50 protein-coding genes (1 of these 50 cut by a window edge) are annotated in these 55,831 nt (G+C 67.8%); 22 read left to right on the forward strand and 28 right to left on the reverse strand.

Annotated features, from left to right (window positions below; translation table 11 throughout):
- Positions 1-498: 498 nt before the first annotated feature.
- From BM060_RS02950 to BM060_RS02960, 3 genes are all read right to left on the reverse strand, one after another.
- Complete coding sequence (locus BM060_RS02950; RefSeq protein ID WP_074977153.1) at positions 499-930, reverse strand: acetyltransferase; 432 nt, start codon at positions 928-930, stop codon at positions 499-501.
- A 141-nt stretch (positions 931-1,071) separates the two neighbouring features.
- Entirely contained in the window at positions 1,072-1,683 is a 612-nt protein-coding gene (locus tag BM060_RS02955) for a tRNA-uridine aminocarboxypropyltransferase (protein WP_074977155.1), read from the reverse strand.
- A complete protein-coding gene (locus BM060_RS02960; protein ID WP_043312819.1) occupies positions 1,680-2,576 on the reverse strand; it encodes a LysR family transcriptional regulator in 897 nt (298 codons plus the stop codon). The genes BM060_RS02955 and BM060_RS02960 overlap by 4 nt, the downstream gene beginning before the upstream one ends.
- A gap of 286 nt (positions 2,577-2,862) precedes the next feature.
- Between BM060_RS02960 and speB the strand changes: the two genes are divergently transcribed.
- The 6 genes from speB (at position 2,863) to BM060_RS02990 (ending at position 10,031) form a co-directional block, all read left to right on the forward strand.
- On the forward strand, positions 2,863-3,822 hold the full coding sequence (gene speB / locus BM060_RS02965; RefSeq protein ID WP_074977157.1) for an agmatinase: 960 nt from the start codon (positions 2,863-2,865) through the stop codon (positions 3,820-3,822).
- 10 nt (positions 3,823-3,832) lie between these two features.
- Positions 3,833-4,237 carry a YybH family protein gene (locus tag BM060_RS02970; protein WP_009623523.1) on the forward strand — a complete coding sequence of 135 codons (405 nt, stop codon included), beginning with the start codon at positions 3,833-3,835 and terminating at the stop codon, positions 4,235-4,237.
- A gap of 25 nt (positions 4,238-4,262) precedes the next feature.
- A complete protein-coding gene (locus tag BM060_RS02975) occupies positions 4,263-5,777 on the forward strand; it encodes a purine-cytosine permease family protein (RefSeq protein ID WP_009623524.1) in 1,515 nt (504 codons plus the stop codon).
- A 139-nt stretch (positions 5,778-5,916) separates the two neighbouring features.
- The gene (locus BM060_RS02980) at positions 5,917-7,296 is read left to right on the forward strand and encodes a sodium:solute symporter family protein (protein ID WP_074977159.1); all 1,380 of its coding nucleotides are present in this window, start codon (positions 5,917-5,919) and stop codon (positions 7,294-7,296) included.
- A 93-nt stretch (positions 7,297-7,389) separates the two neighbouring features.
- Positions 7,390-8,991 carry a 5-guanidino-2-oxopentanoate decarboxylase gene (locus BM060_RS02985; RefSeq protein ID WP_074977162.1) on the forward strand — a complete coding sequence of 534 codons (1,602 nt, stop codon included), beginning with the start codon at positions 7,390-7,392 and terminating at the stop codon, positions 8,989-8,991.
- A gap of 314 nt (positions 8,992-9,305) precedes the next feature.
- Positions 9,306-10,031: an MBL fold metallo-hydrolase gene (locus tag BM060_RS02990; RefSeq protein WP_009623527.1), complete on the forward strand. Its 726-nt coding sequence runs from the start codon at positions 9,306-9,308 to the stop codon at positions 10,029-10,031.
- A 69-nt stretch (positions 10,032-10,100) separates the two neighbouring features.
- Here BM060_RS02990 and BM060_RS33205 read toward each other — a convergent pair whose 3' ends face one another.
- The 4 genes from BM060_RS33205 to BM060_RS03005 form a co-directional block, all read right to left on the reverse strand.
- Positions 10,101-10,232: a PA1414 family protein gene (locus BM060_RS33205; RefSeq protein ID WP_009623528.1), complete on the reverse strand. Its 132-nt coding sequence runs from the start codon at positions 10,230-10,232 to the stop codon at positions 10,101-10,103.
- A 155-nt stretch (positions 10,233-10,387) separates the two neighbouring features.
- Positions 10,388-11,320, reverse strand: coding sequence for a DMT family transporter (locus tag BM060_RS02995; RefSeq protein WP_074977164.1), 933 nt, complete (start codon positions 11,318-11,320; stop codon positions 10,388-10,390).
- Between the two features lie 184 nt (positions 11,321-11,504).
- Positions 11,505-12,605 carry a polyamine ABC transporter substrate-binding protein gene (locus BM060_RS03000; protein WP_074977166.1) on the reverse strand — a complete coding sequence of 367 codons (1,101 nt, stop codon included), beginning with the start codon at positions 12,603-12,605 and terminating at the stop codon, positions 11,505-11,507.
- A gap of 26 nt (positions 12,606-12,631) precedes the next feature.
- On the reverse strand, positions 12,632-13,672 hold the full coding sequence (locus BM060_RS03005; RefSeq protein WP_074977168.1) for a histone deacetylase family protein: 1,041 nt from the start codon (positions 13,670-13,672) through the stop codon (positions 12,632-12,634).
- A 223-nt stretch (positions 13,673-13,895) separates the two neighbouring features.
- Here BM060_RS03005 and BM060_RS03010 point away from each other — a divergent pair, with 223 nt between their 5' ends.
- Complete coding sequence (locus BM060_RS03010; protein WP_074977171.1) at positions 13,896-16,328, forward strand: DUF3772 domain-containing protein; 2,433 nt, start codon at positions 13,896-13,898, stop codon at positions 16,326-16,328.
- Positions 16,329-16,783: 455 nt separating this feature from the next.
- Here BM060_RS03010 and BM060_RS03015 read toward each other — a convergent pair whose 3' ends face one another.
- Both BM060_RS03015 and fabF read right to left on the reverse strand, forming a co-directional pair.
- The gene (locus BM060_RS03015) at positions 16,784-18,718 is read right to left on the reverse strand and encodes a DEAD/DEAH box helicase (RefSeq protein WP_074977173.1); all 1,935 of its coding nucleotides are present in this window, start codon (positions 18,716-18,718) and stop codon (positions 16,784-16,786) included.
- 85 nt (positions 18,719-18,803) lie between these two features.
- Complete coding sequence (gene fabF, locus BM060_RS03020) at positions 18,804-20,081, reverse strand: beta-ketoacyl-ACP synthase II (protein WP_074977175.1); 1,278 nt, start codon at positions 20,079-20,081, stop codon at positions 18,804-18,806.
- A gap of 154 nt (positions 20,082-20,235) precedes the next feature.
- Here fabF and BM060_RS03025 point away from each other — a divergent pair, with 154 nt between their 5' ends.
- A complete protein-coding gene (locus BM060_RS03025; protein ID WP_009623540.1) occupies positions 20,236-20,721 on the forward strand; it encodes a GFA family protein in 486 nt (161 codons plus the stop codon).
- Here the strand turns inward: BM060_RS03025 and egtB are convergent.
- The gene (gene egtB, locus BM060_RS03030; protein ID WP_074977177.1) at positions 20,718-22,835 is read right to left on the reverse strand and encodes an ergothioneine biosynthesis protein EgtB; all 2,118 of its coding nucleotides are present in this window, start codon (positions 22,833-22,835) and stop codon (positions 20,718-20,720) included. The genes BM060_RS03025 and egtB overlap by 4 nt on opposite strands.
- 268 nt (positions 22,836-23,103) lie before the next feature.
- Here egtB and bla point away from each other — a divergent pair, with 268 nt between their 5' ends.
- The 3 genes from bla to BM060_RS03045 all read left to right on the forward strand — a co-directional run bounded on the left by bla (position 23,104) and on the right by BM060_RS03045 (position 24,684).
- Positions 23,104-23,979 (forward strand): class A beta-lactamase, encoded by an 876-nt coding sequence (gene bla, locus BM060_RS03035; protein ID WP_074977179.1) that lies wholly within the window; start codon positions 23,104-23,106, stop codon positions 23,977-23,979.
- Between the two features lie 149 nt (positions 23,980-24,128).
- Positions 24,129-24,401 (forward strand): type II toxin-antitoxin system Phd/YefM family antitoxin, encoded by a 273-nt coding sequence (locus BM060_RS03040; protein ID WP_043270908.1) that lies wholly within the window; start codon positions 24,129-24,131, stop codon positions 24,399-24,401.
- Positions 24,402-24,429: 28 nt separating this feature from the next.
- Positions 24,430-24,684: a Txe/YoeB family addiction module toxin gene (locus BM060_RS03045; RefSeq protein ID WP_083426717.1), complete on the forward strand. Its 255-nt coding sequence runs from the start codon at positions 24,430-24,432 to the stop codon at positions 24,682-24,684.
- A gap of 18 nt (positions 24,685-24,702) precedes the next feature.
- Here BM060_RS03045 and BM060_RS03050 read toward each other — a convergent pair whose 3' ends face one another.
- Positions 24,703-25,170 (reverse strand): RES family NAD+ phosphorylase, encoded by a 468-nt coding sequence (locus BM060_RS03050; protein WP_074977182.1) that lies wholly within the window; start codon positions 25,168-25,170, stop codon positions 24,703-24,705.
- Positions 25,170-25,628, reverse strand: a complete 459-nt coding sequence (locus BM060_RS03055) for an Xre family toxin-antitoxin system antitoxin (RefSeq protein WP_074977185.1) — start codon at positions 25,626-25,628, stop codon at positions 25,170-25,172. Before BM060_RS03055 ends, BM060_RS03050 begins: the two co-directional genes overlap by 1 nt.
- Before the next feature lie 471 nt (positions 25,629-26,099).
- Here BM060_RS03055 and BM060_RS03060 point away from each other — a divergent pair, with 471 nt between their 5' ends.
- Positions 26,100-26,459, forward strand: coding sequence for a multidrug/spermidine efflux SMR transporter subunit MdtJ (locus BM060_RS03060; protein WP_074977187.1), 360 nt, complete (start codon positions 26,100-26,102; stop codon positions 26,457-26,459).
- A complete protein-coding gene (gene mdtI / locus BM060_RS03065; RefSeq protein WP_074977188.1) occupies positions 26,453-26,782 on the forward strand; it encodes a multidrug/spermidine efflux SMR transporter subunit MdtI in 330 nt (109 codons plus the stop codon). The genes BM060_RS03060 and mdtI overlap by 7 nt, the downstream gene beginning before the upstream one ends.
- A 447-nt stretch (positions 26,783-27,229) precedes the next feature.
- On the opposite strand, the gene gabP is transcribed toward mdtI, so the two are convergent.
- The 5 genes from gabP to glaH all read right to left on the reverse strand — a co-directional run bounded on the left by gabP (position 27,230) and on the right by glaH (position 33,918).
- Positions 27,230-28,630, reverse strand: a complete 1,401-nt coding sequence (gene gabP / locus BM060_RS03070) for a GABA permease (RefSeq protein ID WP_074977190.1) — start codon at positions 28,628-28,630, stop codon at positions 27,230-27,232.
- Positions 28,631-28,773: 143 nt separating this feature from the next.
- Complete coding sequence (gene gabT / locus BM060_RS03075; RefSeq protein WP_074977192.1) at positions 28,774-30,048, reverse strand: 4-aminobutyrate--2-oxoglutarate transaminase; 1,275 nt, start codon at positions 30,046-30,048, stop codon at positions 28,774-28,776.
- Between the two features lie 37 nt (positions 30,049-30,085).
- Positions 30,086-31,534 (reverse strand): NADP-dependent succinate-semialdehyde dehydrogenase, encoded by a 1,449-nt coding sequence (gabD, locus tag BM060_RS03080; protein ID WP_074977194.1) that lies wholly within the window; start codon positions 31,532-31,534, stop codon positions 30,086-30,088.
- A 31-nt stretch (positions 31,535-31,565) separates the two neighbouring features.
- On the reverse strand, positions 31,566-32,819 hold the full coding sequence (lhgD, locus tag BM060_RS03085) for an L-2-hydroxyglutarate dehydrogenase (RefSeq protein ID WP_074977196.1): 1,254 nt from the start codon (positions 32,817-32,819) through the stop codon (positions 31,566-31,568).
- Positions 32,820-32,940: 121 nt separating this feature from the next.
- The gene (glaH, locus tag BM060_RS03090; RefSeq protein ID WP_074977199.1) at positions 32,941-33,918 is read right to left on the reverse strand and encodes a glutarate dioxygenase GlaH; all 978 of its coding nucleotides are present in this window, start codon (positions 33,916-33,918) and stop codon (positions 32,941-32,943) included.
- Between the two features lie 193 nt (positions 33,919-34,111).
- On the opposite strand from glaH, the gene csiR reads away from it, so the two are divergent.
- Entirely contained in the window at positions 34,112-34,813 is a 702-nt protein-coding gene (gene csiR / locus BM060_RS03095) for a DNA-binding transcriptional regulator CsiR (protein WP_174672430.1), read from the forward strand.
- A 243-nt stretch (positions 34,814-35,056) separates the two neighbouring features.
- The gene (locus tag BM060_RS03100; protein WP_074977203.1) at positions 35,057-36,100 is read left to right on the forward strand and encodes a class I SAM-dependent methyltransferase; all 1,044 of its coding nucleotides are present in this window, start codon (positions 35,057-35,059) and stop codon (positions 36,098-36,100) included.
- A 402-nt stretch (positions 36,101-36,502) separates the two neighbouring features.
- On the opposite strand, the gene BM060_RS03105 is transcribed toward BM060_RS03100, so the two are convergent.
- The 3 genes from BM060_RS03105 to BM060_RS03115 form a co-directional block, all read right to left on the reverse strand.
- Positions 36,503-37,522, reverse strand: coding sequence for an AraC family transcriptional regulator (locus BM060_RS03105; protein WP_074977206.1), 1,020 nt, complete (start codon positions 37,520-37,522; stop codon positions 36,503-36,505).
- A gap of 162 nt (positions 37,523-37,684) precedes the next feature.
- A complete protein-coding gene (locus BM060_RS03110; RefSeq protein ID WP_043312788.1) occupies positions 37,685-38,866 on the reverse strand; it encodes a vWA domain-containing protein in 1,182 nt (393 codons plus the stop codon).
- A 114-nt stretch (positions 38,867-38,980) separates the two neighbouring features.
- Positions 38,981-39,826: an AAA family ATPase gene (locus BM060_RS03115; RefSeq protein WP_009623574.1), complete on the reverse strand. Its 846-nt coding sequence runs from the start codon at positions 39,824-39,826 to the stop codon at positions 38,981-38,983.
- A 285-nt stretch (positions 39,827-40,111) separates the two neighbouring features.
- On the opposite strand from BM060_RS03115, the gene cysK reads away from it, so the two are divergent.
- The 3 genes from cysK (at position 40,112) to aceK (ending at position 44,216) form a co-directional block, all read left to right on the forward strand.
- Positions 40,112-41,086 (forward strand): cysteine synthase A, encoded by a 975-nt coding sequence (gene cysK, locus BM060_RS03120; RefSeq protein ID WP_074977209.1) that lies wholly within the window; start codon positions 40,112-40,114, stop codon positions 41,084-41,086.
- A 173-nt stretch (positions 41,087-41,259) separates the two neighbouring features.
- Positions 41,260-42,357, forward strand: coding sequence for a polyamine ABC transporter substrate-binding protein (locus tag BM060_RS03125; protein ID WP_074977211.1), 1,098 nt, complete (start codon positions 41,260-41,262; stop codon positions 42,355-42,357).
- 125 nt (positions 42,358-42,482) lie between these two features.
- Entirely contained in the window at positions 42,483-44,216 is a 1,734-nt protein-coding gene (gene aceK / locus BM060_RS03130) for a bifunctional isocitrate dehydrogenase kinase/phosphatase (protein WP_370311625.1), read from the forward strand.
- A gap of 666 nt (positions 44,217-44,882) precedes the next feature.
- Here aceK and BM060_RS03135 read toward each other — a convergent pair.
- A complete protein-coding gene (locus BM060_RS03135; RefSeq protein ID WP_074977217.1) occupies positions 44,883-45,836 on the reverse strand; it encodes a GlxA family transcriptional regulator in 954 nt (317 codons plus the stop codon).
- Positions 45,837-45,957: 121 nt separating this feature from the next.
- Between BM060_RS03135 and BM060_RS03140 the strand changes: the two genes are divergently transcribed.
- The gene (locus BM060_RS03140) at positions 45,958-46,587 is read left to right on the forward strand and encodes a cysteine hydrolase family protein (protein WP_043312782.1); all 630 of its coding nucleotides are present in this window, start codon (positions 45,958-45,960) and stop codon (positions 46,585-46,587) included.
- Positions 46,588-46,716: 129 nt separating this feature from the next.
- Here BM060_RS03140 and BM060_RS03145 read toward each other — a convergent pair whose 3' ends face one another.
- The 3 genes from BM060_RS03145 to BM060_RS03155 form a co-directional block, all read right to left on the reverse strand.
- Positions 46,717-47,241: a DUF2937 family protein gene (locus BM060_RS03145; RefSeq protein ID WP_074977219.1), complete on the reverse strand. Its 525-nt coding sequence runs from the start codon at positions 47,239-47,241 to the stop codon at positions 46,717-46,719.
- A 13-nt stretch (positions 47,242-47,254) separates the two neighbouring features.
- Positions 47,255-48,028, reverse strand: coding sequence for a class II glutamine amidotransferase (locus BM060_RS03150; protein ID WP_074977221.1), 774 nt, complete (start codon positions 48,026-48,028; stop codon positions 47,255-47,257).
- 171 nt (positions 48,029-48,199) lie between these two features.
- Positions 48,200-48,676, reverse strand: coding sequence for an MFS transporter (locus tag BM060_RS03155; RefSeq protein ID WP_074977223.1), 477 nt, complete (start codon positions 48,674-48,676; stop codon positions 48,200-48,202).
- Positions 48,677-48,774: 98 nt separating this feature from the next.
- On the opposite strand from BM060_RS03155, the gene BM060_RS03160 reads away from it, so the two are divergent.
- Entirely contained in the window at positions 48,775-50,835 is a 2,061-nt protein-coding gene (locus BM060_RS03160) for a S9 family peptidase (protein ID WP_074977224.1), read from the forward strand.
- Positions 50,835-51,200, forward strand: coding sequence for a CPCC family cysteine-rich protein (locus tag BM060_RS03165; RefSeq protein ID WP_074977226.1), 366 nt, complete (start codon positions 50,835-50,837; stop codon positions 51,198-51,200). The genes BM060_RS03160 and BM060_RS03165 overlap by 1 nt, the downstream gene beginning before the upstream one ends.
- A 793-nt stretch (positions 51,201-51,993) precedes the next feature.
- On the opposite strand, the gene BM060_RS03170 is transcribed toward BM060_RS03165, so the two are convergent.
- Positions 51,994-52,443 carry a YcgN family cysteine cluster protein gene (locus tag BM060_RS03170; RefSeq protein ID WP_009623592.1) on the reverse strand — a complete coding sequence of 150 codons (450 nt, stop codon included), beginning with the start codon at positions 52,441-52,443 and terminating at the stop codon, positions 51,994-51,996.
- A 212-nt stretch (positions 52,444-52,655) separates the two neighbouring features.
- Between BM060_RS03170 and BM060_RS03175 the strand changes: the two genes are divergently transcribed.
- On the forward strand, positions 52,656-53,249 hold the full coding sequence (locus BM060_RS03175; protein ID WP_058072850.1) for a nitroreductase family protein: 594 nt from the start codon (positions 52,656-52,658) through the stop codon (positions 53,247-53,249).
- Positions 53,250-53,281: 32 nt separating this feature from the next.
- Here the strand turns inward: BM060_RS03175 and BM060_RS03180 are convergent, their stop codons facing one another.
- From BM060_RS03180 to rnd, 3 genes are all read right to left on the reverse strand, one after another.
- Positions 53,282-54,214 carry a D-2-hydroxyacid dehydrogenase gene (locus tag BM060_RS03180; RefSeq protein WP_074977228.1) on the reverse strand — a complete coding sequence of 311 codons (933 nt, stop codon included), beginning with the start codon at positions 54,212-54,214 and terminating at the stop codon, positions 53,282-53,284.
- Between the two features lie 228 nt (positions 54,215-54,442).
- Positions 54,443-54,736 (reverse strand): YcgL domain-containing protein, encoded by a 294-nt coding sequence (locus tag BM060_RS03185; RefSeq protein WP_009623596.1) that lies wholly within the window; start codon positions 54,734-54,736, stop codon positions 54,443-54,445.
- Positions 54,733-55,831: the 3' portion of a ribonuclease D gene (gene rnd / locus BM060_RS03190; RefSeq protein WP_074977230.1), read on the reverse strand. The gene runs 41 nt beyond the window's last position; the window shows 1,099 of its 1,140 coding nt (coding positions 42-1,140); its start codon lies off the right edge, out of view; the stop codon is at positions 54,733-54,735. The genes BM060_RS03185 and rnd overlap by 4 nt, the downstream gene beginning before the upstream one ends.

Raw genomic sequence — 55,831 nt, forward strand, 5'->3', positions numbered from 1 at the left:
CGCCCCTTGGAAATGCCCTAGCGAGACACCCACCACCAACTAGTAGTTGCTCCTGAAAGTCTCCGCCCCATCGTCGCGATCTGCCCGTCGATCAGCACCTCGCACGGGTGCAGCAGCTCGGCGCGGACAGCCGCCATCTGCTCGGCTACGTGTGCTGGCGCAGCCGCAAGGACTGGGAAGCCACCTGAGACTGCGGCGCCACCCGCGGCGAGCTGTTCAGCGACATCCTGCTGCGGCTGGGGCCAACAGCATTCACTTCGACAGTTTCCTGGTGGCGGAGCGGCCGGCCTGACTGTTGGACCAATCACAGACGGAGCCCTACAAAGAGCACCTCGGCGCAGCCTTTAAGGCAGTTGCTCCAAGGTGCAGGAAAATGCCGCCGTAGGATGGGTAGAGCGGAGCGAAACCCATCACCCCGCCCACAAGCTGTCGTGAGAAATGGCGCCTCCCCGTAGGAACGGACTCCGTCCGCGATCCGGCCGCCAGGCCGGCTTCTCTCTACAGGCTCATGTGCAGCAGCGGAAACGGCCGGTCCTGGCCATCGGTCTCAGAGCGGCCGATGTCGTGGAACCCATAGCACCGGTAGAACCCTACCGCCTGCGAGTTCTGTTCGTTGACGTCGACGCTAAGCCGCCCGCGCAGTTCGCGCGCGTAGTCAAGCAAGCGCGTGCCTAGGCCTTGCCCCCGCAATTCGGGGGCGATGAAGAGCATTTCCACGTGTGCCTGGTCCAGGCCGATGAAGCCCTGCGGGCGATCCTCATCATCAACGGCGACCCACACTTCCACCGCCGGCAGGTAGAGGTCGCGCACCTGGGGCAGCAGTTCGGCGATGTCGGCTTCGCTGATGAAGTCGTGGGTGGCGCGCACGGAGCGTAGCCAGATGTCCAGCAGGATCGGGTTGTCCGCGGCGAAGCGCTGGCGAATAAGCATGATTGCATCCTGTCTTGTAGGGCGCATAACGCCTAAGGCGTTATCCGCCGTTTGGCCTCGGTTCCCGGCGGCTCCGGGGCCAACCTTGGCGTTGGCTATAGCCGCGGAGTGTCGGCGGATAACCGCGAACGGTTATCCGCCCTACGATTCGTGCCGAGGCTTCAACTCGCGCTGGTGATTGCGCTGGAAAGTCTCCTCCCCCATCGCCGCGATCTGCCCGTCGATCAGCGCGTCGAACGGTCGCAGCAGCGCGTCGAAGGGCTGCGGTGCATCCAGCGCGTTCAATGCATGCACCACCGCCTCGATGGTCGACAGCGCGCCCTCGGCCGGCGCCTTGCGCAGGCGGTAGCGCGAGGTCAGGCCTTCGGGCAGCACTACCCGCGGCAGGGCCGCCAGGTTGGGGTTGAGGTGCAGCAGCTTGCGTGCCTTGCGCCAGGTGCCGTCGGGTACCACCAGCAGGCGTGGCCGGGTGGCCGGGCGGGTGGCCAGTTCGGCGAGGGGGATGGCGTTTTCGCCGGGGAACAGCAGCCAGGCGCCCTCGCCGCTCAGGTCGAGGTCGCGGAAGTCCTCGCCCACCCGCAGTTCGGCGTTGGCCAGGCCGAGGGCCGCCAGGCGGGCGGTGTTCAGGGCGTGGCCGGCTTCGCTGGGGTGTTGCAGCAGGAGCACGCGGGTGCGGTTGTCCAGGCGCGGGATCAGCGCGCACAGGCAATGGCCGGCCGGGCGCAGGCAGCGTTCGCAGCGGGCGCGGCTCATGGCTTGCCCGGCTGCGTGCGCAGCAGGTCGCGGAAGTTCTGGATCAGCGGCTCGCGGGAGCGGCCGCGGCGCAGGATCAGCGAGAACGGCGCCTGGTAGCCGAAGGTGGCCGGCAGCAGCGCGCGCAGCCTGCCCTGCTCCACCCAGGAATGCGCGTAGTGCTCGGGCAGGTAGCCGATGTAGCCTCCGGAGAGGATGAGGATCAGCTGCGCTTCCATACTCTCCACCGTCGCCGCGCTGTGCTTGAAGCCGTGGCGCGCCAATTCCGCCTGGCTCCAGTAGCCGCGGCCGACCATGCGCTGCTGGGTGATCAGCTCGGCGGGGATGCGCCGGCCATCGAACAGCGGATGGCGGTCACTGCAGTACAGCCAGTGCTGCTCACGGTACAGCGGCTGGTAGACCAGGCCGTTCATGCGGCTGAAGAAGGAGCCGATGGCCAGGTCCAGGCGGTTGTCCAGCACCGCCAGTTGCAGTTCGTAGGGGCTTTGTACCTGCAGGTGCAGGTGCACCGCCGGGTGCAGGCTGCTGAAGGAGCCGATGACGTCGGCCAGCGGCAGCGCCGGGTCGCTCACCGTGGAGTCGAGCACGCCGAGGTTGAGGGTGCCGCGCAGTTCGCCCTTCAAGGTCGCCGCGTAGCGTTCGAAGCCTTCCAGTTCGCCGAGGATGCGCAGGGTTTCCTGGTGGAACAGCTCGCCCTTGCTGGTCAGGCCGAAGCCGCCGCGGCCGCGGTGGCAGAGCACGATGCCCAACTGGTTCTCCAGTTGGCTCATGTAGGTGCTGATGGCCGAGGTCGACAGGTTCAGCTCCTGCTGCGCCGAGGCGAAGCCCTGGTTGCGCACCACGCAGGCGAAAATCCGCAGAAGCTTGACGTCGGGCAGGGCGCTGGCGCTCATGAAGGGCTCCGCAATTCGAGGTGGAGGGGCTCCAGTTCAGCAGTCACTGGACTGGCAATCGGCCAGACCGTCCGTCGCCACCCGGCCTGCAAGGCACATACGACGGGGCTGGCGCCGCGGGGGCTGCGACAGGGCAACGCAGTCTAGCCGTGGAAATAAGTTTAGAAAACTCTGAACTGATTATTTGTAGCCAGCGATTCTTCCCACTACCGGGCATGACCAGAATCCGGCCTCAGTATCAACAAGCCTGTTTCCACGAAAACAGCGAATCCCGTGAGGCCTACCCATGGACAAGAAACTCCACCAGCCCCTGGGCGGAAACGAAATGCCGCGCTTCGGCGGCATCGCCACCATGATGCGCCTGCCGCATATCCAGTCTCCGGAAGAGCTCAACGAGCTCGATGCTGCCTTCGTCGGCGTGCCCCTGGACATCGGCACCTCCCTGCGCTCCGGCACCCGTTTCGGGCCGCGCGAGATCCGCGCCGAGTCGGTGATGATCCGCCCGTACAACATGGCCACCGGCGCCGCCCCGTTCGATTCGCTGAACATCGCCGACATCGGTGACGTGGCGATCAACACCTTCAACCTGCTGGAGGCCGTGCGCATCATCGAGGAGGCCTACGACAAGATCCTCGACCACGGCATCGTCCCGCTGACCCTCGGCGGCGACCACACCATCACCCTGCCGATCCTGCGCGCCATCCACAAGAAGCACGGCAAGGTCGGCCTGGTGCACATCGACGCCCACGCCGACGTCAACGACCACATGTTCGGCGAGAAGATCGCCCACGGCACCACCTTCCGCCGCGCCGTGGAAGAAGGCCTGCTGGATTGCGACCGCGTGGTGCAGATCGGCCTGCGCGCCCAGGGCTACACCGCCGAGGACTTCAACTGGAGCCGCAAGCAGGGCTTCCGCGTGGTCCAGGCCGAGGAGTGCTGGCACCAGTCGCTGGCGCCGCTGATGGCCGAAGTGCGCGAGAAGGTCGGCGGCGGCCCGGTGTACCTGTCGTTCGACATCGACGGCATCGACCCGGCCTGGGCGCCGGGCACCGGCACCCCGGAAATCGGCGGCCTGACCACCATCCAGGCGATGGAGATCGTGCGCGGCTGCCAGGGCCTGGACATCATCGGCTGCGACCTGGTCGAGGTCTCCCCGCCCTACGACACCACCGGCAACACCTCGTTGCTCGGCGCCAACCTGCTGTACGAAATGCTCTGCATCCTCCCGGGCGTACAGCGCCGCTGAGTGACCCCAAATGCATAACGACGCCTGCGTAGCACAGGTGCTGGAGGCTGCCCGCGCGCTCGTGGCAGCCTTCGCGCGCACCGACACCGAGGCCTACTTCGCGGCCTTCAGCGAAGACGCCAGCTTCATCTTCCACAACTGGCCGCAGCCGCTGCGCACCCGCGCGGCCTACCGCGAGGTGTGGGAGAGCTGGTTGCGTGACGACGGCTTCGAGGTCCTCGACTGCCAGTCCAGCAACACCTTCGTCAGCCTGCAGGGCGAGGACGTGGCGATCTTCAGCCACGACGTCGCCACGCGGCTGCGCATCCAGGGAACGGAGAGCCTGAACCACGAGCGGGAGACCATCGTCTTCCGCCGTGAACAACAACAAGGCCGCTGGCTGGCCGTCCACGAGCACCTGTCGCCCACGCCCTGAGACAGGACTTTCCCGGGAGGAAGTCATGGATAACAAGAACAACCAACACGCAATCACCACCATCGAGACATTCGGCGTCGAGCAGATTCCCGACGCCGAGCGCAACGCCACGCCCACCGACCTGTTCCGCATGATCTTCGGCGGCGCCAACACCTTCGCCACCGCCGTGCTCGGCAGCTTCCCGGTGCTCTTCGGGCTGTCGTTCCAGGCCGGCGCCTGGGCCATCGTCCTGGGCGTGCTGGTCGGCGCGCTGATCCTCGCGCCCATGGGCCTGTTCGGCCCGATCAACGGCACCAACAACGCGGTCTCCTCCGGCGCGCACTTCGGCGTGCACGGGCGGATCGTCGGCTCCTTCCTGTCGCTGCTGACCGCCATCGCCTTCTTCTCGCTGTCGGTGTGGAGCTCGGGCGATGCCTTGGTCGGCGGCGCCAAGCGCCTGTTCGGCCTGCCGGAAACCGACCTCACCCTGGGCCTGGCCTACGGCCTGTTCGCGGTGCTGGTGCTGGTGGTGTGCATCTACGGCTTCCGCTTCATGCTGCTGGTCAACAAGATCGCCGTGTGGGCCGCCAGCCTGCTGTTCCTGCTGGGCGTGTTCGCCTTCGCCGGCCCCTTCGACGCCGGCTACGCCGGTAGCGTGCAGCTGGGCAGCGCGGGCTTCTGGGCCGCCTTCATCGGCGCCACCCTGCTGGCCATGAGCAACCCGGTGTCCTTCGGCGCCTTCCTCGGCGACTGGGCCCGCTACATCCCGCGCGAAACCTCGAAGCAGCGCATCATGCTGGCGGTGCTGCTGTCGCAGCTGGCCACGCTGATCCCGTTCTTCTTCGGCCTGGTCACCGCCACCATCGTCGCCGTGAAAGCGCCGGACTACATCGCCGCGAACAACTACGTCGGCGGCCTGCTGGCCATCTCGCCGAGCTGGTTCTTCCTGCCGGTGTGCCTGATCGCCACCATCGGCGGCATGTCCACCGGCACCACCTCGCTGTACGGCACCGGCCTGGACATGTCCAGCGTGTTCCCGCGCCTGCTCAACCGCGTGCAGGCCACCCTGTTCATCGGCCTGCTGTCGATCGCCTTCATCTTCATCGGCCGCTTCGCCGCCAACCTGGTGCAGAGCGTGTCCACCTTCGCCGTGCTGATCATCACCTGCACCAGCCCCTGGATGGTGATCATGATCCTCGGCCTGATCGTGCGCCGCGGCTTCTACCATGCCGACGACCTGCAGGTGTTCACCCGTGGCCAGCAAGGCGGCGCCTACTGGTTCCACCACGGCTGGAACTGGCGCGGCATGGGCGCCTGGATCCCCAGCGCTCTGGCCGGCCTGTGCTTCGTCAACCTGCCGGGCCAGTTCGTCGGCCCCCTGGGCGAGCTGGCCGGCGGCATCGACATCAGCCTGCCGGTGACCCTGGGCCTGGCCGCCCTGCTCTACCTGACGCTGCTGCGCACCTTCCCGGAATCCGCCGGGGTGTACGGCCCGCAAGGCCCGCGCTGGGTCGGCAGCCACGACCGCCCGGTGCTCGGCATCAACGAGCCGGCGGCCTGAATCCGCGCTTCCTGCCTGGAGCGCAGCGCCAACCGCAGTACCCGTGAGACGCCGACGGGCCGGTTACCACCGGTCCGCCGGCCTACCGCCCGCCAGCCGCGGGCGGCAACAATGACAATTCGAGTGTGAGGAGCCGATCATGGCCTTGGATATAATCGTCGTTCTGATCTATGCCGCCGGCATGCTGGTACTGGGCTGGTACGGCATGCGCCGGGCGAAGACCCACGAGGACTTCCTGGTGGCGGGACGCAACCTGGGTCCGTCGTTCTACATGGGCACCATGGCCGCCACCGTGCTCGGCGGCGCCTCCACCGTCGGCACCGTGCGCCTGGGCTACGTCCACGGCATTTCCGGTTTCTGGCTGTGCGCCGCGCTGGGCGCCGGCATCATCGCGCTGAACCTGTTCCTGGCCAAGCCGCTGCTGAAGCTGCGCATCTTCACCGTCACCCAGGTCCTGGAGCGCCGCTACAACCCCATGGCGCGCCAGGCCAGCGCGGTGATCATGTTCGCCTACGCGCTGATGATCGGCACCGTCTCCACCCTGGCCATCGGCACCGTGATGCAGGTGCTGTTCGGCCTGCCGTTCTGGATCTCGGTGCTGCTCGGCGGCGGCGTGGTGGTGGTCTACTCGACCATCGGCGGCATGTGGTCGCTGACCCTCACCGACATCGTCCAGTTCATCATCAAGACCGTCGGCCTGATGTTCCTGCTGCTGCCGATCTGCCTGTACCGCGTGGGCGGCTGGGACGAGCTGGTGGCCAAGCTGCCGGCCAGCGCCTTCAGCTTCCACACCATCGGCTACGACACCATCATCACCTACTTCCTGATCTACTTCTTCGGCATCCTCATCGGCCAGGACATCTGGCAGCGCGTGTTCACCGCGCGCAGCGAGGGCGTGGCCAAGTACGCCGGCACCGCCGCCGGCGTGTACTGCGTGATCTACGGCCTGGTCGGCGCGCTGATCGGCATGTGCGCCAAGGTCCTGCTGCCCGACCTGGACAACGTCAACAACGCCTTCGCCGCCATCGTCCAGGCCTCGCTGCCGGACGGCATCCGCGGCCTGGTGATCGCCGCCGCCCTGGCCGCGATGATGTCCACCGCCAGCGCCGGCCTGCTGGCCGCCTCCACCACCCTGACCGAGGACCTGCTGCCGAAACTGCGCGGCGGCAAGACTTCCAGCCTGGGCATCAACCGCCTGTTCACCGCCCTCACCGGCCTGGTGGTGCTGGCCATCGCCCTGGTGGTGAACGACGTGATCAGCGCCCTGACCCTGGCCTACAACCTGCTGGTGGGCGGCATGCTGATCCCGCTGATCGGCGCCATCTACTGGAAGCGCGCCACCACCGCCGGCGCCATCACCAGCATGACTCTGGGCTTCATCACCGCTCTGGTGTTCATGCTCAAGGATGGCTTCGACGCCAACACCCCGATCTACTACAGCCTGGCCATCGGCCTGGTGAGCTTCGTCGTGGTCAGCCTGCTGTCGCGCCGCCCGCAGGCGGCCGCCAGCGTCGCCTGACGCGCACGCTGCGATGAACAAGGGCGCGGCGAGTCGATCTCCGCGCCCTCTTCGTTTGAGAAACTTCCTCACCCACGAACAAAAGGAACTGCCATGACCACCTGCGGCGAATTCCTCGTCAAGCAACTCGAAGCCTGGGGCGTGGACACCGTCTTCGGCATCCCCGGCGTGCACACCGTCGAGCTCTACCGCGGCCTGCCGGGCAGCGCCATCCGCCACGTCACCCCGCGCCACGAGCAGGGCGCCGGCTTCATGGCCGACGGCTACGCGCGCGTCACCGGCAAGCCAGGCGTGTGCTTCATCATCACCGGCCCGGGCATGACCAACATCCTCACCGCCATGGGCCAGGCCTACGCCGACTCCATCCCGATGCTGGTGATCAGCAGCGTCAACGAGCGCTCGCGCCTGGCCCACGGCAACGGCTACCTGCACGAGCTGCCCGACCAGCGCGCCATGACCGCCGGCGTCAGCGCCTTCAGCCACACCCTGATGAGCGTCGAGGAACTGCCGGCGGTGCTGGCCCGCGCCTTCGCCGTGTTCGACAGCGAGCGCCCGCGCCCGGTGCACATCGAGCTGCCGCTGGACATCATCACCGCCCCGGCCGAGCACATGCAGGTGCGCCCACGCGTGCAACTGGCCCGCCCGGCCCCGGCGCGCGCGCCGCTGCACGAAGCGGCGGCCAAGCTGGCCAAGGCGCAGAAGCCGCTGCTGCTGCTCGGCGGCGGTTGCGTCGCGGCGCAAGCCGAAGCCCGCGCCCTAGCCACCGCGCTGGACGCCCCCACCGCGCTGACCGTCAACGCCAAGGGCCTGCTGCAGCCGGAACACCCGCTGCTGGTCGGCAGCAACCAGTCGCTGGTGCCGGTGCGTGAACTGGCACTGGAGGCCGACGTGGTCCTGGCCATCGGCACCGAGCTGGGCGAGACCGACTACGACGTGGTGTTCGACGGCAACTTCCGCATCGGCGGCGAGCTGATCCGCATCGACATCGACCCGCAGCAGCTGATGCGCAACCAAGTCCCGAGCGTCGCCATCCAGGCCGACGCCCGCACCGCCATGCGCGCCCTGCTGGAACTGCTGCCGGCCCGCCAGGCCAGCGCCGCCAGCCCCGGCGCCCAGCGCGCGGCCAAGGTGCGCGCGCAGCTGGCCGAGGACTTCAGCGGCTGGGCGCACTACCGCACGCTGTTCGGCAAGATCCTCGAAGCGCTGCCGGACGCCCGCTTCGTCGGCGACTCCACCCAGACCGTGTACAGCGGCAACCACCTGGTGGAACTGGACGGCGGCCGCCGCTGGTTCAACTCCGCCAGCGGCTACGGCACCCTCGGCTACGGCCTGCCGGCGGCCATCGGCGCCAAGCTCGGCGAACCGGGCCGCCCGGTGATCAGCCTGATGGGCGACGGCGGCCTGCAGTTCACCCTGCCGGAGCTGGCCAGCGCCGTGGAGGCCAGGGTGGGCATCATCGTGCTGCTGTGGAACAACCACGGCTACGGCGAGATCAAGCGCTACATGGAACGCCGCGACATCACCCCGCTGGGTGTGGATATCTACACGCCGGACTTCCTCGCCATCGCCCGCGGCTTCGGCTGCGAAGCGGAGCGGGCGCGGGATTACGAGCACCTGCAGGAGTTGCTGCGTAACGCGCCGAGCGATCGGCCGTTGATCGTGGAAGTGATGGAGGCGGCGCCGTTCGCGCCTTGAGGTGATGGAGTGAGGCTCGGCAACCCTCTCCCCCCGCCCTCGGCTGCGCGCCCCGCCCTGAAGGGAGAGGGAGCCTGTCCGTGCCCGCTGGTGGGACGGAGTCATCCTGCAACTCCGCTGTTTCAGGCGTGCATCGAGGTACCGCTTCACGCCGAACGGTCCCCTCTCCCTTCAGGGAGAGGGTTAGGGAGAGGGAAAGGCCCCCCACCCGGCACCACCCTCACAGGTATGCCACCCTGTAGGAGCGGGCCCTGCCCGCGAAATCGCGCGCAGGGCGCGCTCCTACACAAAGCACAAAGACACCAGGCCCCACCATGAAAATCGTCACCCGCGACCGCTGGTTCGAAGTCCGCCACTGCTACGACGGCGTCAGCCTGATCCACGAGCCCTGGGTGCGGCCCTTCTATCGCTGCAACATGTGGCACATCCAGGGCCGCGAGCGCGACCTGCTGGTGGACAGCGGCTCCGGCCTGGTCAGCCTGCGCGAGCAGTTGCCCTGGCTCACCGAGCGGCCGCTGCTGGCGGTGGCCAGCCATACCCACTTCGACCACATCGCCGGCCACCACGAATTCCCCGAACGCCTGTGCCACCCGGCCGAGGCCGACATCCTCGCCAGCCCCGACGGCGAGCGCACCCTGGCCACGGCCTTCGTCGGCGACGAGATGTTCGAAGCGCACCCGGACTGCCCGCTGTGCTACGCCGAGTATCGGGTGAAGGCCGCGCCGGCCACGCGCACCATCGATGAAGGCGACGTGCTCGACCTGGGCGACCGCGTGCTGGAGGTGCTGCATACCCCCGGCCATTCGCCGGGCGGCATCAGCCTGTGGGAAGCACGGACGCAAACGCTGTTCTCCGGCGACATCGTCTACGACGGACCGCTGATCGAGGATGCCTACCACTCCAACCTGGACGACTACGCCCGCAGCCTGGAGCGTCTGCGCCAGCTACCGGTGCGCACCGTGCATGGCGGGCACTTCCCGAGTTTTTCCGGGGAACGCCTGCGGCAGATCATCGACGAGTGGTTCGCGGCCCACGGCTGAAATACCGGGGCCCAACACAATCTGCCCGCGTGAGCGGGCAGAAGGTGTGTCCAGCAAGTGCTTCAGGAGTCAGCGTCGGCGTTGCTGTGCATAACGCCGTTGCTCATCGCTTGGAATGGGAATGGGTTGCAGGCGCGGAGGCTCGATGAGGCCGAGCGTGACACCCAGTTTCCATGCCAGGGTTTGCAGCCAGAGTTTCATGGGATGCCTCCTTTGCGGTGGAAGGGTCGGGCGGCCCGCTTCCGAGCCGCCCTAAGAGTAGAGTAGCCCGGCGTCCCACTCTCCGCCCGTGCCACTCACTCCTTGCAACAAAGACTACGCGTCGGCCGGCCGCGATCCGCTGACCTGGATCAAGTTCAGGCACGCTTGCCGCGCAATGCCCGGCGCACCCACGCCTCGCCGCTGACCAGGGAAATCCCCGCCAGCACCAGCGCCGCCCCGGCGATAAAGTTCCAGGCCAGCGGCTCGTGCAGCAACAGCACGCCGAAGGCGATGCCGAACAGCGGCGTCATGAAGGAGAACACCGCCAGGTTCGACGCCAGGTAGCGGCGCAGCAGCCAGAACCAGGCGAAATAGCTGAAGAAGGACACCACCACGCCCTGGAACAGCACGCTGCCCACGCCCAGCGCGGTGAAGCGCACGTTGCCGAACTCGCCCAGGGCCAGGGCGATGAAGGGTAGCAGCAGCGCGGCGGCGAACAGCTGGTAGAACAGCGTCAGGCTGGTCGGCGCCTCCGACAGCCGCGTGCTGCGCACCACCACCGTGGTGGCGCCCCAGGAGGCCCCGGCGAGCACGCCGAAGAAATCCCCCAGCAGCATACGGCTGTCCATGTGCTGCAGGTCGAAGCCGCCGCCGAAGCACAGGGCGATGCCGCCGAAGCACACCGCGATGCCCAACCACTGCAGCGGCCGCAGGCGTTCGCTGGGCAGCAGGAAGTGCAGGCCCAGGGCGGAGAAGATCGGCGCCGTGTAGATGAACACCGCCATGTGCGAAGCGCTGGTGTACACCAGGCCCTGGGCGATGAACAGGAACTCCATGGCGAACAGCAGCCCGGCCAGCGCGCCGCCGGCCAGGGTGCCGCCCGCGGCCTTCCAGTCGCCGCGCCAGAGCACCAGCAGGCCCACCAGCGTGGCGGCCAGCAGGTTGCGACCGAAGGCCTGCATGATCGGCGCTATGTCGCCGGCGGCGAGCTTCACCGCCACCTGCTGCACGCCCCAGATCAGGCACAGCAGCAGCATCGCTTGCAGGGCGAAGGCGTCGGCGCCCTTGCGCGGGGGTAGCGGCGTCATGCGCACCTCCGCGGTCCGGACGAAGGAAGGGGGCAACGGCAGCAAGGCAGTTTCATGGCAAGGCTCGGCAATGAGCGGGCACCAAGACGTGAAAACGGCGGTACCCCAAGGGTGTACCGCCGATTATTCCAGCTAAGCGACGAGCGGCACCAGTGCCAATCCGACACCGCCGGCCGCCAGGGCGTCACTGCCCGGTCTTGACCTTGCTCCAGGTGCGGGTGCGGATGCGCTCCAGCTTCGGCGGCAGCATCTCCACCGAGTACAGCCTGGCCTGCACCTCGGCCGGCGGGTAGACGTTGGGGTTGTCGCGCAGGTCGGCGGAAATCAGCTTGTCCGCCGCCTGGTTGGGGTTGGCGTAGGCCACGTAGTCGGAGATCGGCGCCACCACCTCCGGGCGCAGCAGGTAGTTGAGGAAGGCGTGGGCCTGCTCGACGTTCTGCGCGTCCCTGGGGATGGTCAGCACGTCGAACCAGGCCGCGGTGCCTTCCTTGGGAATGCGGTATTCGATGTGGATACCGTTGTTCGCTTCCTTGGCGCGGTTGGCCGACTGCATGGCGCCGCCGGACCAGGCCATGGCCACGCAGACGTCGCCGTTGGCCAGGTCGGTGACGAACTTCGAGGAGCTGAAGTAGGTGATGTACGGGCGCAGGCTGCTCAGCAGCGCCTCGGCCTTGGCGTAGTCCGCGGGGTCGTGGCTGTTGGGCGACAGCCCCAGGTAATGCAGGGCCTCGGGGATCACCTCGGTGGGCGAGTCGAGGAAGGCCACGCCGCACTGCTTGAGCTTGGCGAGGTTCTCCGGCTTGAAGATCAGGTCCCAGGAATCCACCGGCGCGTTATCGCCGAGGATGGCCTTCACCTTGTCGACGTTGTAGGCGACGCCGTTGGTGCCCCACATGTACGGCATGGCGTACTGGTTGCCCGGGTCCTTGCTCTCCAGCACCTTGAGCAGCGCCGGGTTGAGGTTCTTCCAGTTCGGCAGCTTGCTCTTGTCCAGCTTCTGGAACACGCCGGCCTTGAGGTAGTTGGGCAGGAAGCTGTCGCTGGGCACCACCAGGTCGTAGCCCGAATGCCCGGAGAGCAGCTTGGCCTCCAGCACCTCGTTGCTGTCGTAGACGTCGTACTTGGGCGCGATGCCGCTGTCCTTCTGGAAGCCCTTCAGGGTGTCCGGGCCGATGTAGTCGAACCAGTTGTAGATGCGCACCACCGGTTCGGCGCTGGCGATGCCGGCGGCTGCCAGCAGCGCGGCGCCGAGCAGGCCGCGGATGATCTTGTTGTTCTCGCGCATGACTCGCTCCTCGAAACGGCGCGCCCTCAGCGGGCGGCGCCTTCGTAACCCTGCAGGACGTTGACCGCGTTGACGCCGATGGCCTCGACCGCGTAGCCGCCTTCCATGATGAACAGCGTCGGCAGGCCCAGGGCGGCGATGCGCTCGCCCATGCGCAGGTAGTCCGGGGAGTCCAGCTTGAACTCGGAGATCGGGTCGTCCTTGTAGGTGTCCACGCCCAGGGACACCACCACCGCGTCCGGCGCGTAGGCGGCGATCTTCCGGCAGGCGTCTTCCAGGGCGGCGGACCAGCCGTCCCAGCCGGTGCCGTGGGCCAGCGGGTAGTTGTGGTTGAAGCCTTCGCCCGCGCCTTCACCACGCTCGTCGGCGTGGCCGAGGAAGTACGGGTACTCCACCAGCGGGTCGCCGTGAATCGAGGCGAACAGCACGTCGCCACGGTTATAGAACAGCTCCTGGGTGCCGTTGCCGTGGTGGTAGTCGACGTCGAGGATGGCCACGCGCTTGGCGCCCTGGTCGAGGAAGGCCTGGGCGACCACGGAAGCGTTGTTGATGAAGCAGTAGCCGCCCATGAAGTCGCTGCCGGCATGATGGCCCGGCGGGCGGCACAGGCCGAAGGCGGTGCGCGCGCCCTGGCGCATGTGATCCTGGGCGGTCAGCGCGACCTGGGCCGAGCTGTACACGGCCTGCCAGGTGCCGGCAGTGATCGGCGCCTCGGTGTCGAAACTGTAGTGGCCCAGCTCGCCCATCAGGGCGGTGGGGATGGGGCCGTCGCGGCGCAGGCGGCGGCCCGGGAAGGTGGTGGAGACCAGGTCGCCGCTGTGGCCCTCGGCGGCCCAGCGGGCCCAGGCGCCCTTGAGGAAGGCAACGTACTTCGGATCGTGCACGCGGTGGATGGCATCCAGGCCGAAATCCTTCGGCGCGATGATCTCGCCGAGTTGCTGCGACTTCACCCGGGCCAGCACGGTGTCGGCGCGGCTGGGCATTTCGAAGCAGGGCTGGAGCTTGCCATCGACCAGTTCGGACTGGCCGAAATGCAGGCGGTGATCGTCGCTGTAGACGGTCAGCATGAGTAAAACCTCTCGGCTTTGTTGTTCTTGGTGGGGGGATTCTGCCCATTCGGGCGGCCTCGGCTGAACGGTGGCGGCGGCCAAAAGGGGATAGATATGGCCAACATTTATGGCCCTTTACTACAGCGAACCTGCGTATCCCCGCCGGCTCGCTATGCTCTGGGGAATGGCTGCCGGCCCCATCGGTCGAACAGCGTGCACCTGGCGAAGGAAGGAAGAAGAGATGTCGGGGGACCGCAAGATCCTGCTCCGTTGCCTGTTGATCCTGAACCTGTTCTGCGCCGGCTGGGCCCTGGCCGCGCCGGCCCCGGGCCTGCCCGCCGACGAGCTGCCGGCGCTGGCCGACGACGCTGGCCTGCCAACCCTGGCCGAGCGCCTGGAAAGCATCCGCCAGGGCGTCTCCGAGCAGGTCGGCGACGACGAGCTGGCGCGCCTGCGCCTGGCCACCCTGGAAGTGCAGAGGATGGCGGGCCAGCACGGCGACGAACTGCAGGCCCGCCTCGACCGCCTGTCCGACCAGCTCAACGTGCTCGGCCCGCCGGTAGAGGGCGAGGCCGCCGCCCTGGCCCTGCAGCGCACCGAGCTGAACCAGCAGAAGGCCGAGCTGCAGGCCCAGGCCACCCAGGCCGCGCAGATCCTGCGTTCGGCCCAGGACCTGGCCGCGCAGATCGTCAACCTGCGCCGCAGCCTGTTCAACTCGCAGATCGCCACCCGCTCCGCGCCGCCCTTCAGCCCCGTCTTCTGGTCCACCCTGACGCGCCCCACCGAGGACGACCTGGCGCGCCTGCGCAACCTGGGCGACAAGCTCACCGCCAGCCTGGAGGACACCTGGCATGGTGCGCGCCTGCCGCTGCTGGCCTGCCTGGTCGCCGCCGTGCTGCTGTGGATACCGGGCCGGCGCCTGCTGGAAAGGTTCGCCGGCTACCTGGCCAGCCACTTCATCCCCGAGGGCCGCCTGCGCCGCAGCAGCCTGGCCCTGGCCATCGCCCTGGCCAGCGTGGTCACCTTCGGCGGCGCCGCCGCGCTGGTCCACCAGGGCCTGGACTGGAACGAGGGCTTCGACAACGGCCTGGCCAACCTGGCCGGGCAGATGGTCACCCTGGCGGTGTTCAGCGCCTTCATCACCGGCCTGGGCCGCGCCCTGCTGATGGTCAGCCGGCCCTCCTGGCGCCTGCTGCCGATCCCGGACGCTGCCGCCAGGGCAGTGGCCCACTTCCCCGGGCTGCTGGCGATAGTGGCCATGCTGCTCGGCGCCCAGGACCGCATCAACAGCGCCATCGGCGCCAGCCTGGCGCTGACCGTGGCGGTCAACGGCCTCACCGCGCTGCTGATCGCCGTGCTCTTCGGCCTGGCCCTGCTGCGCCTGCGCCGCAGCGACGAGGAGGACGAGGAACACCCGCGCCCGGCGCTGGCCGGGGTGATCCACCTCATCGCCCTGCTGGTGGTGCTGCTGATCGTCCTGGCGCTGCTCAGCGGCTACCTGTCGCTGGCCTTCTACCTGGCCACCAAGCTGCTGTGGATCAGCGCCGTGGCGGCGACCGGCTACCTGATCACGGCCTTCTTCGGCGACCTCTGCGACACCCTGCTGTCACCGCGCCAGGACAGCGGCAAGACCCTCGCCCGCGCCCTCGGCCTGTCGCCACAGCACCAGGCCCAGGCCGCCACCCTGCTGTCCGGGGTGGGCCGCACCCTGCTGGTGCTGATGACGCTGATGGTGATGCTCTCGCCCACCGCCAGCACCCCCGACGAACTGCTCGCCGGCGTCGAGCGCCTGGCCCAGGGCGGCCAGGCCCTGGGCAACCTCAACATCGTCCCGCAGGACATCCTGCTGGCCCTGCTCACCCTGCTCGGCGGGCTGTTCGCCCTGCGCCTGCTCAAGCGCTGGCTGGCCGAGCGGCTGCTGCCGGAAACCAGCATGGACGCCGGCATGCGCGCCTCGCTGGTGACCCTGGTCGGCTACCTCGGCTTCGTCCTGCTCGGCCTGCTGACGCTCTCGGCCCTGCGCATCAACCTGACCAGCCTGACCTGGGTGGTCAGCGCCCTGTCGGTGGGCATCGGCTTTGGCCTGCAGGCCATCGTGCAGAACTTCATCAGCGGCCTGATCCTGCTCACCGAGCGCCCGGTGAAGGTCGGCGACTGGGTCAGCCTCGGCGGCGTGGAGGGCGACATCCGCCGGATCAACGTGCGCGCCACGGAAATCCAGCAGTCGGACAACTCCACGGTGATAGTGCCCAACTCGCAACTGATCACCCAGAACGTACGCAACGTGACCATGGGTGGCGCGCTGGGCAGCGTCGGCATCAGCCTCACGCTGCCGCTGGACACCGACGTGCACAAGGTCCGCGAACTGCTGCTGGCGGCCTACGCCGAGCACCCGGCGATCCTGGAAACCCCCAGGCCCTCGGTGAGCTTCACCCAGCTCACCGAGCAAGGCCTGACGCTGGCGGCCAGCGGCAGCGTCAGCAGCCCGCGCGGGGTCTCCAGCGCCCGGAGCGACCTGCTGTTCACCATCTTCGGCAGGTTGCGCGAGGAAGGCATCAGCCTGGTGGCGCCAAGGAGTTTGCGCCTGGTGGGGGGTGATGGGCGGTTGGTGGAGGATTCTGCCTCGGGTGAAAAGCCAAAGCCTGAGAGCCCCTCTCCCCAGCCCTCTCCCTGAAGGGAGAGGGAGCCGTTCGGTGTGAAGCGAAGCGATGGCGCTCGCCAGCAACACCTGGCTATCAGGATGACGCGGGACATATAGCCGCTCAGAACCAGTCCCCTCTCCCTTCAGGGAGAGGGAACGGACTCAAACGACGCGGCGGAATCTCCGACGAACATCCGTTCGCGAGCAAGCTCGCTCCTACGAAAAGCCAGAGCACCCTCTCCCCAGCCCTCGGCTGCGCGCCCCGTCCTGAAGGGAGAGGGGGCTTGTCCGTGCCGGCGGCTAGGACAGAGTCATCCTGCAACTCCGCTGTCTCAGGCGTGCATCGAGGTGCCGCTTCACTCCGAACGGTCCCCTCTCCCTTCAGGGAGAGGGTTAGGGAGAGGGAACGGACTCAAACGACGCAGCGGAATCTCCGGCGAACATCCGTTCGCGAGCAAGCTCGCTCCTACGAAAAGCCAGAGCGCCCTCTAGCCCTTCCTCGCCAACAACGCCGCCGCTCCCTGCGCCTTGCGCGAGTACCAGAACACCCGGCTCACCCCGCGCGTCACGGCCACATAGGCCAATCGCAAGCTCTCATCCTGCATCGCCTGGTCATAGCTGTTGCGGAAGAACCCGCTGTGCGCATACAGCACGTTGCGCAACGGATGGCGCTCCGGCGGCGCGCAGTCGTCGATGATGATCGCCACCTCCGCCTGCAGGCCCTTGGCGCGGTGGATGCTCATGGCCTTCACCGGCAGCTTGGCGTCCAATTGCGCCTGGATCTGCTGCAGCGGCTCGTTGCGTCGGCTCAGCAGCATCACCGCGGTGCTCTCGCGGCTGCCGCGCTGGGCCACGTGCTCGCACTGGGCGCGGATGTCGGCCACCAGCCTGGGCAGGTCGCGGGCCAGGTCGAAGCGGGTTTCCACGCGCACGCCGTGGTCGCCCGGCTGCATCGGCTTGAAGGCGCGGCAGGTCTTGGCCTGCTTGAAGTTCACCTCGGCCAGCACCGACTCGGCATCGCGGATCACCGGCTCGATGCTGCGGTAGTTGGTCTCCAGCAGCAGCACCGTGCTCTGGCGGCTGCGGCCCTTGCTGGGGAAGTGCTTGTCGAAGTCCATGAACAGCTCCGGCGAGCTGCCGCGCCAGCCGTAGATCGACTGCCAGTCGTCGCCGATGGCCATCAGGCTCGGCGCCTTGCCGCTGCGCGCCAGGAAACGGTGCAGGGCCTGCAGCCAGAGGACGATCTGCGGCGAGATGTCCTGGAACTCGTCGATCAGCAGGTGCGTCATCGGCTCGGCCGCTTCCAGCTTGGCGTCGCCCTCGGCGAAGCGCTTGGTGAGCTGCTGGAAGGCGGCGTTGAAGGTGGTCAGGCGCTGGCGCTTGAGCAGGGCCAGGAAGAAGCTCCAGTAGATGGCCAGGGCCTCGAGGAAGATCTTCTCGCGGGTCGAGCAGCCCAGCTCGGCCACCTTCAGGTCCTGGGGGCGCAGGCCGAGGCTTTCCATGAAGCCGGCCTGGGTGTGGAAGACTTCCACCAGCGGCGCCTCGACGAACTCGCCGGGCAGGCGGAACGGCTGGACCGGCGCCGGGCCCGGCACCTCCTCCGGCTTCTCCAGGCCCAGCAGGCGGTGCACCTTGGCGCGGAAAGCGCCGTTGACCGCGTAGCACTCCTCGTAGGCCTCCAGCAGCAGGCGCTGCTGCGCCGGGCGCAGGCGACCGCCGGTGAGGGGGTTGTCCGGCTCGTCGGGGTTGCGCTCTTCCAGTTGCTCGAACCAGCGCTGCTTGCCCAGCAGCTCGCGGGCCTGCACGCCCATGGCCGAGTGGAAGGTGCGCACGCATTCGCGGGCGCGGGCCATGTCGAAGGGGTACTGCCAGAAGGCGAGCACGCGCACCAGCTGTTCGCGCAACTGCGCGCAGGAGGCGTTGGTGAAGGAGATCACCGTGACCTTGTCCGCCTCGATCCCCAGGTGGCAGAGCATGAACACCAGGCGCAGCACCAGGGTGGTGGATTTGCCCGAGCCGGCGCCGGCGAAGATGCGCGCCAGCGGCTGGCGGCAGAGGATCATCGCCCACTGCTCGTCCGACGGCGGGCTGATCACGCCGGCGCTGACCGCCTGGCGCACCCGCTCGCGCATCGCCTCGACCTGCTCCGGGCGCACCGCCAGGGCGCGCGCCGGGTAGATGCCGGCGGGGCCTTCCGCCGCGGGCTTCGCCGAAGGTTTCTCGCCCGCCTCGGCCTTGGGTTTGCGCGGCGCGCGGGGCTTGGCCGCGGCGCCGTCCTTCTTCCGCGCCGTGGCGCGCGGCTTCTTCGCCGTTGGCGCCTGGGCGGCCTCGTTCTGCTCGCGCAGGTAGGCGGTGGTGCGCGGGAAATACCGCGCCAGGGATTCGGACAACAGCAGTTTGTAGCGCCTTACGGCAGACAGCATCGGAAGGCTCCGGCCCTGGAGGATGTCGCTGAATGATAAGGGGTTTCAGTGACGATCCGACAGCGCCGGGCGCCTTGCGTTCGCCTCAGGCGCCGGTCCAGCGGCGCAACAGCACGCTGGCGTTGACGCCGCCGAAGCCGAAACCGTTGGACAGCGCGTATTCCGTCTGCAGCGCCCGCGGCGCGCCCCGCACCAGGTCGATGCCGGCGGCGGCTTCGTCCGGCTCGTCGAGGTTGAGGGTCGCCGGGGCCAACTGGTCGCGCAGGGCCAGCAGGGTGAAGATCGCCTCCAGCCCGCCGGCCGCGCCCAGCAGGTGGCCGGTGGCGGACTTGGTGGCGCTCACCGCCACCGAGCCGGTGTCGCCGAACACCGAGCGGATGGCCGCCAGCTCGCCCTTGTCGCCCACCGGCGTGGAAGTGGCGTGGGCGTTCAGGTGGCCGATCGACGCCGGGTCGATGCCGGCCTGGGCGATGGCCAGTTGCATGGCCCGGCGCGCTCCGCTGCCGTCCTCGGGGCCGGCGGTCAGGTGGTAGGCATCGGCGCTGGTGCCGTAGCCGACCACCTCGGCCAGCGGCTGCGCGCCGCGGGCCAGGGCGTGCTCCAGCGACTCGATCACCAGCAGCCCGGCGCCCTCGCCCATGACGAAGCCATCGCGCTGGCGGTCGAAGGGCCGCGAGGCCTGCTGCGGGCGGTCGTTGAAGCCGCTGGACAGTGCCCGCGCCGCGGCGAAGCCGCCCAGGGCGACGCGGTCGATGGAAGCCTCGGCGCCGCCGCACAGGGCGATGTCCGCCTCGCCGGCGCGGATCATCCGCGCGGCGTCGCCGATGGCCTGGACGCTGGCGGCGCAGGCGGTCACCGGCGCGCCGATCGGCCCCTTGAAGCCATGGCGGATGGATACGTGGCCGGCCGCCAGGTTGACCAGGAACGACGGGATGGTGAACGGCGACAGGCGCCGCGGCCCGCGCCCGTCGGTAGTGCGCACGGCGTCGGCGATGGCGCTGAAGCCGCCGATGCCCGAGCCGATCACCGTGGCCGTGCGCGTCTGCCCGCGCTCATCCTGGGGCGCCCAGCCGGCCTGGGCCAGGGCCTCCTCGGCGGCGGCCAGGGCGAAGAGGATGAAGCGGTGCATCTTCTTCTGCTCCTTGGCCGGCGCGGCACGCTCGGCATCGAAGCCGGCCTCGGCGTCCACGGCGATGTCCGGCACCGGGCCGCCCACCTCGCAGGGCAGGTCGCGGACGAATTCGTCGGCCAACCGGACAATGCCGGAGCGCCCCTGCAGCAGGCGCTGCCAGGCCTTCTCGGTGCCACATCCGAGGGGGCTGACCACCCCGGTCCCGGTTACCACGATGCGTTGTACAGCCATGATTTCACCTGCCTGAGGATGGCTTTGCCATCATTGAATTACGACCAACATATAACATCCCGGGCGAGCCGACCATCCGTCGTCGCGCCCGGCGCGGCGGGGCGCGATCGACCACCCTTGCCCAGGCCCCGTATCCCTACAGAGGAGATTAGCCATGCGACTGGAAGGCTCCTGCCATTGCGGCGCCGTGACCTTCAGCCTGGAGAGCGCCCACCCCTATCCCTACCAGCGCTGCTACTGCTCGATCTGCCGCAAGACCCAGGGCGGCGGGGGCTACGCCATCAACCTCGGCGGCGACGCCGCCAGCCTCAAGGTGCGCGGGCGCAAGCACCTGCGCGTCTATCACGCCAAGCTGCGCGAGCCCGGCCAGCGCACCCGCACCAGCACCGCCGAGCGCAACTTCTGTGGCGAATGCGGCAGCGCCCTGTGGCTGTTCAGCCCGGAATGGCCGGAGCTGATCCACCCCTTCGCCTCGGCCATCGACACCCCATTGCCGGTGCCGCCGGAACACACCCACCTGCTGCTGGACTCCAAGGCCCCCTGGGTGGAGGTGGAAAAGCACCCGCGCGACCTGTACTTCGACGGCTACCCGGAGGAATCCATCGCCGACTGGCACCGGCGCCTGGGCCTGGAGCGCTAGGCCTGCAGGCGGAACACCGCGAAGGCCGGCTCGGCGCTGGTCCAGTGCTCGCGCACCAGCCAGCCGCCGCGCTCGGCCAGCGCGCGAAAGTCGTCGATGGCGTACTTGTAGGAGTTCTCCGTGTGCAGGCGCTCGCCGGCGCGGAACAGGTACTCCATACCGGCTATGCGCACGCGCTGCTCGACGCGGCTGACCAGGTGCATCTCGATGCGGCTGTGCTCGGCGTTCCAGAAGGCCAGGTGGTCGAACTGGTCGAGTTGGAAGTCGGCACCCAGCTCGCGGTTGATGCGCTGCAGCAGGTTGAGGTTGAAGCGCGCGGTCACGCCCTCGGCATCGTTGTAGGCGGCCTCCAGCACCTTCACGTCCTTGCGCCGGTCGACCCCGACGATGAAGCTCGCGCCCGGCCCCAGCAGTTCGTGGGCGCCCTGGAGGAAGGCCAGGGCCTGCTCCGGGGCGAAGTTGCCGATGGTGGAGCCGGGGAAGAAGCCCAGCCGCGGGCCGTCGGCCAGCGCCGGGGGCAGCGCCTCCAGGCGGGTGAAGTCGGCACACAGGGGCTCGACGCGCAGCGCCGGGTAGTCGCGCTGCAGGCGCGCGGCAGCCTTGTCCAGGGCCGCCGGGCTGATGTCGATGGGCACGTAGCGGCGGATATGCGACGCCGCGTCCAGCAGCAGGCAGGTCTTCTCGCTGGCGCCGCTGCCGAACTCCACCAGGGTGCAATCGGCCGGGATGCGCTCGGCGAGGGCCGGGGCGATGTGCTTGAGCAACGCGGTCTCGCTGCGCGTGGGGTAGTACTCGCGGGTTCGGCAGATGGCCTCGAACAGCTCGGAGCCGGCGGCATCGTAGAAGTACTTGGGCGACAGCTGTCGCGGCTGCAGCGAGAAGCCCGCCTCCAGGTCCTCGGCCAGCTCGCGGGCACGCGGGTCCAGCGCGGCCTGTTCGGGCAGGTCGCGGGCCAGGCGCAGGCCGGCGAACATCCAACGCTTCTCGGGGTGGAAGAAGTTGCGGTAGCTGGGCCGCGAATGCCCGGCCGGGGTGATGCAGGCGCCGCCGCGCAGGACCATCTGGCTGACCATGAACTTGCCGTTGTACTCGCCCACCGCCCCGGCGCCGGGGCGGAAGCCCGGGTACGGCGCGTAGGCGCTCTGCGTCCACTGCCAGGCGGCGTCGTAGAGCTGGCGCAGGCGGCCGTCGCGGGCGGCCACTTCCCATTCCATCTCGGTGGGCAGCCGCGCGCCGGCCCAGTTGGCGTAGGCGCTGGCCTCGTAGTAGCTGACGTGCAGCACCGGCGCGTCCACGTCCAGCGGGCGCAGGCCGGCCAGGCCGAACTCGTGCCAGCCGTCGTCCTGCCGTCGCCAGTACAACGGCGCTTCCCAGCCCTCCTCCTGCACTTTGGCCCAGCCGTCGGACAACCAGAATTCCGCGCGCCGGTAACCGCCATCCTCGATGAACGCCAGCCACTGGCCATTGCTCACCAGCGACTCGGCGATCTCGAAGGGCGCCAGGAAGCAGCGGTGCGCCGGCGCCTCGTTGTCGAAGGCGAAACCCTGGCCGTCATGGCCGATGCCCAGCAGCCCGCCCTGGATCGCCAGGAAGCGCTGCGGCCCGCAGGCCGGGGGCGCATATCCGTCGCCATAGGCCGGCGCCAGCGGCGACAGGCTGAACAGGTGGAGGATGTCCATCAGCAGCAGCTCCTGGTGCTGCTCCTCGTGGGCCAGGCCCAGGCGCACCAAGGCTTCCAGTTCGGCATCGGCTTCCCCGGCGAGCAGCGCCTGCATGTGCTCGTCGACGTGCAGCCGGTAGTCGAGCACCCGGTGCAACGGCGGGCGCGTCAGCATTCCCCGCTGCGGCCGCGGCTGGCGCGCGCCCAGGGCCTCGTAGTAGGAGTTGAACAGGTAGCCGAAGCTGGCGTCGAACTCGACGTAACCGGCCAGCCGCGGCTTGAGCAGGAAGGTCTCGAAGAACCAGGTGGTGTGCGCGATGTGCCACTTGGCCGGGCTGGCGTCGGGCATCGACTGGGTGACCGCGTCCTCGGCGCTGAGGGGGGCGATCAGTTCCTCGCTGTGCCGCCGCACCTGGCGGTAGGCATCGAGCAGAGACGGGGCCTTGCTGGACATGGGGTGGTCCCCTTTTCCGTGGGCGGGTTCGGAACGCAGGCGGTCATTCGTTCTCGAGGTTGACCTTCTCCGGGTGGAAGGCACCGCTGCGGCGCACTCATCGGGTTCGAGCCGCGGCCCCGGACAAAGGTTGCAACGAATTGTCCTCGGGGCCGCACCTTTTCAGGGTAGAAGCGCTCACCGCGCCGGCCGGGAAAAACCGATGGGCGTGCCCGCTTGCCCCACCCCGCCCGGCTGGCCGATAGTCGCGCTTCGACAAGGAGGCAGCATGTTCAGCAGAAGACAGATCAACCACGCCATGCTCCTGGCGCCCCTGGCAGGCCTGCTCGCCGGCACCGCGCGGGCGGATGGGCAATCCACGCTGGAACGCCTGAAGCAACTGGAACGCGACAGCGGCGGGCGCCTGGGCGTGGCCGTGCTCGACACCGGAGACGGCCGCCGCTTCGGACTGCGCGAGGACGAGCGCTTTCCGCTGTGCAGCACCTTCAAGCTGCTGCTCGCCGCCTGCGTCCTGGCCCGCGTGGATCGTGGTGAGGAGCAGTTGGCGCGGCGCATCGTCTACAGCCAGGCGGACCTGGTGGAATATTCGCCGGTCAGCGAACGCCACGTCGGCCAGCCGGGCCTGAGCGTCGCCGAACTCTGCGAGGCGGCGATCACCCTGAGCGACAACGGCGCCGCCAACCTGCTGCTGGCCAGCCTGGGCGGCCCCGCCGGGCTGACCGACTGGCTGCGCAGCACGGGTGACGACATCAGCCGCCTGGACCGCAACGAACCCACCCTCAACCAGGCCCTCCCGGGCGACCCGCGCGACACCAGCACCCCACGGGCAATGGTCGCCACCCTGCAGCGCCTGCTGCTGGGCGACATCCTGCAACCCGCCTCGCGCGACCAGCTGAACGCCTGGCTGGCGGCCAACAAGACCGGCGACAAACGTATCCGCGCAGGCCTGCCAACGGGCTGGAAAGTCGGCGACAAGACCGGCACCGGCGAGCGCGGCACCAGCAACGACGTGGCCATCCTCCGGCCACCGGGCCGAGCGCCGATCCTGGTGGCAGCCTACCTCACCGGCAGCCCGGCCCCGGCGGAAAAGCGCGAAGCGGTGCTGGCGGAGGTTGGACGGCTGGCGGCGGGGTTGGTGGGGTAGCCATAGAACGCAGCAACACTAGCAATGGCTGCGCTTGATCAAAGTACAACGTTCTGTACAATTCTCTCGTCCAGCACAGGATCAGCCATCCGCAATCCATTCCCGTCGGAAGATTCAATCAGCCCTGGCTTCGCCAGGAGGTACCCGCCATGCAAATTCTGACATTCAGCCAAGCGCGAGCCAGCCTGAAACAGGCCATGGATGACGTATGCCGCGACCATGAGCCGACTGTCATCACCCGGCAAAGAGGCGAACCTGTGGTTCTGCTTTCGCTGGAGGACTACAACGGCATGCGCGAGACCATGTACCTGCTGCAGTCCTCGGCCAACGCACAACGGCTGCATGAATCCATCGAGCAGTTACGAGTCGGCAAGAGCGTGCCAAGGGAATTGAGCCTCAGTGACGACGCAGAAGAAACGTAACAAGGCCGGCGCCCGCAAGACGGTCTCAGTGGCTTTCACCGATCACGGCTGGGATGACTACCAATACTGGAAGGGCCAGGACCCGAAGATATCCGCAACCCTGGACCGACTCATCGGCGAGTGCCTGCGTACCCCCTTCAGCGGCACCGGCAAGCCCGAAGCGCTGAAGGGCAACCTCAGCGGGTTCTGGTCCCGCCGCATAACCCGCGAACACCGGTTGGTCTACCTGTTCGAAGACAGCCAACTCTTCATCGTGCAATGTCGCTACCACTACGACGGCTGACTCGCCTTCTCCGTCGGCTCAAGCACGCGCCTGGAACATCCGCTCGTCATACATGAAGTCGTAGCTGTCCTCGACCCGCACCCGACTCATCGCCGGGTGCCGCGGGTTGAGCAGGAGGTTCCACTCCAGCGGCAGCACCGCCGAGGGCACTATCAGGCCGAGCTGTTCGCCGGCCTGCAGCCAGCGGGTGCCGTAGTCCATGCTCGGGCGATCCGCCGGTAGGCTGTTCCAGCCTTCGGGCAGGTCCCGGGGATCGGGCTTGAGGTAGAGGTCGTCGCCTTCCGGGAGCCGGAAGGCGGTGATCTTCATCGGGAAGGTCGGCCGGCCGCTGGCGTGCACGAAGGTTTCCAGGCAGCAGATGGCCGGCGTCAGGCCCAGGTAGACGACCGGCACGTCGCGGTGGTTCCAGCGCCCGCCGAGGATGGCCGCGCCCTGGCCGCTCAGGTCGCTGGCCCGGGCCGCCTTGGCGACGCGCCAGGCCCGCATCAGGCGGCCCCGCCCCACTCCAGCGCGTGCAGCACGCGGCGTACCTGATTGGCGCCTATCTCGGTGTCGCAGAGGCTCAGCGGCGTCTGGCCGCCGAGGGCCTGGTTGGGGCGCTCCAGCCACTGGGCCGCGGCGTCCTTGTCCTCGAACACCTGTTCGGCCAGCACGGCCACCGAGGCCAGGCGGTCGAGGCGCTCCGAAGTGACTACGTCCAGCGCCTGGTCGGCCTTCTTCTTGCGCTCGTAGGTGGACAGGGAGATGTTGAACAGCTCGACGAAGCCGGGGCCGCTGATGCGGAAGGTATCGCGCACCGATTCGACCCAGCGCCAGCTCAAGCCGTGGCGGATGTGCTGCAGCCGCTGGGCCTCGGTGAGGCTGGCATGGTCGTGCACCAGATGCCAGAACACCGGGGACGGCGAGTCGCTGCGACGACGATCTTCCGTCTTGATGGCCAACATGCGACCTCCTCAAATGATGAAAAACAAACCGTCAAATGAAGGCTACTCCTTTCCGGCGGATTTGCCCAGCCAGGATGCCGGAAGCAGGTGGGCGCACAGCACATGAACAAAATATTGCACACAACTTTTGAACAGCTGATTCCCTGCCTAGGGCTCCCCCCAATAAAACAGGGAGATCCGTTGTCATCGACTCATTGCCTGAGCCTATCGATTTGCCAATTTCCCTAAGCTCAGGCAATATACTGTGCATTATGTTGAACACAACGCTTTACCGCCTCTCCACTTCCCGCCTGGTCGCCCGCGAGCGTCACTGGACCGGCGACCTCTAGCGCCCTCCCCGAAGTCACGTCTTTGGTGACGATGCGCACGAGCGTATCGCCGCTCGCCCAGCGTCACCTCCCCGTTCCGACTTTCCGCCTGGCCACGCGTCCGTTCGCGAGGGCAGCGGCTTGCCCAAGGGAGGGCTCGATCATGCGTTCCTGGATCTATCTGTTCGCCGCCATCGGTTTCGAAGTGGTCGGCACCACTTCGATGAAACTCACCACCACCCTGGCCCCGTTCTATGGCCACCTGCTGATGTACGCCATGGTCGGCCTGTCGTACTACTTCCTGTCGCTGGCCATCAAGCGCGTGCCGGTGGGCGTGGCCTACGCCCTCTGGGAAGGCATCGGCATAGTCCTCATCACCCTGGTCAGCGTCGCCTGGCTGGGCGAGAACCTGGCCCCGGAGAAGGTCCTGGGCCTGGCCGTGATGATCGCCGGCATCCTGCTGGTCAAGTCCGGCACCCGCAGCAAGCGCGAGCCGTCCGCAGAGGAGGCCGTCACATGCTGAGCCTCGATTGGGTTCCGTTCGCCTGGCTGGGCCTGGCGATCGTGCTGGAAGTGATCGCCAACCTGCTGCTGAAGTATTCCGACGGCTTCCGCAGGCGCGCCCTGGGCGTCACCTCGATCCTTTGCGTGCTGGGCGCCTTCTCGGCCCTGGCGCAGGCGGTGAAGGACATAGAACTGTCGGTGGCCTACGCGGTGTGGGGTGGCTTCGGCATCCTCGCCACCGTGGCCATGGGCTGGGCGCTGTTCGGCCAGCGCCTGGTGTGGCGTGGCTGGCTCGGGTTGGGCTTGCTGGTGGTAGGGATGGCGCTGTTGAAGCTGGCCTGAGGAAACGAAAACGGGGCGCCGCATTGGCGCCCCGTTTTCATTTGGGAGTGACGGATACCTGTAGGAGCGGGCCCTGCCCGCGATTTCGCGCGCAGGGCGCGCTCCTACAAGGGCACGGCGTATGGGCAACCTGTAGGAGCAGGCCCTGCCTGCGATTCGCGCGCAAGGCGCGCTCCTACAAGGGCAGGGCGTATGGGCAACCTGTAGGAGCGGATCTCATCCGCGAATCGCGCCGGGATGGCCGGCTATCGCGGACAAGGTGCTCCTACGGTTGAACTACGTGCCTCACGGAAACCTGTTGTAGGAGCAGGCCCTGCCTGCGATTCGCGCGCAGGGCGCGCTCCTACAAGGGCACGGCGTATGGGTAACCTGTAGGAGCGAGCTTGCTCGCGAACCAACCCCGCTGCGGAGCCGTTCGCGAGCAAGCTCGCTCCTACGAAGAGCCCATCAGCGCTCGGCCACGCTCAGGCGTGTGGCGCCCTGCTCGCCACGCGCCCGGCGGCGGGTGACCAGCAGGCCGGAGCAGACGATGAGGATGCTCAGCAGCGCGGTGGCGGTCACTTCCACGCGGTGGTCCGGGCGCAGCAGCATCAGCACCAGTACGCCGACGATGAACAGGATCACGCCCCAGGTCAGCCAGGGGAACAGCCACATGCGGTACTGCGGCACCTGGCCCTCGGCGTTCATGCGCTTGCGCATGCGCAACTGGGAGATGGCGATCACCAGGTACACCAACAGGGCGATGGCGCCGGAGCTGGCCATGAGGAAGCCGAACACCTGCGCGGGCACCAGGTAGTTGGCGATCACCGTGGCGAAGGCCGCGGCGGTCGACAGCAGCACCGCCACCACCGGGGTGCCGGCGCGGCTGGTGATGCGCGCGGCGGCCGGGGCGTCGCCGCGGCTGCTCAGCGAGTAGAGCATGCGCGAGGCGGTGTACAGCGACGAGTTCAGGCAGCTGGTCACCGAGGTCAGCACCACCACGTCGATCAGCGCCTTGGCGTGGGGCACGCCGAGCACTTCCAGCACGGTCACGTAGGAGCCTTCGGCGGCCAGGCGCGAATCGGTCCAGGGCACCAGGGCGACGACGATGAAGATCGACAGGATGTAGAACAGGGTGATCCGCCAGATCACCGAGTTGGTGGCCTTGGAGATCTGCTTCTCGGCCGCGTCCGACTCGGCGGCGGCGATAGTCACCACTTCCGCGCCGAGGAACGAGAACATGGTGATCAGCATGGCGCTGAGCACCGCGCCGAAGCCGTTGGGCATGAAGCCGCCGTTGTCCCACAGGCGCGATACGCCGCTGACGCCGGTATCGGGCAGCAGGCCGAGGATGGCGCAGGCGCCGAGGACGATGAAGCCGACGATGGCGATCACCTTGACCAGCGCCAGCCAGAACTCGAACTCGCCGTAGTTCTTCACGCTGAACAGGTTGGTGACGGTGAGCAGCAGGGTGATGGCCAGGGACAGCACCCAGATATCCAGCTGCGGCACCCAGCTGTTGATGATGGTGGCGGCGATGTTCGCCTCGATGGGGATCACCAGGACCCAGAACCACCAGTACAGCCAGCCGATGGTGTAGCCGGCCCACTTGCCGATGGCGCGGTCGGCGTAGGTGGAGAAGGAGCCGGTGTCGGGCGACGCCACGGCCATCTCGGCCAGCATGCGCATGACGATCACCACCAGGGCGCCGGCCAGCATGTACGCGAGGATGGCCGCCGGGCCCGCCTCGGCGATGGCGCGGCCGGAGCCGACGAACAGGCCGGCGCCGATCACGCCGGCAATGGACAGCATGGTCACATGCCGCGATTTCAACCCATGGCTCAGGTTGTTCTTGTTGAGCTGTTGCATGGTCTCACCTTGTAAAGCTGCGTCCCTGCGGCGGAAATGGCCCGGCCCACCCGTGCGTGGGCACGGGCGGGTACGGGGTCCGTCTTTGTTCTCTTCGGCGCGGCCCCTTCAGGGAAAGGGACCGCGGCGCACGCGGATGAACGTCAGGCCAGTTCGTCGAAGCACTCGCCGATGATGCCCAGGCCACGCTGCAGGTCGGCGTCGCTGACGGTCAGCGGCACGAGGATGCGCAGGACGTTGTAGTAGGTGCCGCAGGACAGCAGCACCAGGCCCTTGTCGCGGGCCTTGGCGACGATCCTGGCGGTCAGCTCGGCGGCCGGGGTCTGGCCGTCGGCTTCGAACAATTCCACCGCGACCATGGCGCCGAGGATGCGCACGTCGCCCACGCTGGCGTGGCGCTCACCGATCTTGCGCAGGCCGGCGCCGAGGATTTCACCCACGGCCTGGGCGCGCTGCAGCAGGTTCTCTTCCTCGAAGGCCTCGATCACCGCCAGGGCGGCGGCGCAGGAGATCGGGTTGCCGGCGTAGGTGCCGCCCAGGCCGCCCGGGGCCACCGCGTCCATCAGTTCGGCCTTGCCGGCCACGCCGGCCAGCGGGAAGCCGCCGGCGATGGACTTGGCGAAGGTGGTCAGGTCGGCGGCGACGCCCATCTGCTCCATGGCGAAGAAGGTGCCGGTGCGGCCGGCGCCGGTCTGCACTTCGTCGGCGATCAGCACGATGCCGTGCTCGTCGCACAGGGCGCGCAGGCGCTGCATGAAGTCCTTCGGCGCCGGGTTGAAGCCGCCCTCGCCCTGCACCGGCTCGAGGATGATCGCGGCGATGTCGCGCGGCTGCGCGTCATTCTTGAAGATGCGCTCGATGCTGGCGATGGCGTCATCCACCGACACGCCGTGCAGCGCGTTCGGGTACTGCGCGCGGAACACGCCGCCGGGCATCAGGCCCAGGCCGGCGGAGTACGGCACCACCTTGCCGGTCAGCGCCAGGGTGTAGTGGGTGCGGCCGTGGTAGGCGCCGGTGAAGGCGATCACGCCGCTGCGGCCGGTGGCGGCGCGGGCGATCTTGATGGCGTTCTCCACGGCTTCGGCGCCGGTGGTCACCAGCAGGGTCTTCTTCTCGAAGTCGCCGGGGAGCATGCCGTTGATCTTCTCGGCCAGGGCCACGTAGCCCTCGTAGCCGAACACGTGGAAGCAGGTGTGGGTCAGCTTGGCCATCTGCGCCTGCACGGCGGCCATCACCTTCGGGTGCAGGTGGCCGGTGTTGAGCACGGCGATGCCGCCGGCGAAGTCCAGGTATTCGCGGCCTTCCACGTCCCAGATGGTGGCGTTCTCGGCGCGCTCGGCGTAGATCTGGTGGATCTGGCCGACGCCGCGCGGGATGGCGGCCATGCGCCGTTGTTGCAGGCTCTGGTTGCTGTTCATGCTGTCTCCAGGTCAGGAATGGGTAGGCGGACGCGCGTTACACGCCGATGCACAGGTATTTGATTTCCAGGTAGTCCTCGATGCCGTACTTGGAGCCTTCGCGGCCCAGACCCGAGGCCTTGATGCCGCCGAACGGCGCGACTTCGTTGGAAATGATTCCGGTGTTGATGCCGACGATGCCGTACTCCAGCGCCTCGCCGACGCGGAACACGCGGCCCAGGTCGCGGGCGTAGAAGTAGGCGGCCAGGCCGAACTCGGTGTCGTTGGACATGGCGATCACCTCGGCCTCGTCCTTGAAGCGGAACAGCGGCGCCAGCGGACCGAAGGTCTCTTCCTTGGCCACGGCGGCGTCGTTCGGCACGTCGACCAGGATGGTCGGCTCGAAGAAGGTGCCGCCCAGGGCGTGGGGCTTGCCGCCGGCGACGACCTTGGCGCCCTTGCCCACGGCGTCGGCGATGTGCTCCTCGACCTTGGCCACGGCCTTGGCATCGATCAGCGGGCCGGTGGTGATGCCCTGCTCCAGGCCGTTGCCGATGTTCAGCTTGGCCACGGCAGCCTTGAGCTTCTCGACGAAGGCGTCGTACACGCCGTCCTGGATGTACAGGCGGTTGGCGCAGACGCAGGTCTGGCCGTTGTTGCGGTACTTGGAGACCAGCGCGCCGTCCACGGCGGCATCCAGGTCGGCGTCGTCGAAGACGATGAAGGGCGCGTTGCCGCCCAGCTCCAGGGAGACTTTCTTGATGTCCTTGGCGCACTCGGCCATCAGCTGGCGGCCGATTTCGGTGGAACCGGTGAAGGTCAGCTTGCGCACGATGGGGTTGCCGGTCAGCTCCCCGCCGACTTCGCCGGCGCTGCCGGTGACCACGCTGAACACGCCTTTCGGAATGCCGGCGCGCTCGGCCAGCTCGGCCAGGGCCAGCGCCGAGTACGGGGTCTGCGAAGCGGGTTTGAGGACCATGGTGCAACCGGCGGCCAGGGCCGGGCCGGCCTTGCGGGTGATCATCGCCGAGGGGAAGTTCCACGGGGTGATGGCCGCGGTGACGCCGATGGGCTGCTTGATCACCATCAGGCGCTTGTCCGGCTGGTGGCCGGGGATCATGTCGCCGTAGACGCGCTTGGCCTCTTCGCCGAACCACTCGAGGAAGGAGGCGGCGTAGGCGATCTCGCCCCTGGCTTCGGTCAGCGGCTTGCCCTGTTCGAGGGTCATCAGGCGGGCCAGGTCGTCCTGGTTTTCGATCATCAGTTCGAACCAGCGGCGCAGCTTGTTGGCGCGCTCCTTGGCGGTCAGCGCGCGCCAGGCCGGCAGGGCGCGGTCGGCGGCTTCGATGGCGCGGCGGGTCTCGGCGGCGCCCATCTTCGGCACGCTGCCGATGATCTCGTTAGTCGCCGGGTTGTTGACCTTGAGCGTCTGGCCGTTGTCGGCATCCACCCAGGCACCGTCGATGTAGGCCTGCTGGCGGAACAGGCTGGAGTCTTTGAGTTGCACGCGTTCTTCCTCGTTATCGGTGGCGGGCGGCTCAGCCGGCGGCCCGCAGGTTGTTGTCCGGGGTGGCGGCCTTGGCGAAGTTGCCGCCTTGGGCTGCGACCTGTTCGCGGACCTTCTCGACGATGTAGGCGCCGATCGGGATGGCCGAGGTGGCGGCCGGCGACGGCGCGTTGCAGACGTTGACGCTGCGCCTGGTGTTGACGAAGAGGAAGTCGTCGATCAGCTTGCCGTCGCGCGACACGGCCTGGGCGCGCACGCCGGCCGGGTACTCGGTGAGGTCGCTCTTGACGATGCTCGGGCAGTACTTCTGCACTTCCTTGAGGTAGCCGCCCTTGAACAGCGAGTTCTTCATCTCGATCAGGCCCGGGCGCAGGTTCTTCGCCAGCACCTTGAGGATGCCCGGCGAAGTCAGTGTCTCGAACAGGTCGGAAAGGCTGACGTCGGTCTTGCGGTAGCCCTCGCGCTTCATCGCCAGCACCGCGTTGGGGCCGACGGTGACGGTGCCGTCGATCATCCGCGTCAGGTGCACGCCGAGGAACGGCATGGACGGGTCGGGGATCGGGTAGATCAGGTGGTTGACGATCTGGTTGTGCTGCTTGGGCAGCAGGTAGTACTCGCCGCGGAACGGGCAGATGATGAACTGCGGCTCCAGGCCCAGCATGCGCACGATGCGGTCGGCCATCAGGCCCGAGCAGGTGACCAGGTAGCGGCCGCGGAACTCGTTGTCGGTGGTGCGCACCACCACTTCCTCGGCGCGCTCGTCCAGCGCCGTCACCTCGGCGTTGTAGCGGATCTCGCCACCGGCGGCCTGGAACTCGCGGCCCATGGCGGCGGTGACTTCGGCGTAGCTGACGATGCCGCTGGAGGGCACGAAGATGCCGCCCATGCCGACGATGTTCGGCTCGCGCTCGCGCAGCTCGCCGGCGCTCAGCCAATGGCGCTCCAGGCCGTTGGCCGCGGTGCGCTCCCAGAGCGCCCGCATGCGCTCCATCTCCAGCTCGTTGGTGGCCACCAGCAGCTTGCCGCACTCATCAAAGCGGATGCCGTGCTTGTCGCAGAAGGCCTTGGTGGCCTTGTTGCCGGCCAGGCAGAACTTCGCCTTGAGGCTGCCGGGGGTGTAGTAGACGCCAGCGTGGATCACGCCGCTGTTGTGCCCGGTCTGGTGGCGCGCCGGGCCGGATTCCTTCTCCAGCAGGAGGATCTTCGCGTCCGGGTAGACCTGGGTGAGTTGCATCGCGGTGGACATGCCGACGATGCCGCCGCCGATGATGATGAAATCGTACACAGCCATTACCTCGCGCACTGGCTCAGCTGAAAAAGACCCACAGGAGCGGGCCGCCGGCGAAGACCGTGCGCGGACCTTCGCGGGCGAGCCCGCTCCTGTGGCAAGGGTGACGCTGTCGGAATTACTGGCCGCGCTGGTACAGCGGTTTCTGGTAGGCGATGTAGCCACGCTGGCGCATCAGCTCGCGGCGCAGGCCCTCGTGCGGGGTGAAGCGGTCGCGGCCGTGCAGCCAGAACAGGTTGTTGATCAGCAGGAAGCAGCCCTGGGGCACCGGCACCGAGAGCTTGGCCGGGCTGGTCTCCAGGGAGTCGGACAGGGCGTTCAGCCAGATGCCTTCCTCGAAGTCCTTGGGCTGCACGAACTGGTCGATGTAGCGCATGGTCGGGCGACCTTCGGCGTCGCAGTCGAACACCGAATGGAACACGTCCTCGCTGACCTTCTTGCTCGGCGGCGCGGTCCAGCGCATTTCGCGGCGGGCCAGCGGGTGGCGGTAGAACTCGTCCAGCTCGTTCCAGTCGTCCAGGTGCAGCAGCAGCGAGTTGCCGCCCTCCATGTTCTTCTCTTCGATCTTCATCATCAGCACGTAGTCGGTGATCTGATTGACGAAGGTGCCGTCGTTGTGCAGCTCCATCACGCGGTGCGGCTGGCGCAGGTAGCTGTCGGAGTTGTCGCTGTTGACCACCACGAAGCGGGCGTAGAACTGGCCGCTCATGGCGTCGTAGTTGGAACGGCCGATCAGGTGCGCGATGGCGGTGGAGAACTTCACCATGTCCTCGGCCTGGGCCACGTCATCCAGGCCCTCGGGCTTGACCAGCATGCCGCCGGTGCCACGGTCGAGGATGGTGTTCAGCAGCACCGGGCGCAGGGTGCCTTCGCACAGCTCGTCGAGGATCTGGGCGACGCGGAAACGCAGGAACGACTTGTACTCCAGGGCCTGCACCGGCCACTGCGCCACCGCCTTGACGAAGGCCTGCACGGTTTCACGGGCGAAGGTCAGTTCCAGCAGGCGCGGCGACTGCGCCGAAGGCGCGACCGAGTAGCCGCGGGTCTCCAGCGGCAGGGGCATGGCGAGGTCCTGGATGGAGGTGAAGGCGTTCATGGCGGTGTCCTGGCAATGATGGGGTGGCGCCGTCCGGCAATGACCTGGATCAGGCGGGCAGGAGAAAAATATCGTCACAAACTAAAAATGTCTACATTTTTATTTTTCGACGACAAATATGCGTCCTGTCTATTGTTTTTCGTCCATACGACATTTGGGTATGATCCAGCGCAAATCCCCACAGGAGCTGGATTTGGAAGCGATCGCCCCCCGTCAGAACTCGGCCGTCAGCGGTTACGAGTGGCTCAAGAAGGACATCATCCGCGGCGTCTTCAAACCCGGCGAAAAGCTGCTGATGAGCACCCTGAAGGAGCGCTACGACCTGGGCGTGGGTCCGCTGCGCGAGGCCCTGTCGCAACTGGTGGCGGAGCACCTGGTGGTGGCCATCAGCCAGAAGGGCTACCGCGTGGCGCCCATGTCGCTGGAAGAGATGCAGGACATCTACGACGCCCGCGCCAACCTGGAAGCGATGATCGTCGGCCTGGCCATCCAGCGCGGCGACGATGCCTGGGAGGCGCAGGTGCTGGCGAATTCGCACACCCTGGCCAAGGTGGTGGAGGTGAAGACCCGCGAGCAGCGCCTGGACGTCTGGGACGAGCGGCACAAGGCCTTCCACACCGCCATCGCCCAGGGCTGCGGCTCCAAGCACCTGCTGCAGGCGCGCACCTACCTGTTCGACCAGGCCGAGCGCTACCGCCACCTGTGGCTGACGCACACGGTGTTTTCCGAACAGGCCCTGGAGCTCAAGCGCCAGGAACACGCCGCGCTGGTGGAGGCGATCCTCGCCCGGGATGCCGCCAAGGCCAGCGAGATGATGCGCAACCACCTGATGACGCCGGTGCCGATCATCGCGCAGATCATGCGCAACGGCGGCCTGGGCGAAGCCGCGCGCTGACGCCGGGCATCGGCCGGCGCCACCCGCCGCGGCCGCAGCGCTAGACTGAAACGACGCCCCGCCGAGGGGCCGCCCGCCCCGGGCCGGCAATGACGCGCGAACCGCGGCTGCCGGCACGCGCCCGTCCCGGGCCGGCGCCTGCCCTGCCCCGCTGTTCGCCTCGCGTACGGAGAACCGGCACCTCCCGCCATCCACCCGGAGCCCCCCGCCGCCGCGCGGGCGCCCGACAGCGGAGGAGTTGCCATGGACGAAGCCAAACTCAACGACTTCATGGGCCGCCTGGTCGCCGACATGGGCGGCGCGGCCATGCTGGCGAACGTCATCCTCGGCGACGAACTGGGCCTGTACCGGGCCATGGCCGACAACCAGCCGGTAAGCCCGCAGGCCCTGGCCGAGCGCACCGGCTGCAACCCGCGGCTACTGCGCGAATGGCTCAGCGCCCAGGCCGCCGCCGGCTACCTGGAGCACGAAGGCGGCAACTTCCGCCTGCCCGAGGAACAGGCCATGGCCCTGGCCATCGAGGACTCGCCGGTGTACGTGGCCGGCGGCGCCGGCGTGCTGGCTTCGCTGTACCAAGACAAGGACAAGCTGCTGGCCGCCATGCGCGGCGACGGCGCCCTGCCCTGGGGCGACCACCACCCCTGCCTGTTCCGCGGCACCGAGCGTTTCTTCCGCCCCGGCTACCGCGCGCACCTTGTAGAGGAGTGGCTGCCGGCGCTGGACGACGTGGTGGCCAAGCTGCAGAACGGCGCGCGGGTGGCCGACATCGGCTGCGGCCACGGCGCTTCCACGGTGATCATGGCCCAGGCCTTCCCGGCCTCGCGCTTCGCCGGCTTCGACTACCACGCGCCCTCGGTGGAAACCGCCAGCCAGCGCGCCCGCGAGGCCGGCGTCGAAGACCGCGTGGACTTCTCCCAGGCCAGCGCCAAGGACTACCTGGGCGAATACGACCTGATCTGCTACTTCGACTGCCTGCACGACATGGGCGACCCGGTGGGCGCCGCCCGCCACGCCCTGCGCCACCTGGCGCCGGACGGCTCGGTGCTGCTGGTGGAGCCCTACGCCGGCGACCGCCTGGAAGACAACCTGACGCCCATCGGCAAGCTGTTCTACGCCGCCTCGACCTTCATCTGCACGCCCAACTCGCTGTCCCAGGAAGTGGGCCTGGGCCTGGGCGCCCAGGCGGGCGAGGCGCGGTTGCGCGCGGTGTTCGAAGAAGCCGGGTTCACCCGCTTCCGCCGGGCGGCGGAGACGCCGTTCAACCTGATCCTGGAGGCGCGGCCATGAGTGGTCAATCGTAGGAGCAACTGTCTTGCAGGCCGCGCCGGGCTGCTCTTCGTAGGAGCGAGCTTGCTCGCGAACAGATTCCGCTGCGGGGTTCCGTTCGCGAGCAAGCTCGCTCCTACGGGAAGCCGTGCCCACCGGTACGTTCGGCTATCGCGGATAAGATCCGCTCCTACGCCATTCCCGGCACCGTGCCTCCTACATGGGAATGGCGCGGGTGGGGTTGCGTAGGGCGTATAACCGTTCGCGGTTATACGCCGCCTCACCTTTCTCACCGCCCCTGCCTCGGCCGATCCGGGGGAATGCATGGCCAGCGCCAAGCCCAACACCGAGCGGGCCGGTAACCAAGGTCAAACGGCGGATAACGCCGTAGGCGTTATCCGCCCTACGGGTTGGAACGGCCGCTCAGGCGCGGAAATGGCTCGGCGGCTGGCCGCTCCAGCGCTGGAAGGCGTGGCGCAGGCTGGCGGTTTCGCTGAAGCCGAGTTCCTCGGCGATGCGGTAGATGGGCATGTCGCCGCCCTGCAGCAGTTCCTTGGCGCGGGCGAAGCGCAGTTCGTCGAGCAGTTGCTGGTAGCTGGTCTGCTGTTGCTGCAGGTGGCGGCGCAGGCTGCGCGAGGAGCAGTTCAGGCGCCGCGCCAGTTCCTCCAGGCCCGGCGGCGACTGCAGGCGCTCGCCGAGGATGCCGCGGACCTTGTCCAGCCAGGCGCGGCGGGCGGCCAGGTCGACGTTCTGCCGGCGGCACTGTTCGAGCATCTCGCGGTGGGTCACCGGGTCGGCCAGCGGCAGGCGGCGCTCCAGCCAGGCGGCGGGGAAGCCGAAGGCGCTGCGCGAGGCGCCGAAGCGCAGGCCGCAGGCGAAGCCTTCGGCGTAGGCGGCCTCGCGCTCAGGCGAGCCGGCATAGTCGAACTCCGCGCACAGCAGCTCCAGCGGCTGGCCCAGCAGGTCGCCGCAGGTGACCTTCATCGAGCCCAGGCACAGTTCGGTGTTGAACGGCCGCAGGGCCTCGTCCTCGCTGTAGCCGGTAGCCACCAGCCAGGCCACCTCGCCTTCGACCTGCAGAGACAGGTGGAAGTAGGTGCCCAGCAGCACCGGGTAGCTCAGGCCGATGCGTAGCGCCTCGCCGAGGGTCGGCGCGGAAAGCAGCGCATAGCCCAGCAGGCCGTAGGCGGAAATCCGCGTGCGCAGGCCCAGGCGCAGGCCCAGGGCGGGTTCGGCGGCCAGGCGCTCGGCGTTGGCGAACACCTGCTGCTCCTGCCAGGGGCTGACCAGCCGGCGCAGGTCCACCAGGTCGGCGGCGGTGATGCCGCTGCCTTCGAGGATGCCGTCGCGCTCATGGCCTTCGGCTTCCAGCAGGGAAACCGTCAGGGTGGTCATGTGCAGGGAGTTGAGCCAGGTGTTGCGGGAGAAGCTGGTTCCGGTCATGTCTTGCCCATCGGTGCGCTGCGCTGTGCCCGCGATGTTACCGTCGCGGGCATGGGATTTGGCAAGGCAAAGGCGGCAATTGTAGGAGCGGGCCCTGCCCGCGATTCGCGCGCAGGGCGCGCTCCTACAGGGGAGCGCGATGGTTGGTGCAGCACAGCGGGCTCAACCGCGCGAAAGGAAGCGCATCCCCTCTTCCAGCCCGCGCAGGGTCAGCGGGTACATCTGGTCCTTCACCAGTTCGCGCACCAGGTTGGTGGAGGCGGTGTAGTTCCAGGTGTCCTTCGGGTACGGGTTGATCCAGATGAGCTTCTTGTACTTCTCCATGAAGCGCTGCATCCACACGTAGCCGGCTTCCTCGTTCCAGTGCTCGACGCTGCCGCCGGCCTGGGTGATCTCGTAGGGCGCCATGGCCGCGTCGCCGACGAACACCACCTTGTAGTCCGGCCCGTACTTGTGCAACAGGTCGAAGGTGGCGGTGCGTTCGTTGCCGCGGCGCAGGTTGTTCTTCCACACCGACTCGTAGATGAAGTTGTGGAAGTAGAAGTATTCCAGGTGCTTGAACTCGGTCTTGCAGGCCGAGAACAGTTCCTCGCAGACCTTCACGTGGGCGTCCATGGAGCCGCCGATGTCCAGCAGCAGCAGGAGCTTCACGGTGTTGCGCCGCTCCGGGCGCATCTGGATGTTGAGCAGCCCGGCGTCCTTGGCCGTGTGGTCGATGGTGCCGTCGATGTCCAGCTCTTCCGCCGCGCCTTCGCGGGCGAACTTGCGCAGGCGACGCAGGGCGATCTTGATGTTGCGCGTGCCCAGCTCGACCTGGTCGTCGAGGTTCTTGTACTCGCGCTGGTCCCACACCTTGGCCGCCTTGCCCTGGCGCTTGCCGGCGTCGCCCACGCGGATGCCCTCGGGGTTGAAGCCGCCGGAGCCGAACGGGCTGGTGCCGCCGGTGCCGATCCACTTGTTGCCGCCGGCGTGGCGTTCCTTCTGCTCCTCAAGGCGTTTCTTGAACTCCTCGATGAGCTTGTCCAGCCCGCCCAGGGACTGGATCTGCGCGCGCTCCTCGTCGGTCAGCAGGCGCTCGAACTCCTTGCGCAGCCATTCCTCGGGAATCAGCGCCTTGAGGTGGTCGTCGAGCTTCTCCAGGCCCTTGAAGTAGGCGCCGAAGGCCCGGTCGAACTTATCGAAATGGCGCTCGTCCTTCACCATGATGGTGCGGGCGAGGTAGTAGAACTCGTCCATGTCGGCGAACACCACGCGCTGCTGGAGCGCGTTGATCAGGTCCAGCAGCTCGCGCACCGACACCGGCACCTTGGCCGCGCGCATTTCGTTGAACAGGTTGAGCAGCATGGCTGCGTCCTCTCGTGAAGCACATGCCCTGTAGGAGCGAGCTTGCTCGCGAACGAGCCCCCGTCGCGGAGTCTGTTCGCGAGCAAGCTCGCTCCTACGAAGAGCCGGTCAAATTCAGCGTGAAGCGCGGCGGCTCATGAAGGCCAGGCGCTCGAGCAGCTGCACGTCCTGCTCGTTCTTCACCAGGGCGCCGGCCAGCGGCGGGATGGCCTTGGTCGGGTCACGCTCGCGCAGCACCGCCTCGCCGATGTCGTCGGCCATCAGCAGCTTCAGCCAGTCGACCAGTTCGCTGGTGGAGGGCTTCTTCTTCAGGCCCGGCACCTTGCGCACGTCGAAGAAGATGTCCAGCGCCTCGCTGACCAGCGAGGCCTTGATGCCCGGATAGTGCACGTCGACGATCTTCTGCAGCGTCTCGCGGTCGGGGAAGGCGATGTAGTGGAAGAAGCAGCGGCGCAGGAAGGCGTCCGGCAACTCCTTCTCGTTGTTCGAGGTGATGATGATGATCGGCCGCTGCCTGGCCTTGATGGTCTCGTTGGTCTCGTAGACGTAGAACTCCATCTTGTCGAGTTCCTGCAGCAGGTCGTTGGGGAACTCGATGTCGGCCTTGTCGATCTCGTCGATCAGCAGGATGACGCGCTCGTCAGCCTCGAAGGCCTCCCAGAGCTTGCCCTTCTTGATGTAGTTGCGCACGTCGTGGACCTTGTCTACGCCCAGCTGCGAGTCGCGCAGGCGGCTCACCGCGTCGTACTCGTAGAGGCCCTGGTGGGCCTTGGTGGTGGACTTGATGTGCCAGGTGATCAGCTTGGCGCCGAAGGCTTCGGCCAGCTGCTCGGCGAGCATGGTCTTGCCGGTGCCCGGCTCGCCCTTCACCAGCAGCGGGCGCTGCAGGGTGATGGAGGCGTTGACCGCCAGCTTGAGGTCGTCGGTGGCGACGTAGGACTGGGTGCCTTCGAACTTCATCGGGGAATCCTCGAACGGTATCGGCCGGGCCTATGCCCGGGCTGTAGGAACTGGGAGACAGACTGCGACTATACCGCGCAGCTCCGTCGACTGTGAACGCAGGCATGGCATTCAGTCACTGAATGCGCAGCCACTCGTCCATTCGTCGAACGACGTCGACCGCGCACCACCCTCTCACCGACGCCGCTGCCCTGGAGCCGACCTTTCCGACGGTTTCGCAGCTTTACGGCCAGGGCGCCGGGGAATAGGCTGGTGGGTCAGCATCGATCCACAAGGACACCCATCATGAGCCGCATCTTCGCAGACAACGCGCAGTCCATCGGCAACACGCCGCTGGTCCAGATCAACCGCCTGGCCCCGCGCGGCGTCACCATCCTGGCCAAGATCGAGGGCCGCAACCCCGGCTACTCGGTGAAGTGCCGCATCGGCGCCAACATGATCTGGGATGCCGAGTCCAGCGGCCGCCTGAAGCCGGGCATGACCATCGTCGAGCCGACCTCCGGCAACACCGGCATCGGCCTGGCCTTCGTCGCCGCCGCGCGCGGCTACAAGCTGGTGCTGACCATGCCCGCCTCCATGAGCCTGGAGCGGCGCAAGGTGCTCAAGGCCCTCGGCGCCGAGCTGGTCCTCACCGAGCCGGCCAAGGGCATGAAGGGCGCCATCGCCAAGGCCGAGGAGCTGGTGGCCAGCGACCCGGCCCAGTACTTCATGCCGGCGCAGTTCGACAACCCGGCCAACCCGGCGATCCACGAGAAGACCACCGGCCCGGAAATCTGGAACGACACCGACGGCGCGGTGGACGTGCTGGTGGCCGGCGTCGGCACCGGCGGCACCCTCACCGGCGTGTCGCGCTTCATCAAGAACACCAAGGGCAAGCCGATCCTCTCGGTGGCCGTGGAGCCGACCAGCTCGCCGGTGATCAGCCAGACCCTCGCCGGCGAAGAGGTCAAGCCCTCGCCGCACAAGATCCAGGGCATCGGCGCCGGCTTCGTGCCGAAGAACCTCGACCTGGCCATGGTCGACCGCGTCGAGCTGGTCGGCGACGACGAGGCCCGCAGCATGGCCCTGCGCCTGATGCAGGAGGAAGGCGTGCTCTGCGGCATCTCCAGCGGCGCCGCCATGGTCGCCGCCGTGCGCCTGGCCGAGGAACCGGCGATGCAGGGCAAGACCATCGTGGTCATCCTGCCCGACTCGGCCGAGCGCTACCTGTCGAGCATGCTCTTCGAAGGCGTGTTCGAAGAACAGGAAATGGTGCAGTAAGCCCCCGCGCCGCCCCACTGCGGGGCGGCGCCCCGCGCGGCGGCCCTTTGCCACTGTCTGCGGACCCGCGGGCAACCGCGCCCCCTCCAAATCCTCCGGCAATCCGGTTATTCCTTGAGCAGCCGCGGCCCCACCCCGGCCGCGCCACTACCGTTTGCCGTCAGGAAACAACAATGAAAACGACCGCACCGCTGTCCAGTGCCCTAGCGCTTTCCCTCACCCTGGGCGTCGCCGCCGGCGCCCAGGCCGAGTCCCTGAAGATCTACAACTGGTCCGACTACATCGCCCCCGACACCGTCGCCAACTTCAGCAAGGAAACCGGCATCCAGACCACCTACGACGTCTACGACAGCAACGAGACGCTGGACGGCAAGCTGATGACCGGCAAGTCCGGCTACGACATCGTGGCGCCCTCCAACCACTTCATGGCCAAGCAGATCCAGGCCGGCGCGCTGAAGAAGCTGGACAAGAGCCAGCTGCCCAACTGGAAGAACCTCAACCCGGTGCTGATGAAGGCGCTGGAGGTCAACGACCCGGGCAACCAGTACGGCTTCCCCTACCTGTGGGGCACCACCGGCATCGGCTACAACCCGGCCAAGGTCAAGGAAGTGCTGGGCGCAGACGCACCGGTCGATTCCTGGGACCTGTTCTTCAAGCCCGAGTACATGCAGAAGCTGGCCAAGTGCGGCGTGGCGGTGCTGGACAACGGCCCCGAGCTGCTGCCCATCGCCCTGAACTACCTGGGCCTGCCGCACCACAGCCAGAACCCCGAGGACTACAAGAAGGCCGAGGAAGCGCTGCTCAAGGTGCGCCCGTACATCGCCTACTTCCACTCCTCGAAGTACGTCAGCGACCTGGCCAACGGCAACATCTGCGTGGCCGTCGGCTTCTCCGGCGACATCCTGCAGGCCGCCACCCGCGCCAAGGAAGCCAAGAACGGCATCGAGATCCACTACTCCACGCCCAAGGAAGGCTCGCCGCTGTGGTTCGACATGATCGCCATGCCGGCCGACGCGCCCGACGAGAAGGCCGCCTACGCCTTCATGAACTACCTGCTGCGCCCGGAGGTAATGGCCGGCATCAGCAACTACGTGCACTACGCCAACGGCAACCTGGCCTCCGAGCCGCTGGTGGACGCGGCGATCAAGGCCGACCCGGCGATCTACCCGCCGCAGGACAAGATGGCCAAGCTGTTCGCCCTGCAATCCATGCCGATGAAGATCGACCGCCTGCGCACGCGCATCTGGACCAACGTCAAGACCGGCAAGTAAGGCCCCGCACGACGTACTGAACGAACGGGGGCGGCGACGCCCCCGCTTCCTGACCGGCCGGTCGGCCATGTCGCTTTCGCCGCCCCCGGAGTCTGGCTAAGCTCGCTGCACATCCCATGAACGAGATGCGCCCCATGAGCCATGCCCAGATCGCGCAGACCATCCTCGACGGCTTCGACGTCTACCGCGAGCGCTTCAAGCAGATCACCGACGGCGCCCAGGCGCGCTTCGAGCAGGCGCAGTGGCAGGAGATCCAGCGGACCTCGGCCGAGCGCATCGACCTCTACGAGGAGAAGGTCGCCGAGACCGTGGCGCGGGTCGGCAGCAGGTTCAGCCCCGCGGAGCTGCTGGACGTGGAGCGCTGGCCGCTGATCAAGAGCGCCTACATCGCCCTGATCGACCCGCGCAACGACGACGAGCTGGCGGAAACCTGGTTCAACTCGATCTTCTGCGGCCTGTTCAGCCACGACAACATCAGCGACGGCACCATGTTCGTGCACACCACGCGGCCGTCGCTGCGGCCCCACGCGCGCGACCCGCACACCCGCCTCTACCGGCCCCGGGGCAACCTGCGCCAGGCGCTGCAGCAGATCTTCGCCGACTATCGCTTCCAGGTGCCCTACGAGGATGCCGAAGGCGACCTGGCGCGCCTGGACGCCCTGCTGCACAGCAACCTGCCCGACTGGGTGTGCAAGGACCCGGAACTGGCCCTGGAGCTGATCGGCTCGGTGTTCTACCGCAACAAGGGCGCCTACCTGGTGGGCCGCCTGTTCACCCCCGACGAGCAGTGGCCGCTGGTGTTCCCGCTGATCCACCGCGAGGGCCGCGGCATCCGCTTCGACACCGTGATCACCGACGAGGCGGAGGTGTCGATCATCTTCTCCTTCACCCGCTCCTACTTCATGGTCGACGTGCCGGTGCCGGCGGAGCTGGTGGCCTTCCTCAAGCGCCTGCTGCCGGGCAAGCACATCGCCGAACTGTACACCTCCATCGGCTTCTACAAGCAGGGCAAGAGCGAGTTCTACCGCGCCCTGATCAACCACCTGGCGAGCACCGACGACCGCTTCGTCATGGCCCCCGGGGTGCGCGGCATGGTGATGAGCGTGTTCACCCTGCCCGGCTTCAACACCGTGTTCAAGATCATCAAGGACAACTTCAACCCGGCCAAGACCGTGGACCATGCCACCGTGGTGCAGAAGTACCAACTGGTGAAGAACCACGACCGCGTCGGCCGCCTGGCCGACACCCAGCAGTTCGCCGACTTCCGCTTCCCGGTGGCCAAGTTCGAGCCCGAGTGCCTGGCCGAACTGCTGCAGGTGGCGCCTTCCACCGTGGTGATGGAGGGCGACGTGGTGCTGATCCGCCATTGCTGGACCGAGCGCCGCATGACCCCGCTGAACCTCTACCTGGAGCACGCCACCGAGGCCCAGGTGCACGAGGCGCTGTACGACTACGGCCTGGCCATCAAGCAGCTGGCGGCGGCGAACATCTTTCCCGGCGACATGCTGCTGAAGAATTTCGGCGTCACCCGCCACGGCCGCGTGGTGTTCTATGACTACGACGAGATCAGCTACCTCACCGAGGTGAACTTCCGCCACATCCCGCCGCCGCGCTACGAGGAGGACGAGATGTCCTCCGAGCCCTGGTACTCGGTGGGGCCGATGGATGTGTTTCCCGAGGAGTTTCCGCGTTTCCTGTTCGTCGATCTGAAGCTGCGTCGGTTGTTCGCCAAGTTGCATGGCGATCTCTATGACGCGGATTACTGGAAGGGGCTGCAGGCGCAGATACGGGCGGGCAAAGTGATAGACGTGTTTCCTTATCGGCGTAATGAGTTGCCGGAGAAGGTGTTGGAGGAGTAGGAGCGAGCTTGCTCGCGAACCTTTATTCCGTGCTCCGATCCCCACCCCCGTCATTCCCGCGAACGCGGGAACCCAGAGACTTCTTTGGGGTTGGGTTTGGTGTACCGCGCCGCTCCGAGTCTGCCCGACCTTCTCGTTTCGCCCCCTCGGGCGAGTCCCTTTTGTCAAACGGTGGAAGGCCACCCCCGCAAAAAGGAACCAAAAAGGCTTGCCCCGCATACGGGCCCGACAGAGTCGGGCTACCCTCGCGAACTCCCCCGCCACGGAGGCCCGCCCCGAGGGTACGTCCCTGTAGCCCGCGGGGCTCTCGCGACATCCATGTCGCATGACCTCCTGAGCGCGGGTTTCGCTCGGCCTTCTGAAGGGGCGTTTCGGTGCGCTCGGATGTCTCTCTGGAAGTCCCAAGAGCAAAAGCAAGAGCGGGCGTGCTCTTCGTAGGAGCGAGCTTGCTCGCGAACCCCGCAGTCACTGGGTTCCCGCGTTCGCGGGAATGACGGGGCGGGGTTAGGAGTATCAGGATGACTCTGGATTCTCCCCTCGCTCCGAACAGCCCCCTCTCCCTTCAGGGAGAGGGTTGGGGAGAGGGCGCTCTTACCCCCAACACCTACGTCACCGGGAAATGCCGTTCGCGAGCAAGCTCGCTCCTACAAAAGCCGGAGCTCCTGCTCACCCCCGAAACGCCTGCCGATAGGCACTTGGCGACACCCCCAGCGCCGCGCTGAAATGCTGCCGCAACGAAGCCACCGAACCAAACCCCGCCAGCGCCGCCACTTCCGGGATCGGCTGTTCGGTGGACTCCAGCAGCCGTTGCGCCAGCACCAGGCGTTCGCCGCGCAGCCAGTCGCCCAGGGTGCTGCCGGTGAGTTGGCGGAAGTGCCGGCTGAAGCTGCGCCGGCTCATCAGCGCGCGTTCAGCCAGGCTGTCCAGGTCGTGGGGCTGGTCGAGGCGTTCGCGTACCCAGTCGAGCAGGCCGGAGAGGCGGTTGTCCCGCGCCGTGGCCGGCAGCGGCTGTTCGATGAACTGGGCCTGGCCGCCCTGGCGGTGCGGCGCCACCACCAGGCGGCGGGCCTGCTGGTTGCTCAGGCCGGCGCCGCAGCGCTGGCGCAGCAGGTGCAGACAGCAGTCGATGCCGGCCACGGTGCCGGCGGAGGTGAGGATCGGGCCATCGTCGACGTAGAGCACGTCCGGCTCCACCCGCACCTGGGGATAACGCTGGGTGAAATAGTCTGCCCACAGCCAGTGGGTGGTGGCCCGGCGGCCATCGAGCAGACCAGCCTCGGCCAGGACGAAGGCGCCCAGGCACAGGCCCACCAGCTGCGCGCCGCGCGCATGCGCAGCCACCAGGGCGTCGAGCAGGGCCTGCGGCGGGCGCTCCGCCGGCTCGCGCCAGCTCGGCACTATCAGGGTATCGGCGGTTTCCAGCACCTCCAGGCCGTGGCGCGCATCGATGACGAAACCGGCCGTGGTGTTCAGCGGCCCCGGCTCGGCGGCGCAGACCTGCAATTCGAAGCGCGTGCGCGAGCCGCCCGGGTCGCCCTCGCCGAACACCAGACAGGGCACCGAGAGGTGGAAGGGGCTGATCTGGTCGAAGGCCACCACGGCCACGCGATGGGTTTCCATGGACATCATCCGGGCAAGGCTTTGGCCCGATTCTAGCGAAAGCTGTCTTGCGGGCCACTCACGCCGACCGTCGGCCCCTGCGCAGAATAGCCCCATCCCCACTCCAGCGGAGACACCCAGCATGAGCAACGCCCCGAAACGCGCCCTGATCGTCATCGACGTGCAGAACGAGTACTTCAGCGGCAACCTGCGCATCGAATACCCGCCGGTCGGCGACTCGCTGCCGAACATCCTGCGCGCCATGGACGCCGCCCACGCCGCCGGCATCCCGGTGGTGGTGGTGCGCCACCAAGCGCCGGCCGGCGCGCCCATCTTCGCCCCCGGCAGCCACGGCGTGGAACTGCACCCGCAGGTGGCCGAGCGCCCCCGCGACCTGCTGCTGGACAAGAGCAAGGCCAGCGCCCTCAGCGGCACCGGGCTGGGCGACTGGCTGCGCGAGCGCGGCGTCGACACCCTGACACTCGTCGGCTACATGACGCACAACTGCGACGACTCCACCGCCCGCCAGGCCGCCCACGAAGGCTGGCAGGTGGAATTCCTCGACGACGCCAGCGGCTCGCTGCCCTACGCCAATAGCGCGGGCGCGGCCACTGCCGAGGAAATCCACCGGGTGTTCAGCGTGGTGCTGCATTCGTCGTTCGCCGCGGTGGCCAGCACCGCCGACTGGCTGGCGGCGGTGGCAAGCGGCAAGGCCCTGGAGCGCGACAACATCTACGCCTCCAACCAGCGGGCCATCAACGCCCGCGGTTAGGAAAACGGCGGATAACGTCGAACGTTATCCGCCCTACGCAAAGCTCACCCCTGGCGTAAGGCGTATAACCGTTCGCGGTTATATGCCGCCTGACCGCCCTCCCCGTCCCGCACGGAGTCCAACCGGCCCTCAGCTCCAATGCCGCCGCGCAACGTTGCGGTTGTCCCCCAATCCCGCCAGCGCGCCGACCGAAACGATCAGCAGCTCGACGATCCAGGCCAGCAGCAAACCGCCGCCCAGGGCCCAGCCGATGGCCTCCGGCGCCAGCACCACCTGGTAGCTGTAGCCGTCGAGGGTCTCCTGCAGCAGCTCGCGGTTCGGCGCGCTCAGCAGGTGCCAGGCGCGGGCGTACCAGGGGCCCTGCAAGGCCTGCCATTCGTTGTCGAACAGCTTGGCGCGGCGCAGCAGGCGCTCGACGTTGTCGCCGTCGCGCTGGAACACCGGGTCCGGGCTGCCGCGGTAGTGCGCCACCAGGGCGTCGAGGTCGCCCTGGAAGTACTGCCCGGCGGTGTTGCGATAGCCCTCCAGGGCCTGCAGAGATTCCTGGCGATGGGCATCGACGCGGATCGAATAGTCCTTGATGAAACCCGGCACCTGCACCCCGACCAGCAGGCCGAGGGCGAAAAGCACCAGGCGGATGTAACTGCGCAACATGGGAGTCCCCCTCTCAGACGCGGCCCTGGTCGAGAATCTCGCCGCGCCACCAGAGCATCCACTCGCCGCTCTGCTGCACCGACCAGTGCTCGTTGTCGGTCAGCGGCTCGGTGGCGATCACCGTGACCACGTCGTTGGGCGTGGTCTCGGACTGGAAGTCCACGGTCAGGTCGGCGTCCTTCAGCCGCGCCGGGCCGAAGGGCGCGCGGCGGGTAATGTACGCCAGCTTGCTGGAACAGAAGGTGAACAGCCAATCACCGTCGCTCAGCAGGCAGTTGAACACGCCCTTCTGCCGGTACTCGGCGCAGGCGGAGACCAGCGTCGGCAGCAACACCTCCACCGGCACCGGCTCGGGGAAGGCCCGGCGCACGCGGTTGAGCAGGTCGCAGAAGGCCGCCTCGCTGTCGGTGTCGCCCACCGGCCGGTACAGCCCCGGCGGCGGCGCGAAGTCGGCCAGCTGGCCGTTGTGCGCGAAGGTCCAGTAGCGCCCGCCCAGCTCGCGCACGAAGGGGTGGGTGTTGGACAGGCAGACCTTGCCGACGTTGGCCTGGCGGATGTGGCCGATCACCGTCTCGCTCTTGATCGGGTAGCGCTGCACCAGGCGCGCCACCTCCGACTCGACGCTGGCGCTCGGGTCCTGGAACAGGCGCACGCCGCGCCCCTCGTAGAAGGCGATGCCCCAGCCGTCGCGGTGCGGGCCGGTGCCGCCGCCGCGCTGCATCAGGCCGGTGAAGCTGAAGACGATGTCGGTGGGGACGTTGGCGCTCATGCCGAGCAGTTCGCACATGGTCAGCGCTCCTGTGGCAGGCGGTCGCCCGGCACGCGGTGGAAAGTGAAAAGGGAAATCAGGCGCCGGCCTGGCGTGAAGGTCTTGGGCTGCATCGGGCTCGTTCCGCTACGGCTATGCCGCCATGCTGAACGCCGGATGGGCGCCGCGCAAGGGCGGCGCCGGGGTCGCTCAGAGGCGCGGCTCGATGCGCATGCCGCGGTTGCCGTTGCGCTCGTCGGCGCGGCTGTCGTCCACGTCGGGCATCAACTGCGGCTGCATGAGCTGGCGCATGGTCGGCTCGTCCTCCGCCTCGGCGCGCTGGCGGCGGTTGCGCGCAGCGCGCTCGATGGGCCAGCGCACGGCGACGAAGATCAGGTACACGACGAAGGCCGCCAGCAGCACCAGGGCCAGGTCGGACACGGCGCGCCAGGCGTTGTTGCCGACCTTGAACAGCACGTCCAGGGCGGTGATGGCGATGGCCGGGGCGTATTCGTTGTTGGCCGGGTCGACCGGCGTCGGGGTGAACAACAGCACGAGCACGATCACCCGCAGCGGTTCGCGCAGCCAGCGCCACATCCAGCCGGTCATCAGGAACCAGACGACCAGGAGTCCGAAAGCGGCGAACAGGTAGACGCCCCAGGCGAGTTGATAATCGTGTTCGTTCATGCGCGTGCGTGCGATGGCGGCGGAAGGGGGCTTATGATAGCCGCTTTTCCCCACGGGTGCGCAGCCGGGTGTCACCCCTGCCCCGCCAAGGAGCCGCCATGACCGACCGCCAGCCCCCCGTCGCCCGCCGCGAAGCCGCCGCCGATCCCTACGCCTGGCTGCAGCACCGCGACAGCGCCGAAGTGCTCGACTACCTCAAGGCGGAAAACGCCTACCTCGAAACCGAACTGGCCGGCCAGGCCGAACTGCGCGAGCAGCTGTTCCAGGAGATCAAGGGGCGCATCCGCGAGACCGACCTGTCGCTGCCCTCGCCCTGGGGCCCGTGGCTGTACTACCAGCGCACCACCGCCGGCGACGAGTACCCGCGCCACTACCGCTGCCCGCGCCCGGCCGACGACTCGCTGAGCGTGGACGAAAGCGCCGAGCAACTGCTGCTGGACCCCAACGAGCTGGCCGCCGGCGGCTTCCTCTCCCTCGGCGCCTTCAGCATCAGCCCCGACCACTCGCGCCTGGCCTACAGCCTGGACACCAGCGGCGACGAGATCTACCGCCTGTACGTCAAGGACCTGGCCAGCGGCACCGTGGAGGAACTGCCCTTCGACGACTGCGACGGCAGCATGACCTGGGCCAACGACAGCCGCACCCTGTTCTTCGGCGAGCTGGACGACACCCACCGCCCGCACAAGCTGTACCGCCACACCCTGGGCGAAGCCGGCGCCGAGCAGGTGTTCGAGGAGCGCGACGGGCGCTTCTTCCTGCACTGCTACCGCGCCAGCTCCGAACGCCAGCTGGTGCTGCTGCTGGGCAGCAAGACCACCAGCGAGGCCTGGGTGCTGGACGCCGAACAGCCGCGCGGCGAGTTCCGCTGCGTCGCCCCGCGCCAGGAAGAGCACGAGTACCACGTCGACCACGGCCTGCTGGACGGCGAATGGACCTGGTTCATCCGCAGCAACCAGAGCGGCATCAACTTCGCCCTCTACAGCGCCAGCGAAGCGGCGCCCGGCCGCGAGCACTGGCGCGAACTGATCGCCCACCGCGACAGCGTGATGCTCGAAGACATCACCCTCAACCAGGACGCCTTCACCCTCAGCCTACGCGAGGGCGGCCTGCCGATCGTCGAGGTCCACGCCGCCGGCCAGGCGCCTCGCCGCGTGGAGCTGCCGGACGCGGCCTACAACCTGTACGTGCAGGACAGTCTGGAATTCCACAGCCCGGTCATCCGCCTGCGCTACGAGGCGCTCAACCGCCCGGCGCAGATCCGCCAACTGGGCCTGCTCGACGGCGCCCAGCAGGTGCTCAAGGAAACCCCGGTGGAAGGCCCCTTCGACGCCGACGCCTACGAAAGCCGCCGGCTCTGGGCCAGCAGCGTCGACGGCGTGCAGGTGCCGATCAGCCTGGTGGCGCGCCGCGAGGTGCTGCAGGGCATCGCCGCCGGCCGCCCGGCGCCGCTCTACCTGTACGGCTACGGCGCCTACGGGGCGAGCCTCGATCCCTGGTTCTCCCACGCCCGCCTGAGCCTGCTGGAGCGCGGCTTCGTCTTCGCCATCGCCCACGTGCGCGGCGGCGGCGAACTGGGCGAGGCCTGGTACCGCGCCGGCAAGCTGGCCAACAAGCAGAACAGCTTCAGCGACTTCATCGCCTGCGCCGAGCACCTCTGCGCCGAGGGCTACAGCACGCCGCAGCAGACCGTGATCAGCGGCGGCAGCGCCGGCGGCCTGCTGATGGGCGCGGTGCTCAACCAGCGCCCGCAGCAGTTCGCCGCGTGCATCGCCGAGGTGCCCTTCGTCGACGTGCTCAACACCATGCTCGACCCGGACCTGCCGCTGACCGTCACCGAGTACGACGAGTGGGGCAACCCGCAGGAGCACGAGGTGTACGAGCGCATCCGCGCCTACGCGCCCTACGAGAACGTCTGCGCCCAGGACTACCCGGCGCTGCTGGTGGTGGCCGGCTACAACGACAGCCGCGTGCAGTACTGGGAAGCGGCCAAGTGGGTGGCCAAGCTGCGCGCCAGCAAGACCGACGACAACCTGCTGCTGCTCAAGACCGACCTGGGCGCCGGCCACGGCGGCATGAGCGGGCGCTACCAGGGGCTGAAGGACGTGGCCCTGGAATACGCCTTCGTGCTCAAGGTGCTGGGCCTGCTGGAGCTGGCCTGATGCTCTACACCTGCCCGTGCTGCGGCCACTTCAGCTTCGCCGACGCGCCGGGCTCGTATGAAATCTGCCCGATCTGCTTCTGGGAAGACGACCTGCTGCAACTGTGCTTCCCCGACGCCCGCGGCGGCGCCAACGCGGTCAGCCTGATCGAGGCGCAGGTGAACTACGTGCAGTGGGGCGCCTGCGAAAGGCGCTTCCGCGAGCAGGTGCGGCCGCCGACCATCGAGGACGAGAAGGACGAACGCTGGTTCGCCCTGTGGCAACGCCGAGCGGACTACCCGAGCCTGGAAGAAGACAGCGGCGGCCCGCTGGTGGCTGGGGAGGAAGCCTGCTACTGGTTGCGACCGGTGCCGAGTGGGCGTTAGGTGACGTAGAGTCTGTCTGGCCCCGAGCCAATGTTGCGGGAAAAAAGAGCCAGTTCGGTGTGTTGCTGTCTGCATCGTTTCCCTATTTAAGAGCGCCCTCTCCCCAACCCTCTCCCTGAAGGGAGAGGGGGCCGTTCGGAGCGGGAGGAAAATCCTGAGTCATCCTGAAACGCCTAACCTCACCTCGTCATTCCCGCGAACGCGGGAACCCAGAGACTTTGGGGTTTGGTGTGGCGCGTCGCTCCGAGTGCTCGGATGTTTCTTGTTTCGCCCCCTCGGGCGAGTCCCTTTTGTCAAACGGTGGAAGGCCACCCCCGCAAAAAGGAACCAAAAAGGCTTGCCCCGCATACGGGCCCGACAGAGTCGGGCTACCCTCGCGAATTCCCCCGCCACGGAGGCCCGCCCCGAGGGTACGTCCCTGTAGCCCGCGGGGCTCTCGCGACATCCATGTCGCATGACCTCCTGAGCGCGGGTTTCGCTCGGCCTTCTGAAGGGGCGTTCCGGTGCGCTCGGATATTTCTCTGGAAGTCCCAAGAGCAAACGCGGGCGCGCGTTTGCTTTTCGTAGGAGCGAGCTTGCTCGCGAACCCCGCAGTCACTGGATTCCCGCGTTCGCGAGAATGACGGGGTTGGGAGGATGACGCCTGACCGACACACCGCTCAGGACAGCCCCCTCTCCCTTCAGGGAGAGGGCTGGGGAGAGGGCGCGGAGTAACCCCGAAACACCAATGCAGCCGGGAAATGCCATTCGCGAGCAAGCTCGCTCCTACGAAAATCAATTCCCGCCCAGCATCTCACCCCGCCCGGAAGATCAGATGCTCTTCCCAATCATCCTCAGCCACCACAGTCTCACTGAGCATCCGCCCCGACTGCGAAATCCGCTCATGATGCACCGCATCGGGATCACCACAGACCAGGTGATGCCACAGCGGCAGGTCCTTGCCCTCGGCCACCAGGCGGTAGCCGCAGGTCGGCGGCAGCCAGCGGAACTCGTCGGCCTGGGCCGGGGTGAGCTGGATGCAGTCGGGCACGCTGGCGCGGCGGTTGGCGTAGTCGGTGCAGCGGCAGGTCTTCAGGTCCAGCAGCTTGCAGGCGATGCGCGTGTAGTAGACGGTGCCGTCGTCCTCGTCCTCGAGCTTCTGCAGGCAGCACAGGCCGCAGCCGTCGCACAGCGACTCCCACTCCTGCTGATCGAGCTGTTCGAGGGTCTTGCGTTTCCAGAAGGGTTCGACTTTGGCGGCCATCGTTTTTCTAGGTAGGGCTTTTCACGGGGGCGCCAAGTCTATGCCCAGGCGCCGCGCCGGCCAAGCGCAGGTGACCACCGGAGCGCTTGCCAGGGGCCGCGCGGCTGGGTAGCTTTCCCCCACCATCAGGCCCGAGCGGGCCGCCGCTTCACCCACGATCCGCGATGCCCAGCCGTCCACGGCACCATCCCCCTTTGCCAGCAGGAGCCGCCATGAGCGCCAATCCCCGCGTTGCCGACTACCCCATCGACCCGCAGTTCATCAATCGCTGGTCGCCCCGCGCCTTCAGTGGCGAGAGCATCCCCGAGGAAACCCTGCTGGGCTTCCTCGAAGCCGCGCGCTGGGCGCCCTCCTCGTTCAACTCGCAGCCCTGGCGCTTCCTCTACGCGCGCCGCGACACGCCGAACTGGCAGCGCTACCTGGACCTGCTGGGCGAGTTCAACCGCGGCTGGGCGCAGAACGCCGCGGCGCTGGTGATAGTGCTGTCCAAGACCACCTTCGCCCCGCCCGGCTCCAGCGAGGAGAAACCGGCGCTCTGGCACACCTTCGACACCGGCGCGGCCTGGGGCTTCCTGGCCCTGCAGGCGAGCCTGGCCGGCTGGCACAGCCACGGCATGGCCGGCTTCGACCGCGAGGCCACCCGCGTCGAGCTGAAGGTGCCGGACGACCATGAGATCCACGCCGCCATCGCCATCGGCAAGCTCGGCGACAAGTCGATCCTCTCGGAAAGCCTGCAGGCGCGCGAAATCCCCAGCCCGCGCCGGCCGCTGGAGCAACTGGCCGCCGAGGGCGATTTCAGCCTGTGAGGGACAGGGCGCCCCGCGCGGGGCGCCCGCTTTCAATAGCCGCGGGTGAAGTCCACCTCGCCGCGCATGGGCTGCCCGGCCCAGAAGCGCGACAGGTTCTCGCGGAACAGTTCCACCATCGGCCCCGGCAGCGTCGGCGCGGCGGTGTGGCCGGTGAGCAGCAGGCGCGGCGCGCTCCAGAACGGGTGCTGCGGCGGCAGCGGCTCCTGGCGGCAGACGTCGATGACGGCGCCGGCCAGACGGTTGCTTTCCAGGGCGCTGACCAGGTCGGCATCGACCACCGCGACGCCACGCCCGGCGTTGATGAACAGCGCCGAGGGCTTCATCCGCTGGAACAGCGCCAGGTCGAAGATGTCCTGGGTATCCGGGGTGTCGGGCAGCAGGTTGACCACGTAGTCGGCAGTCTCCACCAGACGCGGCAACTCGGCCAGCGAACCCACCCGCTGGAACGGCTGCAGCGGCCGCGGCGTGCGCGCCACGCCGGTCAGCTCGACGCCGAAGGCCGCCAGCATGTGCGCCACGGCCAGGCCGATCTCGCCGGTGCCCACCAGCAGCACGTGGCGGCCACGCAGGCTGCCGGGGGCGCGGTCGTCCCACTGGCTGCCGACCTGGCTGGCCAGGCGGCCGAGGAACTGGCGCTCGTGGGCCAGCATGTAGGTCAGCAGGTATTCGCTCATCACCTGGCCGAAGATGCCCACCGCGCGGCTCAGCGCGTAGTCCTTGGGCAGGTCGTCGGCCAGCAGCGGGGTGATGCCGGCCCAAGTGGACTGCACCCAGACGGGGTGCACGCCCTTGCGCAGCAGTTGCGCCACAAGGTCGGGCTCGCCCAGCCACACGGGACATTCGGCGGCGGCCTCGACGAGGTTGTCGGGTTTGTCGCCGGACACCACGCTGAGGCTGGGCTCGGCAGCCATGGTCAGCGCGGCGTAGAGGGTGTGTTCGCGATCGAGGATGAGCAGGCGCATGGTCTAGATCGCACCGGGGTGGCAAGGCGTAGGCACGTTGATTGGCATTGTCGTTATCGTCCCTGCATGCAGCGGCGATTTTTTGCGAGTTGAACGAAGGGCCTGTAGACCGGCAGGAAGCCCAGGCGTTCCGCTTACTCAGGCAATTTCTGACGCAATAATGCTCTTGAGCCTACAACTTGCACAGCAATTTCGTACCAATTCGCGACAGCGACGACTTTTCGACGCTTACAACGGATCGTTCATGCGCAGCAACTCTTCCGGCAGGTGCTCGATGTATTCCTCCTCCACTGGAGGCATCTGCAGGTGGAAACCCTGCTTCTCGATGTTCTCCAGCACCTTGTGGATATCTTCGCGGGCCAGCTTGCGCTCGGGGCTGAGCACCAGGTCGAAGGCGTGCTGCGGCGCGCCGAACGCCGCCAGCAGCGCCTCGGGCACGCGGCTCAGGGCCTCGCGCTTGTCGACGTACAGGTACATCTCGTTCTTGCGCGGGCTCTTGTAGATGGAGCAGATGCGTTTCATGGTTTCTCCGGGGCGGCCAGGCAGTCCAGCAGAGCCTGGCCCATCAGTTCACGACGCCAGCCCTGCAGGGAATCGGGCAGGCGGTAGGGGCCATCGGGGTAGCCGCTCTTGAGCAGCGCCTCGAGAATCTTCTTGCGCAGCATCAGCTCCGGGGCCATGCCCTGGCGCTCGGCCTCGCGCTGGCCGACCTCGCGCAGTTGCTTGAGCAGCGGCGTCACCTCGCGCGGCAACGGCTCGGGCAGCGGCTCGGGCCATTGCTCGGCGGGCTGCGCGGCGGCGTGGGCGAGCAGCGCCAGCAGGGTGTCGCCGTCCTGGCGCACGGTGCGCGGGTGCATCTCGTCGATGCGCGACAGCGCCAGCTTGTCCTTCGGCTGCAGGCGCGCCAGCGGCCACAGCGTCTGCTCGCGCAGGATGCGGTTGCGCGGCTGGTTGCGCAGGCGCGCCTGCTCCTCGCGCCAGGCGCAGAGTTCACGCAGCACGGCGAGCTGCTGCGGGGCCAGCTTCCAGGCCAGCTTGACGTCGCGCCAGGCCTGGCGCGGGTCGCTGACGCGGGTCTGGTTGGCGACCAGGTCGGCGCCGTCGGCCAGCAGCCAGGCCAGCTTGTGCTCGGGCAGGCGCGGCGCCAGCTTCACGTAGACCTCGGCCAGGTGCTGCACGTCCTCGGCGGCGTAGCGCACCTGCATGTCGGTCAGCGGGCGCTGCAGCCAGTCCGAACGCGTCTCGTCCTTGGGCAGGTCCAGGCCGAGGATTTCCAGCACCAGCTTGGAGTAGCCCATGGAATGCGCCATGCCCAGGTAGGCGGCGGCCAGCTGGGTGTCGAACAGCGGCTGCGGCAGGCTGCCGGTCAGGCGCTGGAAGACTTCCAGGTCCTCGCCGCAGGCATGGAACACCTTGACCACCGAGGACGCCTCCAGCACCTCGGCGAAGGGCGACCAGTCGCGGATCAGCAGCGGGTCGATCAGCCACGCCCGCTCGCCGTCGCCGACCTGCACCAGGCCGGCTTCGGGGTAAAAGGTATCGACGCGCATGAACTCGGTATCGAGTGCCAGGTACGGCCGTTGTTTCCAGTCCCGGCATTGCTGCGCCAGGCTGGCA

It is taken from the genome of Pseudomonas citronellolis (assembly GCF_900112375.1).
In the GTDB taxonomy this organism is placed as follows: Bacteria; Pseudomonadota; Gammaproteobacteria; order Pseudomonadales; family Pseudomonadaceae; genus Pseudomonas; species Pseudomonas citronellolis.

Coding starts and splice junctions, on each gene's coding strand:
- BM060_RS02995 (WP_074977164.1), bottom strand. CDS start 11,320: ATGACGCCGCTACCCCCGCGCAAGGGCGCCGACGCCTTCGCCCTGCAA.
- BM060_RS02960 (WP_043312819.1), bottom strand. CDS start 2,576: ATGAGCGCCAGCGCCCTGCCCGACGTCAAGCTTCTGCGGATTTTCGCC.
- BM060_RS02970 (WP_009623523.1), top strand. CDS start 3,833: ATGCATAACGACGCCTGCGTAGCACAGGTGCTGGAGGCTGCCCGCGCG.
- BM060_RS02990 (WP_009623527.1), top strand. CDS start 9,306: ATGAAAATCGTCACCCGCGACCGCTGGTTCGAAGTCCGCCACTGCTAC.
- BM060_RS03165 (WP_074977226.1), top strand. CDS start 50,835: ATGCTCTACACCTGCCCGTGCTGCGGCCACTTCAGCTTCGCCGACGCG.
- BM060_RS03055 (WP_074977185.1), bottom strand. CDS start 25,628: ATGTTGGCCATCAAGACGGAAGATCGTCGTCGCAGCGACTCGCCGTCC.
- BM060_RS03185 (WP_009623596.1), bottom strand. CDS start 54,736: ATGAAACGCATCTGCTCCATCTACAAGAGCCCGCGCAAGAACGAGATG.
- mdtI (WP_074977188.1), top strand. CDS start 26,453: ATGCTGAGCCTCGATTGGGTTCCGTTCGCCTGGCTGGGCCTGGCGATC.
- BM060_RS03170 (WP_009623592.1), bottom strand. CDS start 52,443: ATGGCCGCCAAAGTCGAACCCTTCTGGAAACGCAAGACCCTCGAACAG.
- gabP (WP_074977190.1), bottom strand. CDS start 28,630: ATGCAACAGCTCAACAAGAACAACCTGAGCCATGGGTTGAAATCGCGG.
- BM060_RS03175 (WP_058072850.1), top strand. CDS start 52,656: ATGAGCGCCAATCCCCGCGTTGCCGACTACCCCATCGACCCGCAGTTC.
- BM060_RS03155 (WP_074977223.1), bottom strand. CDS start 48,676: ATGAACGAACACGATTATCAACTCGCCTGGGGCGTCTACCTGTTCGCC.
- BM060_RS03050 (WP_074977182.1), bottom strand. CDS start 25,170: ATGCGGGCCTGGCGCGTCGCCAAGGCGGCCCGGGCCAGCGACCTGAGC.
- BM060_RS03060 (WP_074977187.1), top strand. CDS start 26,100: ATGCGTTCCTGGATCTATCTGTTCGCCGCCATCGGTTTCGAAGTGGTC.
- BM060_RS03115 (WP_009623574.1), bottom strand. CDS start 39,826: ATGAAGTTCGAAGGCACCCAGTCCTACGTCGCCACCGACGACCTCAAG.
- BM060_RS03040 (WP_043270908.1), top strand. CDS start 24,129: ATGCAAATTCTGACATTCAGCCAAGCGCGAGCCAGCCTGAAACAGGCC.
- BM060_RS33205 (WP_009623528.1), bottom strand. CDS start 10,232: ATGAAACTCTGGCTGCAAACCCTGGCATGGAAACTGGGTGTCACGCTC.
- BM060_RS02985 (WP_074977162.1), top strand. CDS start 7,390: ATGACCACCTGCGGCGAATTCCTCGTCAAGCAACTCGAAGCCTGGGGC.
- BM060_RS02950 (WP_074977153.1), bottom strand. CDS start 930: ATGCTTATTCGCCAGCGCTTCGCCGCGGACAACCCGATCCTGCTGGAC.
- BM060_RS03135 (WP_074977217.1), bottom strand. CDS start 45,836: ATGGAAACCCATCGCGTGGCCGTGGTGGCCTTCGACCAGATCAGCCCC.
- fabF (WP_074977175.1), bottom strand. CDS start 20,081: ATGGCTGTACAACGCATCGTGGTAACCGGGACCGGGGTGGTCAGCCCC.
- glaH (WP_074977199.1), bottom strand. CDS start 33,918: ATGAACGCCTTCACCTCCATCCAGGACCTCGCCATGCCCCTGCCGCTG.
- BM060_RS03145 (WP_074977219.1), bottom strand. CDS start 47,241: ATGTTGCGCAGTTACATCCGCCTGGTGCTTTTCGCCCTCGGCCTGCTG.
- BM060_RS03000 (WP_074977166.1), bottom strand. CDS start 12,605: ATGCGCGAGAACAACAAGATCATCCGCGGCCTGCTCGGCGCCGCGCTG.
- BM060_RS02975 (WP_009623524.1), top strand. CDS start 4,263: ATGGATAACAAGAACAACCAACACGCAATCACCACCATCGAGACATTC.
- aceK (WP_370311625.1), top strand. CDS start 42,483: ATGCGCCCCATGAGCCATGCCCAGATCGCGCAGACCATCCTCGACGGC.
- BM060_RS03005 (WP_074977168.1), bottom strand. CDS start 13,672: ATGCTGACCGTCTACAGCGACGATCACCGCCTGCATTTCGGCCAGTCC.
- egtB (WP_074977177.1), bottom strand. CDS start 22,835: ATGTCCAGCAAGGCCCCGTCTCTGCTCGATGCCTACCGCCAGGTGCGG.
- gabT (WP_074977192.1), bottom strand. CDS start 30,048: ATGAACAGCAACCAGAGCCTGCAACAACGGCGCATGGCCGCCATCCCG.
- BM060_RS02980 (WP_074977159.1), top strand. CDS start 5,917: ATGGCCTTGGATATAATCGTCGTTCTGATCTATGCCGCCGGCATGCTG.
- speB (WP_074977157.1), top strand. CDS start 2,863: ATGGACAAGAAACTCCACCAGCCCCTGGGCGGAAACGAAATGCCGCGC.
- BM060_RS03015 (WP_074977173.1), bottom strand. CDS start 18,718: ATGCTGTCTGCCGTAAGGCGCTACAAACTGCTGTTGTCCGAATCCCTG.
- BM060_RS03125 (WP_074977211.1), top strand. CDS start 41,260: ATGAAAACGACCGCACCGCTGTCCAGTGCCCTAGCGCTTTCCCTCACC.
- BM060_RS03010 (WP_074977171.1), top strand. CDS start 13,896: ATGTCGGGGGACCGCAAGATCCTGCTCCGTTGCCTGTTGATCCTGAAC.
- BM060_RS03150 (WP_074977221.1), bottom strand. CDS start 48,028: ATGTGCGAACTGCTCGGCATGAGCGCCAACGTCCCCACCGACATCGTC.
- BM060_RS03025 (WP_009623540.1), top strand. CDS start 20,236: ATGCGACTGGAAGGCTCCTGCCATTGCGGCGCCGTGACCTTCAGCCTG.
- BM060_RS03110 (WP_043312788.1), bottom strand. CDS start 38,866: ATGCTGCTCAACCTGTTCAACGAAATGCGCGCGGCCAAGGTGCCGGTG.
- BM060_RS03140 (WP_043312782.1), top strand. CDS start 45,958: ATGAGCAACGCCCCGAAACGCGCCCTGATCGTCATCGACGTGCAGAAC.
- cysK (WP_074977209.1), top strand. CDS start 40,112: ATGAGCCGCATCTTCGCAGACAACGCGCAGTCCATCGGCAACACGCCG.
- BM060_RS02955 (WP_074977155.1), bottom strand. CDS start 1,683: ATGAGCCGCGCCCGCTGCGAACGCTGCCTGCGCCCGGCCGGCCATTGC.
- BM060_RS03105 (WP_074977206.1), bottom strand. CDS start 37,522: ATGACCGGAACCAGCTTCTCCCGCAACACCTGGCTCAACTCCCTGCAC.
- bla (WP_074977179.1), top strand. CDS start 23,104: ATGTTCAGCAGAAGACAGATCAACCACGCCATGCTCCTGGCGCCCCTG.
- BM060_RS03180 (WP_074977228.1), bottom strand. CDS start 54,214: ATGCGCCTGCTCATCCTCGATCGCGAACACACCCTCTACGCCGCGCTG.
- BM060_RS03100 (WP_074977203.1), top strand. CDS start 35,057: ATGGACGAAGCCAAACTCAACGACTTCATGGGCCGCCTGGTCGCCGAC.
- BM060_RS03160 (WP_074977224.1), top strand. CDS start 48,775: ATGACCGACCGCCAGCCCCCCGTCGCCCGCCGCGAAGCCGCCGCCGAT.